Origin of the sequence: Bacillus cereus group sp. N12 (assembly GCF_016483575.1) — a bacterium.
GTDB classification, from domain to species: domain Bacteria; phylum Bacillota; class Bacilli; order Bacillales; family Bacillaceae_G; genus Bacillus_A; species Bacillus_A toyonensis.
In genome coordinates this window covers 1-41,410 of record NZ_JAEHBO010000050.1, presented here as the reverse complement: position 1 = coordinate 41,410, position 41,410 = coordinate 1, and the positions used below count along the sequence as shown (strand labels likewise).

Genomic DNA, 41,410 nt, shown 5'->3' with positions numbered 1-41,410 from the left:
GTCCCCTGTGCAATACAGAGTTCAATCCTTAGTAGCTGCTTAATATATTTGTCTAATTTTTTGGGTTCAGTTCAAAAATCAGTGGTCTTTTAAAGCATTAAGCAGCCTTCTGTTCAGTTTGAGTAACAGGTGTTTGAAGTGTATTATAAACCCCTGTCCCGATGACGTCTAATGCCATTTTCATACGTTCAGGCGAAATGTTTTCTAACACATTATCTTGAGGTGTATGGTATACCTTTTCAATATGATAGATTAATGGATTCCAGCTATCGACACCCATCCAAATAAATAGAGCGGCAGGAATACCAACTTCAGCAAACGGTACGTGATCACTAGAGCCGAATTTTCCTTGAAGAACGAGGTTATTATTTAATTGTTTACCTGCTTGCAGGGCTGCATCTGTTACAAGATTTGTAGAACCATCAGGTGTCATAGCGTATAAATTTTTTGCTTTATCATAATTTGTTGCAACCATATCAGCGTTAAAGACACCTAAAATACGGTCACGTTCTTTCTGAGATAGGCTATTTACATAATGGTCTGAACCAAGTAATCCAGTTTCCTCGGAGCCGAAAGTAATAAAACGAATTTCTTTATCAGTTTCTACATTTTGCAAAGCACGAGCTAATTCTAATACCAATCCAGTCCCAGAAGCATTATCGTTGGCACCAGGTGCTCCAACGACGCTATCATAGTGTGAACTTATAACGGCAGCTTTTTCATTACCTGTACTATTTTTTGGTTTCTTTTTCGCAATAACATTTAGAGAAGTTAAATTAGATTCATGTCTAGCTTTTAAAGAAAGGATTGTCGTTCCTTTTTTCGCAATTTCTTCTTTAAATGCATTTCCTTGAGCGTAAGCAAGACCAAATACAGGAACAGACTGTTTTTTCATTAAGCGGGGATTGAAAGTTTGTCCGTAGTTTCCACGCCCCCCAATTAAACTGTATAAAAGAACGCCCTTTGCCCCTTTACTAACAGCATTTTCAACTTGTTTATTATAGTCTGCTACCGTTGTTCCTCTTTCGAATAGAACAATTTTACCATTAACTTCATTTGGAATATCCGCTAATTTTGTTCCACCTTTAACAAAGATAAGAGGGGCTGTAACAGCCTCTGTAGAAATTAGTGCATTAGGAGCAGCACCGGCTTGCCAATTACGTTTTGTGGATAATGGCGATTCGATAAATCCAACGTACTGATCCGGCACTTGAAATGGCTGATATTCAACTTCATAGCCCATCGATTTAAGCTGCATACCAATATAGCGAGAAGCCCATTCTTCAGACTTTGTTCCACCAGGACGAGGACCAATTGTTTCGGATAAGAAACGGATATGTTCGATGGCACGGTTTGCATCAATTTTTTTTGTAATAGATGGAGTCTGTGTAATTTCTGAGGTGGAATCAGCTTTTGCTTGTCCGATTGGAGCTAAACCGACAGCAAGTGATACAGCAAGTAAAGAGCTTACCATTTTTTGTTTCAACGATTTTATCATTTTTTCCTCTCCCATTCTTCTATTCTCTCTGACTGACAAAAGAAGACGGATAACGACTTTATTTTACCTGTGCACCACTTATTTTTCAATATTCTGACATTTATAAATAAAAATGCTATATGCATATTTGCATATTTTTGGTGGAGATATGTATGCTATCATCTTAAATGAAGGTTAGCTTTCTGCTTGGAAAGCTCCTACATTGCATGAATCTAGTGTACCCAAACTTTAGATTATGTAGAGAAAAGAATCCACTGTAGGGTTTCTTTTCTCATGTTTGAATCATATGATGATAAATATGTTTCCGCATTTCATAATTATCATCAGTGATATATGTAAGGCATCCATATGAAAATACGAGGCTGTTCAAAGGTTTTCCGTACTTTTGGACAGCCTCACCCCGTTAAAAAGACGATACTTTATGTATCGTCTTTTTTGTATAAAAAAACATCCAATCAATTGAGAGATTAATTGGATGTAAAAAAAATTAATAATGTTTTTTTCGTTTTGTAGCTAAAATACTTAACAATCCAGCGAGTAGAAGAACAATACCTACTGTTTGTGTAGGATCTTCTTTATGACCTGTATTTGGAAGGTGTTTATCCGTATTTCGATCATTTTGCGGTTTGTTATCTGTTTTATTCGATGTTTCTTCGGAAGTTCCGTTTTCGTGTTTCTCAGATGTTTCATTGCCTTTGTTTTCTTCTTTATTTGGAGGAGTAACTGGCTTGTCATCTCCACCTGAAGAAGATTCAATTTTTTTATTTGAAACTGTAATTTGTAGTGGCGTAGCTTGGGCTTTATCAATTGTAAAGTTTATTGGTGATGCATCTAATTGATAGCCTTCAGGAGCCTTTGTTTCTACTAATTGATAATTACCAGGTTTCAAATCATTTACGATTAATTTACCATGCCCGTCTGTTTTTAAACCTTCTCGAATTATTTTTCCGTCTTGATCTAAAATATTGAAAATGGCACCTTCAAGTGTTCCGCGGTGATCAATATCAACTTTAGTTAACTTAATTGAACCCTTTGTTAAACTATTTAGAGCTGTAACAGAGGCAATTTGAGATTGTCCTTTCGTGATTGTGAAAGGAATTGGATTAGCATTTAAATCATATCCAGTAGGAGCTTTCGTTTCAATGAATTGATAGTCTCCTGGACGTAAATCAGAAACAGTAATTTTCCCATCTTTATCAGTAGTTAAATCAGTACGAACATCAAGTCCGTTAGAATCAACAATTTTAAAGATAGCCCCTTCAAGAGTAGTGCTGTCGATGTCGTCAAGCTTAGTTAATTCAACTGCGCCTTTCGTTAAGCTGTTAGTAACAGTAACAGAAGCTTTAGCTGTTTGACTCTTTTCAACAGTAAACTTGATAGGAGTTTGATTTAAGACATAATGTTTCGGAGCTTTCGTTTCAATGAACTGATAGTCTCCCGGACGTAAATCAGAAACAATAATTTTCCCGTTGTTATCGGTAGTTAAGTTAGTATGAACATCATTGTTTTTGTCATCGACGATTTTAAAGATAGCGCCCTCAAGAGCAGAACCATCGATATCATCCACTTTAGAAAGTTCGACAGCGCCTTTTGTTAAGCAATTAATAGCGGTAACAGAAGCGATTTTTTCTTGACCTTTTTTAACTGTGAACTTAATCGGTGTTTCGTTTAAGTCATAGTGTTCAGGAGCTTTCGTTTCGATAAACTCATAGTCTCCCGGTGGTAAGTTATCAACGACTAAACGGCCATTTTTATCAGTAGTTAAATCAGTATGGACATTGTGTCCATCTTTATTAACAATTTTAAATACTGCACCTTCAAGTGTTGTGTTTTGCTTGACATTATCAACTTTAATTAACTCCACACTACCTTTCGTTAAGCTATTAATAGCTGTAACGAAGACATGTTTTGTTTGACTTTTTTCGATTGTGAATTTAATTGGTTCTTCATTTAAGTTGTAATGTTTAGGAGCTTTCGTTTCAATAAATTGATAGTCTCCTGGTTGTAGGTCTTTCGCGATGATTTTACCATCTTTATTTGTAACTAAATTCGTACGAATGTCGTTACCATTCATATCAGTAATTTTAAATACCGCGCCTTCAAGTTTTTCTTTCGTATTTACAGAGTCAACTTTTGTTAATTCCACGCCGCCTTTTGTTAGGCCGTTTTTAGCGGTAACAGAAACGGGAGCTAGTTGGCTTTTCTCGATAGTGAAACTGATCGGTGTTTTATTTAAATCGTAATCTTTCGGAGCCTTTGTTTCAATAAACTGATAGTCTCCTGGGCGTAAATGAGAAACAAAAATTTTACCTTCTTGGTTAGTAGTTAAATCAGTGCGAACAACGTTACCTTTCGCATCAATGATGTTAAATACCGCACCAGAAAGTGTTATATCTTGATTTACATCATCTACTTTAATTAATTCTACAGCACCTTTAGTTAAGCTGTTAGTAGCAGTAACTTGCAGTGTTTCTTTTTGGCTTTTCTTAACTGTAAATTTAATTGGTGTTTCGTTTAAGTTATAGTGTTCAGGAGCTTTTGTTTCAATAAACTGATAGTCTCCCGGACGTAAATGAGAAACAGAAATTTTTCCGTGTGCATCTGTTGTAAGATCAGTGTGAACATCGTTACCGTTCATATCAACGATTTTAAATATTGCACCTTTAAGAGCATTGCCATCAACGTCATCCAATTTAGAAAGCTCTACAGCGCCTTTTGTTAAGCCATTGGTAGCTGTAACAGAGATAGGGTCTGCTTGGCTCTTTGTGATTGTGAATGAAATCGGTTCTTTATTTAAATCGTAGTGTTTCGGAGCTGTTGTCTCGATAAATTGATAACTACCAGGACGTAGGTCAGAAACGCTGATTTTACCTTTTTGATTCGTAATAAGGTCTTTGCGAATTACAGTACCATTCATATCAACAATTTTAAATACTGCGCCTTCAAGAGTAGTGCCATCGACGTCATCCACTTTAGCAAGTTCCACGCCGCCTTTTGTTAAACTATTTTTCATAGTAACAGTAGCAATAGTTTTCTGGCTTTTTTCGATTGTAAATACAATTGGCTTTTTGTCTAAATCATAATGTTCAGGAGCCGTTGTTTCGACAAATTGATACGTACCAGGACGTAAGTTTTCAACAACGATTTTACCTTCACCGTTTGTTTTTAAATCTGTTTTAAGTACTTTGCCATCTTGATCTAGTAAATTAAATACCGCATCGGCAAGTTTTGTTTGATTGTTTAAATCATCAACTTTAAGTAATTCGATACTACCTTGTTTTAAGCTATTTGTAGCAGTTAAAGAAATTGCTTTCTTCTGTCCTTTTTCAATAGTGAATTTGATTGGTGTTTCATCTAAAACGTAATGCTTAGGGGCTTTCGTTTCGATGAATTGGTAATCACCAGGACGTAGGTCGTTAATTTCGATTATTCCTTGTTCATTTGTAACAAGGTCTTTATGAACTACATCACCGTTCATATTAACAATTTTAAATGCTGCATCTTTAAGAACAGTGCCATCAACATCATCTACTTTAGAAAGTTTAACTGCACCCTTTGTTAAAGTATTTGTAGCAGTGACATGAAGAGTTTCGGTTTGGTTCTTTTTAATTGTAAATACGATAGGTTTTTTATCTAAATCGTAATGTTCAGGAGCAATTGTTTCAACGAATTGATACGTACCAGGACGTAGATTTTCAACAACAATTTTACCTTCATCATTTGTTTTTAAGCCTTCTTCAACTAGCTCTCCGTCTGCATCTAATAAATTAAATACGGCGTTAGCAAGTTTTGTATTTATATCAATATCGTCAATCTTTGTTAGTTCAACGCTACCTTTTTTCAAAGCATTTTTGCCTGTAACATTGATCTCTTTCGTTTGACTTCTTTCAATTGTAAATGGAATCGTTGTTTCATCTAATACATAGTGCTCAGGAGCTTTTGTTTCAATGAACTGATAGTCTCCAGGGCGTAAATCAGAAACAGAAATTTTTCCGTTTTTATCTGTAACAAGATTCGTATGAACTTCCTTACCATTCATATCAACAATCTTAAAGATTGCACCTTCGAGCATCGTGCGATCGATGTCATCGATTTTTGTTAATGTTACTGCACCTTTCTTTAAGCTGTTAGTAGCAGTAACATTAATATTTTCTTTTTGACTTTTTTCGATAGTGAACGGAATAGGGTCTTTGCTTAAGGTATAGTCTTTTGGAGCTTTTACTTCAACAAATTGATAATCTCCAGGACGTAAATCAGAAGCAGTAACTTTACCTTGTTTATCAGTCGTTAAACCTGTACGAATTACCTTTGTAGTATCATGAGCGTCAACAATTATAAATTCTGCACCTTCAAGAGTAGTGCCATCAACATCATCAACTTTAGTTAAAGTGACGCCACCTGTAAGTAAACTATTTTTTACAGTAACAGGGATAGGAAGATTTTCTTTGCTACCTTTTTTAATTGTGAACTTAATAGGTTTTTTGTCTAACTTATAATGTTCAGGAGCTTCTGTTTCAATAAATTGGTAATCACCTGGTGCTAAATCTGGAATAACTAGTACTCCATAATCATCTGTTTTTAAATCTTTCATAATTTCGTTGCCAGTTGCGTCTTGTAATGTGAATACCGCGCCAGCAAGAGCTATACTGCTTTCCACATCATCTTCTTTAATTAGTTTAACTTTCCCTTTCGTCAAACTATTTTTAAATATAAGTGGAATTAGCTTTTGTTGCCCTTTTTCGATTGTAAATTCAATTGGTTCTACATTTACATCGTAATAAGTAGGGGCCTTTGTTTCGATTAGTTTATAGTTACCAGGGCGTAAGTCGTCCACCACTAACTTTCCATCACTATTCGTAACAAGGTCTTTATGAATTACCTTTGTATCATCATTTGCATCTACAATTTTAAATACTGCACCTTCGAGTGTTTCCTTTTCATCTGCAGCGTTAACTTTTGTTAGCTCGATACCGCCTTTTGTTAAGCTGTTTTTAGCAGTAACGTTAATAGCAGTTGCTTGGCTTTCCTTAATTGTAAATTCAATCGGTTTTTTATTTAAGTCGTAATGCTCAGGAGCTTTCGTTTCGATAAATTTATAGTTACCTGGACGTAAACCAGTAGCAATAATTTTACCTTCTTGATTCGTAACTAATTCTGTACGGACATCTTCATTTTTGTTATTAACAATTTTGAAAACGGCACCTGTAAGTGCAGTGCCATCAACATCATCGACTTTTGTTAGTTCAACATCGCCTGGTAATAGACTATTTTCAGCTGTAATAACAATCGATGTTTTTTGACCTTTTTCAATTGTAAATTCAATTGGTGTTGATCGCAGTTCATAATGTTCAGGAGCTTTCGTTTCAATAAATTTATATTTGCCTGGACGTAAGTCAGAAGCTTTAATAGTTCCGTTTGTATCGGTAGTTAAATCCATACGAACGTCTTCATTCTTTTCATTAACAATTTTGAACATAGCTCCAGCAAGAGGAGTCTTTTTATCAAATTCGTCGACTTTTACTAACTCAACGGCACCAGTTGTTAAACTGTTTTTAGCAGTAATTGGAATGATACTTGTTTGACTTTTCTCGATTGTAAACGGAATTGGTTCTTTATTTAAGTCATAGTATTTAGGTGGTGTTGTTTCAATAAATTGATACTCACCAGGCTCTAAATCTTTAATGGATAAGGTTCCATCTTTTTCCGTTTTTAAGTTTGTACGCACGTCTTCGTTTTTGTCGTTTACAATTTTGAATACCGCACCTTCAAGGGTAGTACCATCAACATCATCAATTTTTGTTAAAGTCACGCCACCTTTAATTAAAGTGTTTTTTGCTTTAACAGAAGCTGCTGTAGTTTGGCTTTTTTCTATTTCAAATAGGATAGGTGTTTTGTCTAATTCATAATGCTCAGGAGCTTTTGTTTCGACAAATTGGTATTTACCAGGACGTAAATCTTTTGCTTCGATTTGTCCATGTTCATTTGTTGTTAATTTCTCATATCCAGTAATATTTTTTCCGTTGCGATCTTGAACAGTAAACTCTGCCCCTGCTAAAGTTTTATTATGATTATCAACTTTTGTTAAAAGAGCAGATCCTTTAGTTAAACTATTTGTCGCAGTTCGGTTTACTATTGTTGTTTGATCTTCAGAGATAGTAAAGCGAATTAGTTTGCTATCTAGTTGATAATGCTCAGGAGCCTTCGTTTCTTGTAAGTAGTAAGTTCCTGGCTTTAGTTTATCTATAATAATTTGTCCGTTATTATTTGTTGTTAATTCTTTGTGTTCTGAAATTACTTTTTTGTCTTTATCAAGTAGTGTGAAAACGGCACCTTGCAGTGTTACGTTTTTATTCAGGTCATCAGATTTTGTTAAAACTACTTTCCCGACAAATTTCTTATTTGCAAGTGTATATGTTGTAGTCTCTTGTGTACCAAGTTCAACGATTTTCCCTTGTTTTAAATCCCAGCTAATTACATAGCCTTCAGGAGCTTTTGTTTCTTTTAATAAATATTTATCGCGTTTTAAGTTATTAAATTTAGCAATCCCGTCTTTGTCTGTTGTGATTTTACGGATAACAGTTTTCCCTGTACGATCGTATAAAGTAAATTCTGCCCCGGCCAATGGTGCGTTCTTATTGTCATTATCTACCTTTATAATTTCAAGGTTCCCACGACCTTTAGTAGCAGATCCTCCGCCCGAACCAGAAGACATTCGTACTTCAATCGTTTCGGTAGTTTCTGTATTTGTTACTGTTAACTTATTGCCTGCGATTTTCGCTTTATTACTTACTTTTTCTTTATCGTCTGCATTAATAAGTGAACGATATTCTAAAATATAAGCTCGATCAATTTTTTTCAAGAAGGCAATTTCGAAATGTTGCTTTCCTGTATTATTGTCTGTTGTGATCTTTAACTTATAGTCTGTTCCTTGTTTTAATTCATTTGCTGTATCTTTTGTTAAATTTCCATATGGATCGACAGTTGTAGGATATAAGTGGAATGAATCGTCCACAAGTACCTGATTGTCTGTTGGATCGTCTGTTACAACTGCGTCTGCAATGGTTGATTGGCTTTCGTTAATTGCAATACTCCAATTAATATAGTTGTCATCTTGTACAGCTTTTTTTGTGACAAAGCTATCACCTTTATTTACTTGAGCATCACCTTTAAGAGTGTTAACAATTTTAGAGCCATCTTTTAACTCTGCCTCGTTTTTGTAGGTACCTTGGATAAGCTCACCATCAAGACTTGTTTTAAAGATAATATAATAAGGTGAATTAATTGATTGTTTGAAATGAACCTTTAGGGTGTTTTTATTTTTATCTGTAGGTTCTTCAAGTTCATATTGCTCAGTCGGTACAGCATTACCAGGTTTTGCGTTATCCGGACTTCCATTTAAAATCATGTCGCGCACTTCGATGGATCCTGGTACTAACTTTTGTTTATCTTGTATTACGTCTATAACATAAGGATCTTTAATCTCAACGTTATTATAATTAAAGCCTATTATCCAAGTGATTTCTTTTGTTTGAGCGTTATAAGAACCGTATTTATACCCATTCGCCTTTGTGAAAGCATCAGGATCAAAATTAGCTGCATCTTTATTTGATTGTTTGTTGGAATCTGCATCTATCCAAGATATGTTACCTGTATTTTTAAAGGAAGTTTTACCACTTACCAATTTTGTATAGTCAAAGTCTGTTGTATATTTTACAACTAATGTCTTTGTCATATTAGACTGATATGTACCTATAAGGGTAATGTTGAAACCTTTATCCGTCACATCTAAAACATAGTCAGTCCCAGCTTGAAGAGTATAATCTCCGTCTTTAATTTCTAATTTCTTATCTTTTAATTGCAATCCACCATGATCAAAGGTATCCGTAATGATCGCGTTGTTTAATGGATAGTTGTTATTATTTACTATAATTGTCCAAGTTGTTGTTTTGTCTTTATAGTTTGTTTCAGCTTTATTATTAGATTTAATAATATTTTGCTGCTTGAAGCCGGCTTCATTTTCTTTACTTGAACCATTATCAGCTGTAACTGTATTTTTTACTTTTCCATCTGTTATGACGTTACCAGTTGGCTTTGTTTTATAGGTAATTACATAAGCACTATTAATATCCTCATTAAACTGTAGGTCGAATCCATTTTTCTTTTTACTTACAGTGTAATTAGTAACAGCGTCTCCTGTTACAAGCTTTCCTTTATCATCATATGAAGCATTTTTCACGACAATAGAATTTTCATCTAGTACATGTGCAGCGTCAAAAACATCTTTTAAAATTGCATCTGTTTTTTTGATATCTCTTTGATCACCATTGTAAGTAATTGTCCATTCAATCATTTGCGTCTTTGGATCATATTTACTCGTTTTGTTTAAATGTGTACCACGAGAAACCGTTACAGTAGAGCTTGCGTTTTGTTGCTTTTGATTATCACTCGTTATCGTAACGTTATTTTGGAAATTTTCAACATTTTCATCAGTAATTTTTGTGGTATATTCGATTTGGTATGCTTTATCGATGTTATCTTTAAAAGCAATCTCTAATTTTGAACCATCTGATGAAGTGATTTTGTAATCTGCTGGATCAGCTTCTGCACCACGTGTTGCGTTCCCATTAACATCAACTTCTAAATAATAAACTTTAATAGAATCTTTATTTAAGCTTGTACCTTGTGGGATGTTATCTTTAAAAATAGCGTTTTTAAGCTTATCTTTCGTTTTATTCATCTCTACTGTCCAATTAATTTCATTTGTATTAATTGGCCTATCAGGTAACCCTTTTTTATTCGTAGCTGTTTGGACATTAGGCTTAAAGTCAACTGTAATAGAAACATCTTTATCTTTAATTGGGAAAGGAATTTCTTGTGTTGTTGTACCTTTAATTTCAGCTTTATTAAATTCTGTCTTTAATTGTAGGTTACCGACAAGATCTGGATGTTCTTCAACATAATCGTTGAATGTCATTGTGACCTTTCCCTCTTTTGTAACAGTAAAGTTCCCAATTGTGTTGCTTTCGCTATCGTATAAAGGACTGTTAATTGTATTGTAAATCTTAAAATGTTTAGGAAGATCAAAAATATAGTAATCTCCACTTTTGACATTCATTGATTTTAAAAGTTCCCATGTAAACTCAATGTTGGCAGGGGAATCTGTACTTGGACGGTTATCCTCTGTAAATGGTTTTCCGTCTTTGTCCGTTAACTTTACACCTGTTAAAATGTTTGTTGTTATTTGCTTTGGACCTGAATTTGTATTCTCAGCAGGGTTGCTTGCTAGTTTTTGTTCTGGGTTGTCAGTGGCTTGCGTAGCTGCTGGATTTTGTTCCGGATTGTCAGTAACAGGTTTAGTTGCTGGATCTTGCTCCGGATTGTCAGTAACAGGTTTAGCTGCTGGATTTTGTTCCGGATTGTCAGTAACAGGTTTAGTTGCTGGATTTTGCTCTGGCTTGTCAGTAACAGGTTTAGCTGTTGGATTTTGCTCCGGATTACCAGTAACAGGTTTAGCTACTGGATCTTGCGCTTGTTTATTAGTATCCTGTTTGGTTACATCTTCTTTAGAATCTTCTACTTGAACAGGAACTGAAATAGGATGAAGCATTGTTCCTAGAGGAAAAGCAATTTGAACTGATTTTTCTCCAGTTGTTAAAGTTGGGTTAAATACAGTATCAAGTTTAATTTTTCCTTTAGCACCTTTTGAAGTTTCTACTTGATCATTAAATAGTAGCTTTAATTTATTATCTTTAGCTGTTATAAAATATTGACCAATATTTTTTTGGTCTGCTACTAAATCCCCTTGCAAATCTTTAGATACTTTCAATGCAAGTGGTATTTGAAGTACTGCTGTCTCGTTTGCATGTACAACTTGTTTATCTTTTATTGACCAAGCGTATTCAACTTGAATGGTTGATCCTATCTTTATTAAGTTGTTAGGATTTTTTGCTTCGTCAATAATATGATTAGTTGCATCTTTCATTTCAACAGTGTCAAATAATGAATCCCCTGTTAAGGTTTCCGCTCTTACTTGATTGTATGGAAAACTAGCAAGCTGCGAAAATAGTACGAATACAGTTAAACATATATTGAAAAGTTTTTTCATTGTTCCTCCTCTGTACATTCCTTTGTCCATTGGGGACTTATTCCACATGAACAAATGGAATATTAAAAGTATTTGTTATAAGCGATTTGTTTTTGCTATCCCTCCATTTCTATACGCGTTCTCCGACAAAAAAGATGAATTCAATGTAGTGTTATTTAACGTAAAACAAAATGTATATTTACGCATTTCTATGGAAATATACACAATTCGACAAAAAATGTCGAAAAAAATACTGATATAAAAATGATATCAGACCTTTATAGGTGAGAGTTTTCATGTGAATCTAATAAAAAGAATGGTTATAAAGGTAAGTTTTACGATACATGCTAACCAAAGTAATGTATCCCTTTGTGAAGGCTTGCTTTTGCCTTAAGTTTATGTGGAAATAAAAATCTAGATAGGGTTGATTTTGGTCAGAATGAAGAAAATATATACTTTGAAAATAGTCATCTATTTTGCCTAAAAAGAGTTTTACGATTAGTGGACCGAAGTGGAAATTCGATTGTTTCTTACATTGTTAGAGGAATATAAGGATTACATAATATTCGACTAATCCGTTACTGCGGTCATTTTTGAAACTGTTTTAAATAATAAAAAAGAAGGTACGTTACTTCTTAGCGACAATATCTTTTTAGTAAAGATAAGCCTAAATAACCTCCGCTAAAGATTATATACTTAAATGATAAAGAGTTCAACAATACTTCATATATTTTCCAAAAATGAAAAAACGACTGTTTTATGTAGAATCAATCTACAAAACAGTCGTTTTTTCGTATTATATTTCTGTTAAAATTATCGGCTCACCACGTGTTACGACAACTGTATGTTCACATTGTGCAACAAGGCTTTTGTCAGGAGTAACGAATGTCCAACCGTCATCACCGCGTTCGATAATATGATCAGCTTTCATAGAGATAAATGGCTCTACAGCGATAACAAGACCGTCTTTTAGAAGCGCACTATCCATTGGATCATAATAGCTTAAAATGTGGTTTGGTGCTTCATGTAAACTAAGACCGATACCATGACCAGTTAAGTTTTGAATAACATTGTATCCACTTTTATGTGCGAAGTTTGAAACCGCACGACCAATTTGATTTTGTTTTGAACCAGCTTTAACTTTTTTCATTGCTGCCCAAAATGCGTCAACAGCTGCTTGGCAAAGTTTTTCTTTTTCTTCGTCTTTCCCAAGTACAAATGAGATACCCGTATCTGCATAATAACCATCAAGTGCGGCAGATACGTCGACGTTTACTAAGTCGCCTTCTTTTAATACACGATCTCCTGGAATGCCGTGAGCAACTTCTTCATTTACACTAATGCAAGTTACACCAGGGAAATCATATTCTTTTTCAGGTGCAGAAATAGCACCATGCTCATCTAATACTTTTTTACCGATCAAATCAAGCTCTTTCGTTGTCATACCTGGCTTCGCTTCTTTTTTCATTTCTTCACGTGCAAGCGCAACGATGCGGCCGATTTTTCGTAAGCTTTCTAAATCCTGTTCATTACGAATAATCATGAAAACCACTGTCCTTCCTCGAATATATATCTTACCCGATTGTATCATGTTTATTTTCGTCCTGCTACTCGCTTGCGGTATGCGGGTTGATTCCTCACACAAAGAATACATGACAATTGTCATATCGATGTCATGACGCATCATACTGTTTCCTAACTTTTCCAAGGAATACAATGTAAATATAAGAAACAGCGGGGGTGGAGAGATGGAAAAGGTTATTGAGATAAATGGTGTTTCTAAAACATTTAAACATAAAAACGCAGTAAGTAACGTTTCATTTCACGTGGATAAAGGGGAAATAGTAGCATTACTTGGACCAAATGGTGCGGGGAAGACGACGATGATTTCGATGATGCTTGGATTAAAAGATCCTACAGAAGGGACAGTTTCTATATTTGGAAAGAGTCCAAAGCATAGAGGCGTTCGTAATAGCCTTGGGGCAATGTTACAAGAAGTAAGTGTGATTGATAGCATTACAGTGGAAGAGGCAATTGAGCTATTCCGCAGTTATTATACAAACCCGGTAGCGAAAGAAACATTACTACAGTTATCAAATTTGGAATCAGAGCGAAAGCAAAGATGTGAAAAGTTATCAGGTGGGCAAAAAAGAAGATTAAATTTTGCACTCGCACTTGCGGGAAATCCAGATTTGTTATTTTTAGATGAGCCGACAGTTGGAATGGATATTACGTCTCGAAGAACGTTTTGGGAAACGATTAAAAAGTTAGCAAGTGAAGGGAAAACGATTATTTTAACAACACATTATTTAGAGGAAGCAGATGCGTTGGCGAATCGTATTTTATTGTTTGCGAACGGAAAGATTATCGCAGATGGCACACCGGATGAGATGAAAGCGACGATTTCTCGAAAAACCATCTCGTTTTATTCTAAAGAAAAAATCCCTAAGAGTTTACTAAAGGAATTACCGCATGTAACAGAAGTACAGTCAAATGAAGGGCGCTTCACTTTAACGACGGAAGATACAGATGCCACTCTACAAGCAATTTATCAGAAGAATCTACCTGTAACAAATGTTTCTGTTGAACGTGGAAGTCTCGATGAAGCATTTGAACAGTTTGTCGCAAATCAAAAGGGGGAAATTGCATGAAAGCTTTATGGATGCAATGCAAAATAGAAATTTTACGTACGTTCCGTAATAAATTATTTATCTTTTTCTCATTATTAATGCCAGTTATGTTTTACTACATTTTCACAAATGTTGTGCAAGTGCCACAAAACGGAGATGCGTGGAAAGCACATTATTTAATTTCTATGGCGACTTTTAGTATTGTAGGGACTGCACTTTTTAGTTTTGGTGTAAGACTTTCTCAGGAAAGAGGGCAAGGTTGGACACATCTTCTAAAAATTACACCGCTTCCTGAAGGGGCGTATTTAACAGCAAAAATTATCGCTCAAACAGTAGTAAATGCTTTTTCAATCTTAGTTATTTTTATGGCAGGGATATTAATTAATCATGTTGAGTTAACGGTAGGACAATGGATTGGTGCTGGATTATGGTTATTGTTAGGTGTGACACCATTTTTAGCACTCGGAACAGTAATAGGTTCCATTAAGAAGGCGGATGCAGCTGCTGGTCTAGCAAATATTTTAAATATGAGTTTAGCTGTAATTGGCGGGTTATGGATGCCGATTGAAGTATTCCCGAAAATATTAAGAACGATTGGTGAATGGACACCGACATATCATTTTGGAAGCGGTGCGTGGGATATTGTAGCTGGAAAATCAATTGGATGGGAAAATATCGCGGTATTAGGAGGTTATTTCCTTATATTTGTTGTAGTATCAATATATATAAGAAAAAGACAGGAAGCGGTATAAATGATAGAGAAGAAGAGGATTGAGGTTTTTCCGAAACATATGGGATTTTTTCCGTATATGTGGCTCGTATATTTGTTATTTCCAATTTATAATTTAACACAAGTATCAGGATGGAAACTTGTAATGGGGATCGGTATGTTGATAGTCTTCATTATCACATACCGTCAACTTTATTTTGTTCAGAAGACGTTCGTTTTGTGGGCGTTTATTCAAATGATATTAACCTTTTTATTTGCCATATTTTATAATCCTTTCATGATATTCTTTGGCTTTTTCACGGCAAGTTCGATGGGCTTTGCGCCAAGTAAGAAAGTATTTCGAGTGCTACTATGTCTGTTAGTTGTAATGCTCGGAGCATTTGTATTTGTAAATATGAATCAACTAACACCGGCAAATTTAGTAAATATCGTTCCGATGTTTATTTTAATGCTTCTTACGCCATTTGGTATGCGTAATTTTAATCAGAAAAAGATGTTAAAGAACCAATTAAACGAAGCGAATGAGCAAATTAAAGATTTAGTAAAACGTGAGGAACGGCAGCGAATTGCACGGGATCTTCATGACACGTTAGGTCATACGTTATCTCTTATTACGTTAAAAAGCCAGCTTGTTGAGAAGTTAATCGTAAAAAATCCAGAGCGTGCAAGTGTGGAAGCAAAGGAAATTACACAAACATCTCGTACCGCTTTAAAACAGCTGAGGGAATTAATTTCTGATATGCGCATGATTACAGTAGAAGAAGAGCTTGAGCAAATAAAAGCGATCTTACAAGCTGCTAATATTGAATTAGAAATAGAACAAGAAGCGAGTGCAAGTTCGTTATCACCGATTGAACAAAATATTTTAGGAATGTGTTTACGTGAGGCTGTGACGAATGTTGTAAAACATAGTAAGGCGACGCAGTGTACAGTTTCTGTATTAGAATCACAAGGTGAGCTGATTTTGAAAGTAGAAGATAACGGAATTGGTTTAGAGGATCAAAGCAATGATGGAAATGGTATTCGCGGTATGAAAGAGCGAATTGCTCTTATTGATGGATTTGTTGAACTAAATACGATACATCCAGGGACGCTATTAAAAGTAAAAGTACCAGTTGTCATTAGAACAGGAAAAGATGAGGTGAGGGTATGATTCGAATTATTATTGCGGAAGATCAACGGATGCTTCGTGGTGCATTAGGAGCCCTACTTGATTTAGAAGATGATATGGAAGTGATTGGGCAAGCTGCGAACGGGGAAGAGGCGTTAAAATTAATTGAATCGTTAAAGCCAGATGTAAGTATTATGGATATTGAAATGCCGATTCAAAGTGGATTGGATGTCGCTGAGACTTTAAAGAAAGAAAAATCATCATGCAAAGTAATGATTTTAACAACATTTGCAAGACCTGGTTATTTTGAACGAGCAATGAAAGCTGGTGTGCACGGATATTTGTTAAAAGATAGCCCAAGTGAAGATTTAGCCGCAGCGATTCGTAATGTAATGAAGGGAAAACGAGAAGTTTCTCAAGATTTAATGTTTGGTTTATGGCAGGAGCAAAATCCGTTGTCAGATCGTGAAAAAGAAGTATTGTTACTTGCTAAAGAAGGAAAGACTGCAAATGAAATTGCGAAAACACTTTATCTTTCACCGGGCACAGTACGTAATTATATTTCTGAAGTGTTAACGAAGCTCGACGCGAAAAATAGAATTGAGGCAATTACAATTGCGGAAGAAAAGGGATGGATATGAAAAGAAGTTTACCGTTCGTAGGTAAACTTCTTTTTTATTATTATACTTCTATTACTCTATTTATTTTTTGTAATGGTTTATAACCATGTGCTTCAAATGCTTTTGCAAATTCATTTGATACGGCATTTCCGTATAAATCTTTTGCAGCTTGTACGATGTGGGATTGGAGTGATTCAAAATCTTCAGCTGAAGTTGCGTAATTTTGCAATGTACGCATAACAACTTTACTTACTTTTTCGTTGCCTTGTTTTTGAACAGCAACATTGTTATATGTTTTACCTTCAGCTAATTGATATAATACGTGGCTGATGATACCAGAATTTACGTGAGACTCTTGATCATTTCCATCGTTATAAAAATCTTGTAAGTTTGTATATAATTTATGACCACCGTCACCAATTTCTCCCGGGATGTCACGGATTGTTAGGCCACCTAGTGTATCACCCATAATCCAGTTTCCCTTATCTTTCTTTACATAATATTCGATTTGCGTGCCCCAAAAATCTGCTAATCCCTCGTTTAACGCAGATGTTTCAGCGCTTGGATATCTCACAATTTTATTCTTTGTCGTACCGCTGAATACAGCATGTCCAAATTCATGGGCTGTTACATCAAGGGCTGAAGTGAGCTTTCCGTTTAAACCATCACCAAATACCATTTGATTCCAAGCAGGGTGCCAAAATGCATTTACATAATCTTCTTTTACACCATCACTAACTTCAGTAGAATCAAAACCGTGTACACTAGCAATAACTTTTGAATCTTTATTATCGTAACTTTTTAGATTATGCTCTTTTTTGAAGTAGTCATAAATATCACTCATATTCTTCATAGCACCCGCTGCTTCTTTATCTGCAAAGTTAGGAGTGCTACTTGAAACTAGTGTCCCTGGATAACCAGCTTGACTATATCCGCCGAGAGAGTCCGCATAGTTTGCATTATAAATATATATGCCAGTTCCGCGTGATAGATCAGCTAAATAAAATTTTCCGTCAGTCCCTTTGGCGATATTGAAAGAGATGCTTTCTTGAAGTGCATTTTTCCCGGTTCCTTGCTCACTTGCGAGGGATAGTCTAGGTGATGTTACTTGATTTATAGTTTTATTCTCTTTATTTTTAATGAATTTTTCTTGGAAGAGTACCTCGCCAGTTTTTAAATCAAGGATTGCATTACCGTTTATAATTTGTTCATTATTTTCGTAAGTAAAGGTAATAACAGTTGCAAATGTGTAATATCCATCTTTTTTCTTATAAACAACGGTTTCGTTGGAGAATTCTGTCTCAGTCGCATCGTTTGGAATTTGAAGTATATCGCGTAATTTAGATTTTACTTCATTTTTCGACAAAAAATTTGTTATAGTAAGATTAGGTTGTTGGTCTAAATTTTGGACAACTTTACCACTAACAGTTGTAATTACTCCATTTTTATCTACGTTTACAATAAGATCTTGGCCATATACTTTATATTTTTTGTAAGTTTGTGCAAGGCGAACTTCGGTTTGATTTTCTTTTGTTTCTTTATTTGTAGGTTGAAAATCAACATTTTTTTCAGTTGTAACTTGCTCTTGTTGAGCTTTAGCCCCGTTTACCTCACCTTTTAAATATTTTTTAGCAATATTCTCTTTCGTATCATTTTGAGGTTCTGTTAATTTTCCGATTGTTAAACCAGGCTGAGCAATTTCAACTTTCACTTCATTTTTGTTTAATTCTTGGGCATGAATAGCTTCTGTGGATAAAGGACAAAGGAGACCGAATGTAACGAATGCACTAGCAAGTTTTCTATAATTCATCTATAACACTCCTAATCTATTGTATGTGAGATGAATTGTATGAAACATTTGCCAGATTTTATATATATTATGCATTATTTCATATCAAAAATTGTCGAATTCACATTATTGTAGTGGTATGACAACTCAAAAAATTAGATTGTTATAATGGGATGGTGAGTAAGTATGCACGCAGAAAAATTAGGAATTGAAATTAAGAAAATTAGGGCGATGAGAGGATTAACACAAAAACAGTTATCCGAGAACATATGTCATCAATCAGAAGTGAGTAGAATTGAATCGGGTGCGGTATACCCAAGTATGGATATATTGCAAGGTATAGCAGCAAAATTACAAGTTCCCATTATTCATTTTTATGAGGTACTCATTTATTCTGATATTGAGAGGAATAAGCAGTTAAAAGATCGAATTATTATGCTTTGTAAGCAAAAAAAATATAAAGAAATTTATAATAGGGTATGGAATGAACTGAAAAAGGAAGAATATCATCCCGAGCTTCAGCAATTTCTTCAATGGCAATATCATGTAGCAGCTTACGTATTGAAAAAAATTGATTACGAATATTGTATTTTAGAATTAAAGAAATTGCTCAATCAACAATTGGCAGGAATAGATGTATATCAGAATCTTTATATTGAAAACGCAATTGCAAACATTTATGCTGAAAATGGCTATTTGAAGAAGGCTATTGAGTTATTTGAAAATATATTAAAACAGTTAGAGACATTGCATGATAATAAAGAATTTGATGTAAAGGTGAGACATAATCATGCAAAAGCATTATACTCAGATAATCAATACGAAGAAGCGCTTTGCCACGCAAATAAAGCTATTGAACTATCGTGTCAAATTAATAGTATGACATTGATTGGACAGCTATACTTTCGAAAAGGTGAATGCCTAGCAAAGCTAGGATGTGATAGAGCAGAAATTGAAGATGCTTACGAAAAAGCATGCTTCTTTTTTGATATGTTAGGAAACCATGCATTAAAAGAATCACTTATAAAAAAAATGAAAAAATAAAAAAGACCTAAAAAACAAATATGCATAATTGCATAAAATGTGGATAAATTTTCATGATATATTTAAAGAAAAAATGCAGGTGATGGAATATGAAGAAACTGCTTATTGGTAGTCTATTAACGTTAGCGATGGCATGGGGTATTTCATTAGGAGATATAGCATTAGAGGAAAGCCAAATAATTTCTCATAATGATCAAGAGGTACAATTAGCTCAAGAGGTACCTTATGAGTACTAAAAAACAACCGTCTTACTTAGGCGGTTGTTTTTTTATGGAGTAACATCCAAACGTCTTTACTAGAAACAGGTTTGCTAATAAAGAATCCTTGAATGTGGTCACAGTTTTGTTCATATAGAAATTTCCATTGTTCTTCTGTTTCTACACCTTCTGCAATAACTTCTAAATTTAATTCTTTTGATAGTGTAATAATGGAAGAGATAATTGCTTCCTCTAAAGGACTTGTTGTAATTCCACAAATAAATTCTCGAGCAATTTTTAATGTGTTGATTGGGTATTTTGTTAAATAAGCTAAAGAACTATAACCAGTTCCAAAGTCATCTATTGAAATTTGAATACCGAGATTTTGAAGCTGTTCTAGCTTTGCAATTACAGATTGATTTTGATTAATAGCGATACTTTCCGTAATTTCAATATCTAGTGCTTCTGGTTTTAACTGTGTTTCTTCTAACACTTTTGAAATAGTTGAGATTAAATTTGCATGGTTAAATTGAACAACAGATAAATTCACACCAACTTTTAAGTGGGAAAATCCTTGTTTATGCCACTTTCTTGCTTCCAAGCAAGCTGTGCGTAAAATCCAATTGCCTAGTTCAATAATAAAACCTGTTTCCTCTGCTAGAGGGATAAATTGGGCAGGAGATACGATGCCTAGTTTTGGATGCTTCCAACGAATTAACGCTTCAAAACCGATAATTTGTTTTGTTTTTGTGCTTACTTGTGGTTGGTATTCAAGGAAAAATTCATTTTGTTGTAATGCTTTTGAAAGTTCGCCTTCTAAGAATTGAATCTCATTTTGCGCAATACTTATTTCTTTTGAGAAGAAAACAAATCGATTTTTTCCATTTGCTTTCGCGCGATACATAGCCATATCAGCATTTTTCATTAATTCGGTTACATCATTTCCATAATCAGGATACATTGCGATGCCGATGCTTGGTGTAATAGATAGTTCTTCATCTTTAATGAAGAATGGCTTGTTTAAGATGGTTAAAATCTGTTCAGCTATAAAAGTAGCACTTTTTTCTGAGTACATATCTGGTAATAGGATTGTAAATTCATCTCCGCCTTGACGGGCAACGATATCCTTTGAACGCAAACATCCGCGTAATCTTTTTGCTACTTCAATTAATAATAAATCTCCGACATCATGACCGAGTCGATCGTTAATTTTTTTAAATCGATCTAAGTCGAGGAACATGACGGCAATATCATTTGCACTAATTTGAGCTGTATTTAAAATAGCCTTTAAATCTTTTTCGAATTTGCGGCGATTTGGTAATCCAGTAAGTGCATCATGAAAAGCCAAATGTTCTACTTGTTTTTGTTTTTCATATAAAGTTGTAATATCACGCGCTATCCCAAACATCCCAACAACTTCTTTATTTATAAAGGTAGGGATGAGTGTAATGTGAAGGTAATAGTAATAGCCTTCTTTTTCTTTCGTACGAACCTCTAAAGTTTGTGGCCTACCTTCTTTTGTTATTTGTAACGCCCTTTTTAGTAAATCATGATCTTTTGGATCAATAAAGTGCAGAAGGGAATAGCTTGCTACTTCACAATAGTAAGCAGTAAATAAGCTTTCACAAGCTGTATTAGATTGCTGAAAAATACCATGCATATTTAAAGAGAAAACGGCATCAGGATGATCTTCAAATAAAGATTTATAACGTTGTTCACTTTTTGATAACGCAGAAGCACCTTCTTCAACTTCACCCTCTAGTTGTGTAGTCAACTGTTCGTACGTATCAATTAATGCTTGATTATCTTTCCACATGTAAAGTTGTCGCAAGAATAACAAGATGAGTGATAATACGAGACCAATTAACATGAATTTATCGTCCCAAGGTTGAATGATAATAAAGGAAAAAGTAATGATTATACTAAAATAAGGTAATATAAAGCGTACATAATCAAATCGATAATATTTCGTTTTTGTTTCATGTTGTATTGGTTTATCTAAAATATATAGTATAGAAGATAAACCGATTAATAAAATTGAAGCGGTATGTATTAAATAAGAGACTTCAGAAGAAGTTTCCATTCCTTTGTTTAACTGGAACAGGTGTATATATCCATACACGAGTATGATAGTAAAGCCGATAATTAATGAGATTCTACTAGAAGAATATTGTTCTCTTCTATATAAGCTAATAACGGCATAAATTACTAATGATTGTGCAATAAAGTAGCTAATTAAAATCCACGTATCCGTTGTTAGCATGCGGAAACTTGAAATGTCCAAAATAAAGGTTAAGGTAAAATAAATATTCATAATAATGATAAAGATGCTATCGAATGAAAACTGTGCAAGGCCCCTAATAGAGTAATGTTTTATGAACTTTATAGCAAAGCCAGAAAAGAGCAAAACATATTGTATGATAAAAAAGGGTAATGCTCTATATGAGAATATAACTTGTTCATATATAGAAAGTGAATGAAGAAATAAAGTTATCTCCATAGTCAATCCACATAGGCAAGTGCACAGTATTAAAACCCAAAATAGTTTGTCACCGCGCTTCATCTTCTTAATTGCTTTATATAAGCAATTACAAGAAAAGAATGTAGCAAAACAAAATAAGAAGAGAATTCCAATTTCTTTTATATGTAAGTCCTTAGGAATAAGGAATATCCAAAGAGAAAATACAATTATATACATCATGACAAATTGTACATATTTTTTTTGATTAATCATATGATGACTCCGTTTCAATAAAGTTGAATCGCAGGATGAAAATGCTAATTTAAATAATATCATATAAAATAGGAACTTTTTTACTATAAGAATTACTTTTTGAAAAAAACAACGCAACATGACAATTTACCATTGTAATGTTGCGCCATTTATTCTTTTGATTCCTTTTATAGAAGAAAGCTCACTTATTAATTGTAACATTGCTAAATCTTTCTGTTTACTTTCAATCATAATATCAAAATTATAATTAATTTTTTTTGCAATGTGTAAAAAGGGCTTAATAAATTCTAAATTAATATAATCTGCATGAGCCCTAAATTCTTTTTCTGATTTAGGAGAGGAAATATGAACTTTAGGTGGGATATTTGTATGTGACCAAGTTTCAAAAATTGCAGGAAGTAATTCTTCTAGTGATTCTTCGCAAAGATTAGCCATGTGATGATGATAATCAAATACGAAAGGGATCTTTTCTTTTTGGCAAATTGATAAAGTTTCAGCAGTTGTATATGTTTTATCATCATTTTCTAGAGTCATTTGTTTTTTTATATGTGCAGGAAGTTTTTTTATGTTTTCATGGAAGCGTCCAACTGCTGCTTCTTTATTTCCGTAGGCACCACCTACATGAATGTTAATGTAAGAAGAATCTGCAATTCCTATCGCATGTAATACTTTATAATGATAGGTCATATCCGTAACTGCATTAGTTGTAATATGCGGCTTATCGCTTGTGAATAATGTAAATTGATTTGGGTGAAAACTTACTCGTAAATTGTGCTCTTGAATTAACGACCCTATTTTACGCCAAAGCGGCATGAATGCTCCAATATAATCAAATTCAACTTCAGGGTGTGTTGCAAGTGGAACGATGGAAGAAGAAAGACGATATAATGGGATTTCATGTGCGATATTGTAATGAAGGATACGTATTGTATGTTCTAAATTTTGCCTTGTAACATCGTATAGTTTATCCTCTCGCTCTTGTTTATTGAGTTTTTTAAAAGTTGTAAATGTCATCGTTTTAGCAGGAGAACAGTCCCACAATGCCATTGCATGTGAGACGTATCCAAACCGCATAATCATAAGGAATACACCTCTTTTATTCATCACCTTTCTTATAAGAAGAAAGCAAGTATCGTTCCTATCCATTCCTTTCCTCTATCTATAAGGGAAAGCGGGCTGACATCGTCATAGGAAAGTAATGACGCATTTTTTAAATCTTCATGGAATTTATTTTTTACCACCTGTATGAAGTGCCTATCATATAAGAGGCAGTTGATTTCATGGTTACTATATAAACTTCTCATATCAAAGTTTGCAGTTCCAACATCGCAAATATCATCGTCCACTATAATAACTTTAGCGTGAAAAAAACCTTGTTGAAATGCGTAAATATTGCAACCAGCCCGTATTAACTTTCGGCAGTACGGGAATTTCGCTTCTCGAACGAGGGCATGATCAGCCTTTTCTGGAACGAGAATTGTTATTTGGACCCCTCTTTCTCGTGCTTTTAATAGAGCGTTCATAATTTTTTTGCCAGGAATGAAATATGGTGTACCGATAAAAAGTTCCTTTTTCGCACTTTTAATTAAATGTAAAAAGGTATGTTGTAAATAGGCACCATCGGTTGGAATGAATTGATGTAGGATGGTACCAGGTTCCTGTTTCGGAAAATAAAGAGGAGCATCCAATAAATTTTGGTTCGTATCATCCAACCAGTCATGTAAAAATTGTTTTTGTAAATCTTGAACGCCTTCTCCTGTAAGACGTAAATGATAGTCTCGCCATAATCCTAATTGCTCATTATGTCCCAAATATTCCTCGCCGATATTAAATCCCCCAATATAACTAATTTTCCCGTCAATCACTGTAATTTTTCTATGATTGCGTTGATTGGCAGAAAAGAAAGGGAAAGGGAATCTGACTTTATGACAAAAAGAAAAAGAGACACCATGTTTTTGTAGGGAACGAATTGCTTCATTTGATAAATAATGGCTACCAAATCGATCAAGTAACAGTCTTACTTCAATGCCTTCTTTTGCCTTATCAATAAGTAACATTAAAAATTCACGACTGATCTTATCATTTTTTACAATGAAGAATAAAACGTGAATGTGGTGCTGGGCTTGTTTTATATCAGTAAATAAAGCATCGTATAAATCTTTCCCATATGTATAAAGGTGAAAATCACTTTGACGTAAAGGGAAAGTACGGGAACGCACACGTTTTAAATGAAGAAGTCTCCCATATGAAAGGTCAATTGTGATCCAAAGAGTAACGCATATGAATAAGAGAGAGAAATAGAACATGAGTGAAGTCCCTCCTTTGCATTCTTTTCACCTTCAGTGTGTTACAAATGATATGGGGAGTAAGAATGCTACCAAAAATTTAACTAGAAGATAGCACGGTTTGTTCATTAAAGTTTCACTTTATCCCGCTTCAACGGGCAGTAAGACAATCGCCTTAAAATCCGCTGAATACGAGGAAGCTAGGTTGAAATCAACTGCCCGTAAAAGCCCGATTGATTTAACTAATAATTAGTGGGGGATGGACAGTCCCCACTGACTAAAGTTTCACTTTATAGTTTCACCCAAATAAACAGGTTTATTAAAAAATATGTTGTTGTATAACAAAAAACTGTTGACTGAATGCTCACTCATTATATAATGAAGGTAGGGGATAAAATTCAGAAAATTATATGTTTTTGAAGATTCTAAAAAAGAAAGAAGGCTTACAAAGAGAGGGGTAGCATAAAAATGAATAGCTTACTGATCATGAATTGGCTGGCTGCCATTGCTGTTATTGCTTATGCGGGATATTTGTTTGTATATCTTATACGAACGAGAATGGCCTACATACAATTAGGAAAAAAGATTGAATTTGACCGTCGCTTCAAAGAACGTTGGGATCTTCTTAAGGTCAATGTTTTCGGTCAGAAAAAGCTGCTGAAAGATAAAAAGAGCGGCATTATTCACGTTATGTTTTTTTACGGATTTATTCTTGTCCAATTTGGAGCAATTGACTTCGTTTGGAAAGGACTCGCACCAGGATCGCATCTTCCACTTGGACCACTATACCCTGCATTTACATTCTTCCAGGAAATTGTCACACTCGTTATATTAATCGCAGTCTTTTGGGCTTTTCATAGACGTTATGTTGAGAAGCTAGTTCGTTTGAAACGTAATTTTAAATCAGGTCTTGTTCTTATCTTTATCGGTGGTTTAATGATTTCTGTACTACTTGGTAATGGGATGGGAATTATATGGCACGGCGAGGAACTTTCATGGAGTGAACCGATCGCTTCTGCAATCGCTTACGTTTTCTCGGGAATAAATGAAACCGTAGCCATTTCAGTGTTCTATTTTTCTTGGTGGGTGCATCTACTAATTTTGTTAACATTTTTAGTCTATGTTCCACAATCAAAACATGCACATTTAATTGCTGGACCAGCTAACGTTTTCTTCGGTCGTCTCTCAAATCCAGGGAAGCTTGAAAAGATTGATTTTGAAGATGAAACGCAAGAAACATTTGGTGTTGGTAAAATTGAAGACTTTAGACAAAATCAGCTTATTGATTTATACGCTTGCGTAGAGTGTGGGCGCTGTACAAATATGTGTCCGGCAACAGGAACAGGAAAAATGTTATCACCGATGGATTTAATTTTAAAACTTCGGGATCATTTAACTGATAAAGGAGCGGCGGTAACATCGAAAGCACCTTGGGTTCCAGTAGTTGCTTTTAATAATACACAAGGAAATCAATTAGCGATGATGGCGGCTGGAAAAGGGCAGCAAGAATCAGCAGCTACAGCGCTAGCTTACGATCCGAGTTTAATCGGAGATGTTATTACAGAAGAAGAAATTTGGGCTTGTACAACGTGCCGTAACTGTGAAGATCAGTGTCCGGTTATGAATGAGCATGTTGACAAAATTATTGATTTACGCCGCTATCTTGTTTTAACAGAAGGAAAGATGGATGCGGAAGCGCAGCGTGCGATGACGAATATCGAGCGTCAAGGGAATCCATGGGGTCTGAACCGTAAAGAGCGTGAAACATGGCGCCAAGGTGATGATGAAGTAACAGTTCCGACTGTAAAAGAAAAATCAAAAGCTGGCGAGGAGTTCGAATATTTATTCTGGGTAGGTTCGATGGGATCATATGACAATCGTAGTCAGAAGATTGCGATATCGTTTGCGAAGTTAATGAACGAAGCAGGCGTCTCATTCGCGATTCTTGGTAATAAAGAAAAGAACTCTGGAGATACACCGCGCCGCCTTGGAAATGAGTTCGTATTCCAAGAGATGGCAACAAAGAATATCGAAGAATTTGAAAAAGCAGGAGTGAAGAAAATCGTTACGATTGATCCTCATGCTTATAACACATTCAAAAATGAGTATCCAGACTTTGGCTTACAAGCAGAAGTCTATCATCATACAGAATTGTTAGCTCAGTGGGTGAAGGAAGGACTCTTAAAACCTGTTCACGCTATTGAGGAGACAGTTACGTACCATGATTCCTGTTATTTAGGACGATACAACGAAGTGTACGAAGCACCGCGCGATATTTTGAAAGCAATTCCTGGTGTGAATCTTGTAGAAATGGCACGTAACCGTGAAACAGGAATGTGCTGTGGCGCAGGTGGTGGCTTAATGTGGATGGAGGAGACAACGGGTTCTCGTATTAACGTTGCTCGTACAGAACAAGCACTAGCTGTGCAACCATCCATTATCGGTACAGGTTGTCCGTATTGCTTAACGATGATTAGTGATGGGACGAAAGCGAAGGAAGTAGAAGAGAAAGTTCAAACACTTGATGTAACAGAGATTTTAGAACGATCTGTTATCGGACAGAAGAAAGAAGCAATGTAGTTTGTAAGCATGTATACAACTTTAGAAAGAGGTGCAATTATTGCACCTCTTCTCAACGCAAGGATACCGAGCGAGCGCTCGGTACTAAAAAAGAAACGGGGGAAAGAAACATGAATAAGACAGTTATTTTAAGTGCTGCAAGAACACCGGTTGGAAAATTTGGAGGATCTTTAAAAGATGTGAAGGCAACAGAACTTGGAGGAATTGCAATTAAAGCAGCGCTTGAAAGAGCAGATGTTTCTGCTAGTGATGTTGAAGAAGTTATATTTGGAACGGTTATTCAAGGTGGACAGGGGCAAATTCCATCTCGTCAAGCTGCGAGAGCTGCTGGAATCCCTTGGGAAGTGCAGACGGAAACAGTAAATAAAGTTTGTGCATCGGGACTTCGTGCGGTTACGTTAGCAGATCAAATTATTCGTACTGGTGATCAATCACTTATTGTAGCTGGTGGAATGGAATCGATGAGTAACAGTCCTTACATTTTACGAGGTGCAAGATGGGGATACAGAATGGGTAACAACGAAGTTATCGATTTAAATGTTGCAGATGGTTTAACATGCGCATTTTCAGGCATACACATGGGCGTTTATGGCGGCGAAGTTGCGAAGGAAGACGGAATCTCTCGCGAAGCCCAAGATGAATGGGCATATCGTAGTCATCAGCGTGCGGTTTCAGCGCATAAAGAAGGGCGCTTTGAAGAGGAAATTGTACCAGTAACAATTCCGCAAAGAAAAGGCGATCCTATTGTTGTTGCTAAAGATGAGGCGCCGCGTGAAGATACAACAATTGAAAAGTTAGCGAAATTAAAACCTGTATTTGATAAGACATCGTCAGTAACAGCTGGTAACGCTCCAGGACTGAATGATGGCGGTGCTGCACTTGTATTAATGAGCGAGGACAGAGCGAAGCAAGAAGGAAGAAAGCCTTTGGCGACGATTTTAGCACATACGGCAATCGCGGTAGAATCAAAAGATTTCCCAAGAACGCCAGGTTATGCAATTAACGAATTATTGAAAAAGACCGGCAAGACAATTGAAGACATCGATTTATTCGAGATTAATGAAGCGTTTGCAGCAGTAGCAATTGCGAGTACAGAGATTGCAGGTATTGACCCAGAAAAATTGAATGTAAATGGCGGCGCGGTTGCAATGGGACACCCAATTGGAGCAAGCGGAGCGCGTATTATCGTTACACTTATCCATGCACTGAAGCAGCGCGGCGGCGGAATTGGAATTGCTTCGATTTGTAGCGGTGGCGGTCAAGGTGATGCAGTGATGATTGAGGTTCATTAATTTACGGCGAGAAAACGATTCATTTATTACAGACTTATATTAAGGGGGAAGAAAGAATGGGTGTACAAAAAATAGTTGTAATTGGTGCGGGACAAATGGGATCGGGAATTGCGCAAGTATGTGCAATGGCAGGATATGATGTGAAGATTCAAGATTTAAAACAAGAGCAATTAGATAGAGGGTTAGCTATCATTACGAAAAACTTAGTGCGTCAAGTAGAAAAAGGACGCATGAAGGAAGAAGAGAAAGAGGAAACGTTAAATCGTCTTACAGTAACGCTTGATTTAGATTGTGTGAAAGAAGCTGATCTTGTTATTGAAGCAGCTGTTGAGAAAATGGATATTAAAAAGAAAATATTTGCGAATTTAGATGAAATTGCTCCAGATCATACAATTTTAGCAACGAATACGTCATCTCTTCCAATTACTGAAATTGCAGCGGTAACGAAACGCCCAGAAAAAGTAATCGGTATGCACTTTATGAATCCAGTTCCCGTTATGAAGCTTGTTGAAATTATTCGTGGATTGGCTACAGATGATGCGGTATATGAAACGATTGAAGATATTACGAAGAAAATTGGGAAAGTACCAGTTGAAGTAAATGATTTCCCAGGGTTTGTATCGAACCGTATTTTATTACCGATGATTAACGAAGCAATCTATACGTTATATGAAGGTGTAGCGACGAAAGAAGCGATTGATGAAGTAATGAAACTTGGCATGAATCATCCGATGGGCCCTTTAACGCTCGCTGATTTTATCGGTTTAGATACGTGTTTATACATTATGGAAGTGTTGCATGAAGGATTAGGAGATAGTAAATATCGCCCATGTCCATTACTACGTAAGTACGTAAATGCAGGGTGGTTAGGGCGTAAAACGGGCCGTGGTTTCTACGTTTATGAGTAAATCCCTCCTTGTATAGAGTAGTGGTCTTACCAACTTGTTAAAAGATATATAGCAAATGGAGGCGGAGTATATGAACTTTCGTTTTAATGAAGAGCAACAGATGATGAGGAAAATGGTTCGGGATTTTGCACAGAAGGAAATAGCACCCTTTGTTCCTAGCATGGAACAAGGGGTGTTCCCGACAGAGATTTTGCAAAAGATGGGTGAGCTTGGATTAATGGGTATTCCAGCGCCTGCAAAATACGGCGGCGCAGAAATGGATTTTATTTCTTACATTTTAGCAATTGAGGAAATCTCAAAAGTAAGCGCAACGGTTGGTGTAATTTTAGCTGTACATACGTCAGTTGGAATGAACCCGATTTTATACTTTGGAACAGAAGAGCAGAAGCAGAAGTATGTTTCTAAGCTTGCGGCTGGTGAATATTTAGGTGCATTCGCCTTAACTGAGCCAAATGCTGGATCAGATGCAGGGAGTTTGAAATCACGAGCTGTCAAGAAAGGTGATAATTACATCATTAATGGATCGAAAGTATTTATTACAAATGGCGGCGAAGCAAGTACATACATCGTTTTCGCTTCTACAAATCCAGATGCAGGAAAAAGTGGTATTTCTGCATTTATTGTAGAGAAAGATACGCCAGGCTTAATTATCGGAAAAGATGAACATAAGATGGGACTTCTCGGTTCTCGTACAGTTCAACTTACGTTCGAAGATATGATAGTGCCGGCTGAGAATTTACTCGGTGAAGAGGGACAAGGATTCAAGGTAGCGATGGCGAATTTAGATGTTGGACGAATTGGAATCGGGGCGCAGGCGTTAGGGATCGCGGAAGCGGCGCTCGCATGTGCGATAGATTATGCAAAGGAACGAGAGCAATTCGGGAAGCCGATTGCGGCGCAGCAAGGGATTGGCTTCAAACTTGCAGATATGGCGACAAGTGTGGAGGCGGCGCGATTACTTGTATATAGGGCTGCATCGCTTAGAGCACAAGGATTACCATGCGGTAAAGAAGCGTCTATTGCGAAGTTATTTGCTTCTAAGACAGCAGTTGAAGTTGCAATTGAAGCGGTACAAGTATTTGGCGGTTACGGTTATACGAAAGATTATCCGGTAGAGAGATTTTTCCGTGATGCGAAGATTACGCAAATTTATGAAGGAACGAGTGAGATACAAAAACTTGTTATTAGCCGTGCTTTATAAAGGGAAGAGGGGGAGACGGAAATGCATTTTAAATTATCAGAAGAACATGAAATGATAAGAAAAATGGTTCGGGATTTTGCTAAGAACGAAGTAGCACCAACGGCAGCTGAGCGTGATGAGGAAGAGAGATTTGACCGCGAGCTATTTGATCATATGGCTGAGCTTGGTTTGACAGGTATTCCATGGCCTGAAGAGTATGGTGGAATTGGAAGCGATTACTTAGCGTACGTAATTGCGATCGAAGAATTATCACGCGTTTGTGCTTCTACAGGTGTAACGCTGTCCGCGCATACTTCACTTGCTGGGTGGCCGATTTTTAAATTCGGAACGGAGGAGCAAAAGCAAAAGTTTTTGCGACCGATGGCTGAAGGGAAGAAAATTGGTGCATACGGTTTAACAGAACCGAGTTCTGGATCAGATGCTGGTGGAATGAAGACAATCGCCAAAAGAGATGGAGACCATTACATATTAAATGGATCGAAAATTTTCATTACAAATGGCGGTATTGCTGACATTTATGTTGTTTTTGCGTTAACAGATCCTGAATCGAAGCAGCGCGGCACGAGCGCATTTATTGTGGAAAGCGACACGCTAGGATTTTCGATTGGGAAGAAGGAAAGTAAACTAGGGATTCGCTCTTCGCCAACGACTGAAATTATGTTTGAAGATTGCCGTATTCCTGTAGAAAATCTACTAGGAGAAGAAGGGCAAGGATTTAAGATTGCAATGCAAACGTTAGATGGCGGTCGTAACGGTATTGCTGCACAAGCAGTTGGTATTGCACAAGGGGCTTTAGATGCTTCTGTAGAATATGCAAGAGAGCGCCATCAATTTGGAAAGCCGATTGCGGCGCAGCAAGGGATTGGCTTTAAACTTGCGGATATGGCAACGGATGTAGAGGCTGCGCGCCTTTTAACATATCAAGCTGCGTGGCTTGAATCGGAAGGGCTTCCATATGGGAAAGAGTCAGCGATGTCAAAAGTATTTGCAGGTGATACAGCGATGAAGGTGACGACTGAAGCTGTGCAAGTATTTGGTGGTTACGGTTATACGAAAGATTATCCAGTAGAGCGTTATATGCGAGATGCAAAGATTACACAGATTTATGAAGGAACACAAGAAATTCAAAGGCTCGTAATTTCTCGTATGTTAACGAAGTAGGGGCAAAGGCGTAGGTATTTTCCTACGCTTTTTCCTTCCAAAAAATAATAGAGAGAGGTGAAGGGGATGGTTAAACATAATGTGCATGCGTCAGTAAAAGATGAAAAATTAGTTGCGTTAAGGCGTGAACAAATGATTAAAGGTGCGGTGCAACTGTTTAAGCAAAAAGGATTCCCGCGTACAACAACGAGAGAGATTGCAAAAGCGGCCGGATTTAGTATCGGAACACTATATGAATACATTCGTACGAAAGATGACGTGTTATATTTAGTTTGTGATAGTATTTATGAACATGTAAAAGAACGATTAGAGGAAGTAGTATGCACGGAGAAAGGAAGTATAGACAGTTTAAAAATAGCGATAACAAATTACTTTAAAGTGATGGACGAATTGCAAGAAGAAGTATTAATCATGTATCAAGAAGTACGGTTTTTACCGAAAGAATCACTCCCATACGTACTAGAGAAAGAGTTTCAAATGGTAGGAATGTTTGAGAATATTTTAGAACAATGTACAGAAAATGGAACATTTATATTAAATAAAAAAGAAATACAGCTTCTTGCACATAACATTTTCATACAAGGACAGATGTGGGGATTTAGACGTTGGGCGCTGCAAAAACTGTATACGCTCGAAGAATATACAGAAATGCAAATTAGGTATGTGTTGCAAGGGGCGCATATGCTTCCGAAGTAAGGAATGGAAAAATTATAATTTTATTACTATATAAAGTGAGGGTGTTCATCCAAAGCTGATTAGTAGCCTTCACAAATCAGGCGTTTACAGGTAGCGGGGCTTCCGCCTAACTTCTTTGCTCCAGCCGAATGTTGAGGCGGGAGTTTTACTGCTCGCAAATAGCGGGATAAAAGTTTCCCGTTTTTTTTGTAGCATATTTGTGCGACTTTTGTTTATAATGAATAGTATGGATTTTTTTAAGCAGACCGTTATATATAAGGTTATATTTGATGAAAGGAAGTGCCGCATAAGTGAATTTTAAGCAATATTCACCAGAAGAGCTAAAAGAATGTTCAATGATTGAAGTTGTACATAGCGTTTTAGGGGATAAAAGACAAGCAACGACATTCAACGAGTTGGTTAAAGAAATCGCTCAAGTGCTGGGACTATCTCAAGAGCAAGTTAATGCGAAACTCGCACAATTTTATACAGATTTAAACATCGATGGACGCTTCATTAATTTAGGAGAAAATCGTTGGGGACTACGTAGCTGGTACCCATATGAGCAAATCGATGAAGAAATTCTGCCTCAGCCAAAACCGAAGAAGAAACGTAAAGTTGAAGAGGACGGTTTTGACGACTACATGGAAGACGAAGATGACTTCGACGATGCAGACGGAAATGTAGAGGAAGAAGAAGTAGAAGATTTGGACAAGGTTCTTGAAGAAGAAGACGGAGATGACGATGATCTTGATGATTTAGATGAAGATGATGAAGATGACTTCGCTGAAGAAGAACTTGAGTATGATGAAACTGAAGAAGAAGAGGAAGAACTGTAGTTCTTGACTTTTCATTATCGTCCATGTAGAATCATTTTTGGGCTCTTTAAAAAAGGACGATAATACTTTTAAAGTGTAAATATAAAAGAAAATTGCTCCCTACTTGTTACTTTTTGTGATGAGGGGAGCAATTTTCTTTTTTGTTTTTTGTTTAGAATACAAAAAGAGTCTAACAATAAGATAGATACAGTGTTATCTACATACGTTGCGCTTTGCAACGGTGATTATATAACAACAAGGTAGAAGGGAGCTTTTTCATGACTAAGTATATTTTTGTAACAGGCGGTGTAGTATCGTCTTTAGGTAAAGGTATTACAGCAGCATCTCTTGGAAGACTTTTAAAAAATCGTGGTTTAAACGTAACGATTCAAAAGTTTGATCCGTACATTAACGTAGACCCAGGGACTATGAGCCCATACCAACACGGTGAGGTATTCGTAACAGATGATGGTGCAGAAACGGACTTAGACCTTGGTCACTATGAACGTTTTATCGACATCAACTTAAACAAATACAGCAACGTAACAACAGGTAAAATTTACTCTTCAGTTCTTCAAAAAGAGCGTCGTGGTGAATATCTAGGAGGAACAGTTCAAGTTATTCCTCACATTACTAACGAAATTAAAGAACGTGTATATCGTTCTGGTCGCGAAACAAATGCGGACGTTGTTATTACAGAAATCGGTGGAACTGTTGGTGATATCGAGTCTCTACCATTCTTAGAAGCAATCCGTCAAATTAAGAGCGACATCGGTCGTGACAATGTAATGTACATTCACTGTACGTTAATCCCGTACTTAAAAGCAGCGGGTGAAATGAAAACAAAACCAACGCAACATAGCGTTAAAGAGCTTCGTAGCTTAGGTATTCAACCAAATATTATCGTTGTTCGTACAGAACTGCCTGTTTCTCAAGATATGAAAGACAAGCTTGCATTATTCTGTGACATCGATACAAAAGCAGTTATCGAAGCACGCGATGCAGATACTTTATACGCGGTTCCATTATCTCTTCAAGAGCAAAACATGGACCAAATCGTTTGCGATCACTTAAAATTAGACAATCCAGCTGCAGATATGACAGAGTGGACTGCGCTAGTTGATAAAGTACGTAACCTTTCTAAGAAAACAAAAATCGCTCTTGTTGGTAAATACGTAGAGCTTCAAGATGCATATATTTCTGTTGTAGAAGCACTTCGTCATGCAGGTTATTCATTCGACACAGATGTAGAAGTGAAATGGGTAAACGCTGAGCACGTAACAGCAGAGAACGTAAAAGAATTAGTTGGTGACACAGATGGTATTCTTGTGCCAGGTGGTTTTGGAGATCGTGGTGTAGAAGGTAAAATCGTTGCAATTCAATATGCTCGTGAAAACAAAGTTCCATTCTTAGGAATTTGCTTAGGTATGCAACTTGCATCAATCGAATTTGCACGTAACGTATTAGGATTAGAAGGAGCTAACTCTTCTGAAATTAATCCTGACACACCTTATGCAATCATCGACTTATTACCAGAGCAAAAAGATGTAGAAGACTTAGGTGGTACACTTCGTCTTGGTCTATACCCATGTAAGCTTTCTGAAGAAACGAATGCTTATAGAGCTTACAGTGAGCCGGTTGTATATGAGCGTCATCGTCATCGTTATGAGTTCAACAATCAATTCCGTCCGGATATGGAAAAAGCAGGATTTGTATTCTCTGGTACAAGCCCAGACGGTCGCCTAGTTGAAATCATTGAATTAAAAGATCACCCTTGGTTCGTGGCAGCACAGTTCCACCCAGAACTTGTATCTCGTCCAAACCGTCCACAACCATTGTTCCATGATTTCGTAAGTGCTTCTATTACGAATAAAGAGAGCAAGTAATAAAAAAGCGCCTGAAATAGGGCGCTTTTTTTAATATTCGTTTAACATTTCATCAATTGTAAATTTCAATCCGTGATAAGCAAATAAGGCTATCATTAAACTTGGGAATCCGTAGCGATTACCTTCATCGTCTGGAATAAGACCTTTTAACAGTTTTGTATCAATATGTACATCTGTATATTGTTCCAGTGATTCAATACCTTCTTGAATAGCAGAGATTCCAACGATAGAGTGGCCTTCTTCTTGAAGTTTTTTTGCAATACTTACCGCTTCTTCATCTGTTGAAAAACGGCTAATAAGAAGTACACGGTCTGCAGAAGTTACTTCTGCTTCTTTATCATTTTCAAATAAACGTTTCGCTTGCTGCATTGGTTCAGCACCGAATAGTGCTTCAGCAACAACACCATCCATTTCATTTGTACCATGTAAATAAATGAAGCCATCGCCAACTAATGCTTGAGCAAGTAGACGAGCGCTATCTTCTATATTCATTTCCTCTTTTTGAGAAACTCTGGAGAAATAACCACTTAATTGAGTCGAAAAAATTTTTAACATAATGTTACTCCCTTCGTACGTGTTCGCCGGCTTTCATTATAGTGTATTTTTTTAGAAAGGTGAAATCGTAGGGTAGCATAACAAAAAAGGAAACGGTAAAATAAGAAAGAATAGGAAGGAATTTGCCAAAGAATAGCGAAAATAAATCGTTAAGATATAAGAAGCTTTAAATCTTGTATTTATACAGAAAGGTTGGGAGTTATGGAAGGGAAAATTTTAATCGTTGATGATCAATATGGCATTCGTGTGTTATTACATGAAGTGTTCCAAAAAGAAGGTTATCAGACGTTCCAAGCAGCGAATGGATTTCAAGCTTTAGATATCGTGAAAAAAGATAATCCAGATTTAGTTGTGTTAGATATGAAAATTCCAGGTATGGATGGTATAGAGATTTTAAAGCATGTAAAAGAAATTGATGAGAGTATTAAAGTAATTTTAATGACTGCTTATGGAGAGCTTGATATGATCCAAGAGGCAAAAGATTTAGGAGCTTTAATGCACTTTGCTAAACCATTTGATATTGATGAAATTCGTCAAGCGGTGAGAAATGAGCTTGCTGTAGAGGCGTAAAAAATGAATTTTTTATAAAAAATATGGAAAAAAGCGTTTACATGGACTATTGAGCAGGTGAATACAGTTGAGTTTTTGAGTACAAGTTGTTATCCTATTGAGTGTAGAAAAAAGTCCGGTATGTAAATATACATATTTTACCTTATTCTGGTCATACTACCAGCGATAAGAATTTATCGGATACAAAAAACGTTTTTTAGGAGGATTCACCATGCCTTTAGTTTCTATGAAAGAAATGCTAAACAAAGCACTAGAAGGAAAATACGCAGTTGGTCAATTCAACATGAACAACTTAGAGTGGACTCAAGCTATCTTAGCTGCTGCGGAAGAAGAAAAATCTCCTGTAATCCTAGGTGTATCTGAGGGTGCAGCTCGTCATATGACTGGTTTCAAAACAGTTGTAGCTATGGTTAAAGCTTTAATCGAAGAAATGAACATTACTGTTCCTGTAGCGATTCACCTTGACCATGGTTCAAGCTTCGAAAAATGTAAAGAAGCAATCGATGCAGGTTTCACATCTGTAATGATTGACGCTTCTCACCACCCATTCGAAGAAAACGTTGAAACTACTAAAAAAGTGGTAGAATACGCACACGCTCGTAACGTATCTGTTGAAGCTGAGCTTGGAACAGTTGGCGGACAAGAAGATGATATCATCGCTGAAGGCGTAATTTACGCTGATCCTGCAGAGTGTAAGCACCTTGTTGAAGCAACTGGCATCGACTGCCTAGCTCCAGCTTTAGGTTCTGTACACGGTCCTTACAAAGGTGAGCCTAACTTAGGATTCGCAGAAATGGAGCAAGTTCGCGACTTCACTGGCGTACCTTTAGTATTACACGGTGGTACTGGTATCCCAACTGCTGATATCGTAAAAGCTATTTCTTTAGGTACTTCAAAAATTAACGTAAACACTGAGAACCAAATTGAGTTTACAAAAGCTGTCCGTGAAGCATTAAACAAAGATCAAGAAGTTTACGATCCTCGTAAATATATTGGACCTGGCCGCGAAGCTATCAAAGCAACTGTTGCTGGTAAAATTCGCGAATTCGGTTCTAACGGTAAAGCGTAAGAATAAAATTCCGTTTTGGAAACCGTCTAGTCTTTTAGACGGTTTCCTTTCGTTGTATAATGAAAGCGTGAACAAGTCTAAAGATTTTTATCATTTCGTTTTTGAAATAGAAAATAATGTGCATAGTCCTATTAATAAATGTGATAACGTATCTAAATTGATAAATTTTGCTCGATGAATAGTTAATCTTTATCTATTCGGAATATAGGAGAAATGGAGATAATGGTTTCCTATTTATTGAGTTTTGGGATGGAAAGAGTGATTGAGATTGTTAAGGGGAATCTTCTAATTCTTTTTATAAAGAATTTAGAAGGTAAATACATTCACAAGAAGGGAGCTCAATATGGAAAAATTGCTAATTGAAGGCGGAAGAGCTTTAAATGGAACAATTCGAGTGAGTGGTGCGAAAAACAGCGCTGTTGCACTAATTCCAGCGACAATTTTAGCAGATACTCCAGTAACCATTGGTGGAGTTCCTAATATTTCGGACGTGAAAATGTTAGGAGACTTACTAGAGGAAATTGGAGGGAAAGTAACATATGGGCAGGAGGAAGAGATGGTAGTCGATCCTTCTAACATGGTTGCGATGCCTTTACCAAATGGAAAAGTGAAAAAGTTGCGTGCTTCTTATTATTTAATGGGTGCGATGCTTGGTCGTTTTAAAAAAGCTGTTATTGGGCTTCCAGGTGGATGTCATTTAGGACCGAGGCCGATTGATCAGCATATTAAGGGGTTTGAAGCGTTAGGTGCACATGTTACGAATGAACAAGGTGCTATCTATTTAAGAGCAGATGAATTGCGCGGGGCACGTATTTATTTAGACGTTGTTAGTGTAGGGGCTACGATTAATATTATGCTAGCAGCTGTCCGAGCGAAAGGTAGAACTGTTATTGAAAATGCAGCGAAAGAACCCGAGATTATTGATGTAGCTACATTGTTAACAAGCATGGGAGCACGCATTAAAGGTGCTGGTACAGATGTAATCCGAATTGATGGTGTGGACTCACTGCATGGTTGTCACCATACTATCATTCCAGATCGTATTGAGGCTGGTACGTATATGATTTTAGGAGCGGCATCAGGAGGAGAAGTAACAGTTGATAATGTTATTCCTCAGCATTTAGAGTCAGTTACTGCAAAGCTAAGAGAAGCTGGTGTTCAAGTTGAAACGAACGATGATCAAATTACAGTGAACGGTAATAGAAGGTTAAAAGTAGTTGATATAAAAACGCTTGTATATCCAGGTTTCGCAACAGATTTACAACAGCCGTTTACGACGCTTTTAACAAAGGCGCACGGGACGGGAGTTGTAACGGATACAATTTACGGCGCTCGTTTCAAACATATTGATGAATTACGTCGTATGAATGCACAAATTAAAGTAGAAGGTCGTTCGGCAATTGTAACTGGTCCTGTTTTATTACAAGGTGCAAAAGTAAAGGCGAGTGACTTACGAGCTGGGGCTTCGCTTGTTATTGCAGGATTAATGGCGGATGGAATTACAGAAGTAACCGGACTTGAGCATATTGATCGAGGTTATGAAAATATAGTAGACAAGCTTAAAGGGCTTGGTGCAAACATTTGGCGAGAACAAATGACAGAGCAAGAAATTGAAGAGATGAAGAACGCATAAGTGATACTTCCGCAAGTGGGGAGCGAAGTATCACTATTTGCGGAAGTACACTTTATAGAAAAATAAAGTTCACAAAATACGGCAGAAATATAAAGGCTTAAAGGAGAGGGATTATCGTGGAAAGAAGTTTATCTATGGAGTTAGTACGTGTAACAGAGGCTGCAGCATTATCATCAGCGCGTTGGATGGGACGCGGGAAAAAGGATGAAGCAGACGGTGCAGCAACGTCTGCTATGCGTGATGTATTTGATACAATTCCGATGAAAGGTACAGTTGTAATTGGTGAAGGTGAGATGGATGAAGCGCCAATGCTGTATATCGGAGAGAAATTAGGTACAGGGTATGGCCCGCGCGTAGACGTTGCAGTTGATCCTTTAGAAGGGACAAACATTGTAGCAGCTGGCGGATGGAATGCACTTGCCGTTATTGCAATTGCAGATCATGGTAATTTGTTACATGCTCCTGACATGTACATGGATAAAATCGCGGTTGGTCCAGAAGCAGTTGGAGCCGTTGATATTGATGCCCCTATTATTGATAACTTACGTGCAGTTGCGAAAGCAAAAAACAAGGATATTGAAGATGTTGTAGCAACAGTTTTAAACCGTCCACGTCATCAAGCAATTATCGAAGAAATTCGTAAAGCTGGTGCTCGTATTAAATTGATTAACGATGGAGATGTAGCTGGAGCAATCAATACAGCATTTGACCGTACAGGTGTAGATATTTTATTCGGTTCTGGTGGGGCTCCTGAAGGAGTATTAGCAGCTGTCGCATTAAAATGTTTAGGTGGAGAAATCCACGGAAAGCTTCTTCCTCAAAATGAAGCTGAATTAGCTCGTTGTAAAAAAATGGGTATTGAAGATATAAATCGTATCCTTCGTATGGAAGACTTAGTAAAGGGTGACGATGCAATCTTTGCAGCAACAGGTGTAACAGACGGAGAATTGTTACGAGGCGTTCAATTTAAAGGTAGCGTTGGAACAACACAATCTCTTGTTATGCGTGCAAAATCAGGTACAGTACGTTTCGTAGACGGACGCCATAGTTTAAATAAAAAACCGAACTTGGTTATTAAATAAAAAGTGCAAGCGGCTCGTTCAGAATGGAAGAAGCAAAGCTACCGACCATTCTAGTTGTTAAAACTAGATTAAATAATAAGCGAAGACAAATTTTCTTGTCTTCGCTTATTGTATTTGTGTCCCAACGTATTGATTAAAACTAGATAAAAGGGTTACAATAGTGAATATTACCCTACTTGAACTTATTGCCTTTCATTATTAATTATTTGCCTTCCGTATTTTTTCCCTTTACCCATGTGAAAAGAGAATAACGTTAAAGTGTGGTGTCTGAATGAATTTGTCAATTGCAGCATTAGAAAACATGAAATTAAAAGAGTTATACGAGCTTGCGAAAGAATTTAAGATTTCGTATTATAGCAAATTAACGAAAAAAGAATTAATCTTCGCCATTTTAAAAGCTCGAGCAGAAAAAGAAGGTTTCTTTTTCATGGAAGGCGTATTAGAAATTATTCAATCAGAAGGATTTGGATTCCTACGTCCTATCAACTATTCTCCAAGCTCAGAAGATATTTATATCTCAGCTTCGCAAATTCGTCGTTTCGATTTACGTAATGGAGATAAGGTTTCTGGTAAAGTACGACCTCCGAAAGAAAATGAACGCTATTTTGGATTATTACAAGTTGAAGCTGTAAACGGAGATGATCCAGAGTCAGCAAAAGAGCGTGTGCATTTCCCTGCATTAACACCATTATACCCAGATCGCCAAATGAAATTGGAAACGGAACCGAAAAAGTTACCGACACGCATCATGGATTTAATCGCACCAGTTGGATTTGGACAACGTGGTTTAATTGTTGCGCCTCCAAAGGCGGGTAAAACAAGTCTATTAAAAGAAATTGCACACAGCGTTACAACAAATCATCCAGAAGCAGAATTAATTGTGCTTCTAATTGATGAGCGTCCAGAGGAAGTAACAGACATTGAACGTTCTGTTAAGGGCGATGTTGTAAGTTCTACTTTTGATGAAGTACCAGAAAATCATATTAAAGTAGCTGAACTTGTGTTAGAACGTGCAATGCGTCTTGTAGAGCACAAAAAAGACGTTATCATTTTAATGGATAGTATTACCCGTTTAGCGCGAGCTTACAACCTCGTTATTCCGCCAAGTGGTAGAACATTATCGGGTGGTATCGACCCAGCGGCTTTCCATAGACCGAAGCGTTTCTTTGGGGCTGCGCGTAATATTGAAGAGGGCGGTAGCTTAACGATTTTAGCAACAGCGCTCGTTGATACAGGGTCTCGTATGGACGATGTAATT

Annotated in this window: 26 protein-coding genes and 1 pseudogene; 19 read left to right on the top strand and 8 right to left on the bottom strand. The window is 36.5% G+C overall.

What is annotated here, in order from left to right; all coding sequences use genetic code 11:
- Positions 1-97: 97 nt before the first annotated feature.
- From JDS92_RS20175 to map, 3 genes are all read right to left on the bottom strand, one after another.
- Positions 98-1,498 carry a M28 family metallopeptidase gene (locus tag JDS92_RS20175; protein WP_199632424.1) on the bottom strand — a complete coding sequence of 467 codons (1,401 nt, stop codon included), beginning with the start codon at positions 1,496-1,498 and terminating at the stop codon, positions 98-100.
- 487 nt (positions 1,499-1,985) lie between these two features.
- A complete protein-coding gene (locus tag JDS92_RS20170) occupies positions 1,986-11,603 on the bottom strand; it encodes a SpaA isopeptide-forming pilin-related protein (RefSeq protein WP_199632423.1) in 9,618 nt (3,205 codons plus the stop codon).
- Positions 11,604-12,378: 775 nt separating this feature from the next.
- Entirely contained in the window at positions 12,379-13,173 is a 795-nt protein-coding gene (gene map, locus JDS92_RS20165) for a type I methionyl aminopeptidase (RefSeq protein ID WP_002106654.1), read from the bottom strand.
- 157 nt (positions 13,174-13,330) lie between these two features.
- On the opposite strand from map, the gene JDS92_RS20160 reads away from it, so the two are divergent.
- Genes JDS92_RS20160 through JDS92_RS20145 form a run of 4 tightly spaced genes read left to right on the top strand, consistent with a single transcriptional unit; the run spans position 13,331 to position 16,694 of the window.
- Entirely contained in the window at positions 13,331-14,233 is a 903-nt protein-coding gene (locus JDS92_RS20160; protein ID WP_097958198.1) for an ABC transporter ATP-binding protein, read from the top strand.
- Positions 14,230-14,964, top strand: a complete 735-nt coding sequence (locus JDS92_RS20155) for an ABC transporter permease (RefSeq protein ID WP_000646291.1) — start codon at positions 14,230-14,232, stop codon at positions 14,962-14,964. Before JDS92_RS20160 ends, JDS92_RS20155 begins: the two co-directional genes overlap by 4 nt.
- Positions 14,965-16,095: a sensor histidine kinase gene (locus JDS92_RS20150; protein ID WP_199632422.1), complete on the top strand. Its 1,131-nt coding sequence runs from the start codon at positions 14,965-14,967 to the stop codon at positions 16,093-16,095.
- Positions 16,092-16,694 carry a response regulator transcription factor gene (locus JDS92_RS20145; RefSeq protein ID WP_000619274.1) on the top strand — a complete coding sequence of 201 codons (603 nt, stop codon included), beginning with the start codon at positions 16,092-16,094 and terminating at the stop codon, positions 16,692-16,694. Before JDS92_RS20150 ends, JDS92_RS20145 begins: the two co-directional genes overlap by 4 nt.
- 40 nt (positions 16,695-16,734) lie before the next feature.
- Here JDS92_RS20145 and JDS92_RS20140 read toward each other — a convergent pair whose 3' ends face one another.
- Entirely contained in the window at positions 16,735-18,483 is a 1,749-nt protein-coding gene (locus tag JDS92_RS20140) for a M4 family metallopeptidase (protein WP_199632421.1), read from the bottom strand.
- Positions 18,484-18,648: 165 nt separating this feature from the next.
- Here JDS92_RS20140 and JDS92_RS20135 point away from each other — a divergent pair, with 165 nt between their 5' ends.
- Together JDS92_RS20135 and papR are read left to right on the top strand one after the other, a co-directional pair.
- Positions 18,649-19,506 (top strand): helix-turn-helix domain-containing protein, encoded by an 858-nt coding sequence (locus JDS92_RS20135; RefSeq protein WP_097958203.1) that lies wholly within the window; start codon positions 18,649-18,651, stop codon positions 19,504-19,506.
- A gap of 89 nt (positions 19,507-19,595) precedes the next feature.
- Positions 19,596-19,742, top strand: coding sequence for a quorum-sensing peptide PapR (gene papR / locus JDS92_RS20130; RefSeq protein WP_087971147.1), 147 nt, complete (start codon positions 19,596-19,598; stop codon positions 19,740-19,742).
- 16 nt (positions 19,743-19,758) lie between these two features.
- Here the strand turns inward: papR and JDS92_RS20125 are convergent, their stop codons facing one another.
- The 3 genes from JDS92_RS20125 to cls all read right to left on the bottom strand — a co-directional run bounded on the left by JDS92_RS20125 (position 19,759) and on the right by cls (position 24,743).
- Positions 19,759-22,437 carry a DUF4084 domain-containing protein gene (locus JDS92_RS20125; RefSeq protein WP_199632420.1) on the bottom strand — a complete coding sequence of 893 codons (2,679 nt, stop codon included), beginning with the start codon at positions 22,435-22,437 and terminating at the stop codon, positions 19,759-19,761.
- 126 nt (positions 22,438-22,563) lie between these two features.
- Positions 22,564-23,517 (bottom strand): UV DNA damage repair endonuclease UvsE, encoded by a 954-nt coding sequence (gene uvsE, locus JDS92_RS20120; protein WP_140154198.1) that lies wholly within the window; start codon positions 23,515-23,517, stop codon positions 22,564-22,566.
- Positions 23,518-23,549: 32 nt separating this feature from the next.
- Positions 23,550-24,743, bottom strand: coding sequence for a cardiolipin synthase (cls, locus tag JDS92_RS20115; RefSeq protein ID WP_199632419.1), 1,194 nt, complete (start codon positions 24,741-24,743; stop codon positions 23,550-23,552).
- Positions 24,744-25,190: 447 nt separating this feature from the next.
- On the opposite strand from cls, the gene JDS92_RS20110 reads away from it, so the two are divergent.
- The 8 genes and pseudogenes from JDS92_RS20110 (at position 25,191) to pyrG (ending at position 35,243) form a co-directional block, all read left to right on the top strand.
- Positions 25,191-27,302, top strand: coding sequence for a (Fe-S)-binding protein (locus tag JDS92_RS20110; protein WP_087950828.1), 2,112 nt, complete (start codon positions 25,191-25,193; stop codon positions 27,300-27,302).
- Between the two features lie 9 nt (positions 27,303-27,311).
- A pseudogene (locus JDS92_RS20105) lies at positions 27,312-28,594 on the top strand (acetyl-CoA C-acetyltransferase).
- A 56-nt stretch (positions 28,595-28,650) separates the two neighbouring features.
- Positions 28,651-29,502, top strand: coding sequence for a 3-hydroxybutyryl-CoA dehydrogenase (locus JDS92_RS20100; RefSeq protein ID WP_000538854.1), 852 nt, complete (start codon positions 28,651-28,653; stop codon positions 29,500-29,502).
- Positions 29,503-29,572: 70 nt separating this feature from the next.
- Positions 29,573-30,703: an acyl-CoA dehydrogenase gene (locus tag JDS92_RS20095; RefSeq protein WP_001011192.1), complete on the top strand. Its 1,131-nt coding sequence runs from the start codon at positions 29,573-29,575 to the stop codon at positions 30,701-30,703.
- A gap of 21 nt (positions 30,704-30,724) precedes the next feature.
- Positions 30,725-31,864: an acyl-CoA dehydrogenase AcdA gene (acdA, locus tag JDS92_RS20090; protein WP_098836576.1), complete on the top strand. Its 1,140-nt coding sequence runs from the start codon at positions 30,725-30,727 to the stop codon at positions 31,862-31,864.
- 66 nt (positions 31,865-31,930) lie between these two features.
- Positions 31,931-32,560 carry a TetR/AcrR family transcriptional regulator gene (locus tag JDS92_RS20085; protein WP_000238592.1) on the top strand — a complete coding sequence of 210 codons (630 nt, stop codon included), beginning with the start codon at positions 31,931-31,933 and terminating at the stop codon, positions 32,558-32,560.
- A gap of 290 nt (positions 32,561-32,850) precedes the next feature.
- Positions 32,851-33,378 carry a DNA-directed RNA polymerase subunit delta gene (gene rpoE, locus JDS92_RS20080; RefSeq protein WP_061529768.1) on the top strand — a complete coding sequence of 176 codons (528 nt, stop codon included), beginning with the start codon at positions 32,851-32,853 and terminating at the stop codon, positions 33,376-33,378.
- Positions 33,379-33,635: 257 nt separating this feature from the next.
- Positions 33,636-35,243, top strand: coding sequence for a CTP synthase (gene pyrG, locus JDS92_RS20075; protein ID WP_000170441.1), 1,608 nt, complete (start codon positions 33,636-33,638; stop codon positions 35,241-35,243).
- A gap of 30 nt (positions 35,244-35,273) precedes the next feature.
- Here the strand turns inward: pyrG and JDS92_RS20070 are convergent, their stop codons facing one another.
- A complete protein-coding gene (locus JDS92_RS20070; RefSeq protein WP_000912396.1) occupies positions 35,274-35,798 on the bottom strand; it encodes a DUF2529 domain-containing protein in 525 nt (174 codons plus the stop codon).
- A gap of 201 nt (positions 35,799-35,999) precedes the next feature.
- Here JDS92_RS20070 and spo0F point away from each other — a divergent pair, with 201 nt between their 5' ends.
- The 5 genes from spo0F to rho form a co-directional block, all read left to right on the top strand.
- The gene (spo0F, locus tag JDS92_RS20065) at positions 36,000-36,368 is read left to right on the top strand and encodes a sporulation initiation phosphotransferase Spo0F (RefSeq protein WP_000398594.1); all 369 of its coding nucleotides are present in this window, start codon (positions 36,000-36,002) and stop codon (positions 36,366-36,368) included.
- A gap of 211 nt (positions 36,369-36,579) precedes the next feature.
- On the top strand, positions 36,580-37,437 hold the full coding sequence (locus JDS92_RS20060; protein ID WP_001131849.1) for a class II fructose-bisphosphate aldolase: 858 nt from the start codon (positions 36,580-36,582) through the stop codon (positions 37,435-37,437).
- 343 nt (positions 37,438-37,780) lie between these two features.
- Complete coding sequence (murA, locus tag JDS92_RS20055) at positions 37,781-39,070, top strand: UDP-N-acetylglucosamine 1-carboxyvinyltransferase (RefSeq protein ID WP_000413255.1); 1,290 nt, start codon at positions 37,781-37,783, stop codon at positions 39,068-39,070.
- Positions 39,071-39,186: 116 nt separating this feature from the next.
- The gene (gene glpX, locus JDS92_RS20050) at positions 39,187-40,152 is read left to right on the top strand and encodes a class II fructose-bisphosphatase (RefSeq protein WP_000442336.1); all 966 of its coding nucleotides are present in this window, start codon (positions 39,187-39,189) and stop codon (positions 40,150-40,152) included.
- 271 nt (positions 40,153-40,423) lie between these two features.
- A partial coding sequence (gene rho / locus JDS92_RS20045) for a transcription termination factor Rho (protein WP_199632418.1) occupies positions 40,424-41,410 on the top strand: 987 nt, incomplete at its 3' end.

Coding starts and splice junctions, on each gene's coding strand:
- JDS92_RS20070 (WP_000912396.1), bottom strand. CDS start 35,798: ATGTTAAAAATTTTTTCGACTCAATTAAGTGGTTATTTCTCCAGAGTT.
- JDS92_RS20170 (WP_199632423.1), bottom strand. CDS start 11,603: ATGAAAAAACTTTTCAATATATGTTTAACTGTATTCGTACTATTTTCG.
- map (WP_002106654.1), bottom strand. CDS start 13,173: ATGATACAATCGGGTAAGATATATATTCGAGGAAGGACAGTGGTTTTC.
- cls (WP_199632419.1), bottom strand. CDS start 24,743: ATGTTCTATTTCTCTCTCTTATTCATATGCGTTACTCTTTGGATCACA.
- acdA (WP_098836576.1), top strand. CDS start 30,725: ATGCATTTTAAATTATCAGAAGAACATGAAATGATAAGAAAAATGGTT.
- pyrG (WP_000170441.1), top strand. CDS start 33,636: ATGACTAAGTATATTTTTGTAACAGGCGGTGTAGTATCGTCTTTAGGT.
- JDS92_RS20150 (WP_199632422.1), top strand. CDS start 14,965: ATGATAGAGAAGAAGAGGATTGAGGTTTTTCCGAAACATATGGGATTT.
- JDS92_RS20160 (WP_097958198.1), top strand. CDS start 13,331: ATGGAAAAGGTTATTGAGATAAATGGTGTTTCTAAAACATTTAAACAT.
- JDS92_RS20095 (WP_001011192.1), top strand. CDS start 29,573: ATGAACTTTCGTTTTAATGAAGAGCAACAGATGATGAGGAAAATGGTT.
- JDS92_RS20145 (WP_000619274.1), top strand. CDS start 16,092: ATGATTCGAATTATTATTGCGGAAGATCAACGGATGCTTCGTGGTGCA.
- murA (WP_000413255.1), top strand. CDS start 37,781: ATGGAAAAATTGCTAATTGAAGGCGGAAGAGCTTTAAATGGAACAATT.
- JDS92_RS20175 (WP_199632424.1), bottom strand. CDS start 1,498: ATGATAAAATCGTTGAAACAAAAAATGGTAAGCTCTTTACTTGCTGTA.
- JDS92_RS20155 (WP_000646291.1), top strand. CDS start 14,230: ATGAAAGCTTTATGGATGCAATGCAAAATAGAAATTTTACGTACGTTC.
- JDS92_RS20100 (WP_000538854.1), top strand. CDS start 28,651: ATGGGTGTACAAAAAATAGTTGTAATTGGTGCGGGACAAATGGGATCG.
- JDS92_RS20060 (WP_001131849.1), top strand. CDS start 36,580: ATGCCTTTAGTTTCTATGAAAGAAATGCTAAACAAAGCACTAGAAGGA.
- JDS92_RS20110 (WP_087950828.1), top strand. CDS start 25,191: ATGAATAGCTTACTGATCATGAATTGGCTGGCTGCCATTGCTGTTATT.
- JDS92_RS20135 (WP_097958203.1), top strand. CDS start 18,649: ATGCACGCAGAAAAATTAGGAATTGAAATTAAGAAAATTAGGGCGATG.
- papR (WP_087971147.1), top strand. CDS start 19,596: ATGAAGAAACTGCTTATTGGTAGTCTATTAACGTTAGCGATGGCATGG.
- JDS92_RS20125 (WP_199632420.1), bottom strand. CDS start 22,437: ATGATTAATCAAAAAAAATATGTACAATTTGTCATGATGTATATAATT.
- JDS92_RS20140 (WP_199632421.1), bottom strand. CDS start 18,483: ATGAATTATAGAAAACTTGCTAGTGCATTCGTTACATTCGGTCTCCTT.
- spo0F (WP_000398594.1), top strand. CDS start 36,000: ATGGAAGGGAAAATTTTAATCGTTGATGATCAATATGGCATTCGTGTG.
- uvsE (WP_140154198.1), bottom strand. CDS start 23,517: ATGATTATGCGGTTTGGATACGTCTCACATGCAATGGCATTGTGGGAC.
- JDS92_RS20085 (WP_000238592.1), top strand. CDS start 31,931: ATGGTTAAACATAATGTGCATGCGTCAGTAAAAGATGAAAAATTAGTT.